This window comes from Oerskovia flava, assembly GCF_026163685.1.
Classification (GTDB): Bacteria; Actinomycetota; Actinomycetes; order Actinomycetales; family Cellulomonadaceae; genus Oerskovia_A; species Oerskovia_A flava.
The window spans coordinates 115344-171196 of the sequence record NZ_JAOXSR010000005.1 but is presented as its reverse complement, the minus strand read 5'-3'; the positions used below and the strand labels follow the sequence as shown (position 1 = coordinate 171196).

57 protein-coding genes and 1 tRNA gene (2 of these 58 cut by a window edge) are annotated in these 55853 nt (G+C 72.4%); 38 read left to right on the top strand and 20 right to left on the bottom strand.

Annotated features, from left to right (window positions below):
- The 3 genes in view from cydD to OHL10_RS10415 are tightly spaced (at most 39 nt apart) and all read right to left on the bottom strand, a layout consistent with a single transcriptional unit that may run on beyond the window.
- A protein-coding gene (gene cydD, locus OHL10_RS10425) for a thiol reductant ABC exporter subunit CydD (RefSeq protein ID WP_265522140.1) crosses the window boundary here: on the bottom strand, positions 1 to 858 show its 5' portion. The gene continues 894 nt to the left of window position 1, outside the view; 858 of the gene's 1752 nt are visible here — the first part of the coding sequence; it begins with the start codon at positions 856 to 858; the stop codon falls past the left edge of the window.
- Positions 855 to 2012 carry a cytochrome d ubiquinol oxidase subunit II gene (cydB, locus tag OHL10_RS10420; protein ID WP_265522139.1) on the bottom strand — a complete coding sequence of 386 codons (1158 nt, stop codon included), beginning with the start codon at positions 2010 to 2012 and terminating at the stop codon, positions 855 to 857. The genes cydD and cydB overlap by 4 nt, the downstream gene beginning before the upstream one ends.
- 39 nt (positions 2013 to 2051) lie before the next feature.
- Complete coding sequence (locus OHL10_RS10415) at positions 2052 to 3551, bottom strand: cytochrome ubiquinol oxidase subunit I (protein WP_265522138.1); 1500 nt, start codon at positions 3549 to 3551, stop codon at positions 2052 to 2054.
- A gap of 561 nt (positions 3552 to 4112) precedes the next feature.
- Between OHL10_RS10415 and OHL10_RS10410 the strand changes: the two genes are divergently transcribed.
- The 3 genes from OHL10_RS10410 to OHL10_RS10400 all read left to right on the top strand — a co-directional run bounded on the left by OHL10_RS10410 (position 4113) and on the right by OHL10_RS10400 (position 9027).
- The gene (locus OHL10_RS10410) at positions 4113 to 7802 is read left to right on the top strand and encodes an Rne/Rng family ribonuclease (RefSeq protein WP_265522137.1); all 3690 of its coding nucleotides are present in this window, start codon (positions 4113 to 4115) and stop codon (positions 7800 to 7802) included.
- Positions 7799 to 8404, top strand: a complete 606-nt coding sequence (locus tag OHL10_RS10405; protein WP_265522136.1) for a GNAT family N-acetyltransferase — start codon at positions 7799 to 7801, stop codon at positions 8402 to 8404. Before OHL10_RS10410 ends, OHL10_RS10405 begins: the two co-directional genes overlap by 4 nt.
- 65 nt (positions 8405 to 8469) lie before the next feature.
- On the top strand, positions 8470 to 9027 hold the full coding sequence (locus tag OHL10_RS10400) for a thymidine kinase (RefSeq protein ID WP_265522254.1): 558 nt from the start codon (positions 8470 to 8472) through the stop codon (positions 9025 to 9027).
- On the opposite strand, the gene OHL10_RS10395 is transcribed toward OHL10_RS10400, so the two are convergent.
- On the bottom strand, positions 8976 to 9623 hold the full coding sequence (locus OHL10_RS10395) for an NAD(P)H-dependent oxidoreductase (protein ID WP_265522135.1): 648 nt from the start codon (positions 9621 to 9623) through the stop codon (positions 8976 to 8978). The genes OHL10_RS10400 and OHL10_RS10395 overlap by 52 nt on opposite strands.
- A 123-nt stretch (positions 9624 to 9746) precedes the next feature.
- Between OHL10_RS10395 and OHL10_RS10390 the strand changes: the two genes are divergently transcribed.
- Complete coding sequence (locus tag OHL10_RS10390; RefSeq protein WP_265522134.1) at positions 9747 to 10358, top strand: TetR/AcrR family transcriptional regulator C-terminal domain-containing protein; 612 nt, start codon at positions 9747 to 9749, stop codon at positions 10356 to 10358.
- Here the strand turns inward: OHL10_RS10390 and OHL10_RS10385 are convergent.
- Positions 10288 to 10938 carry a protein-L-isoaspartate O-methyltransferase family protein gene (locus tag OHL10_RS10385; RefSeq protein ID WP_265522133.1) on the bottom strand — a complete coding sequence of 217 codons (651 nt, stop codon included), beginning with the start codon at positions 10936 to 10938 and terminating at the stop codon, positions 10288 to 10290. The two genes, OHL10_RS10390 and OHL10_RS10385, sit on opposite strands and share 71 nt — an antisense overlap.
- Positions 10939 to 11091: 153 nt before the next feature.
- Here OHL10_RS10385 and OHL10_RS10380 point away from each other — a divergent pair, with 153 nt between their 5' ends.
- The 16 genes from OHL10_RS10380 to OHL10_RS10305 all read left to right on the top strand — a co-directional run bounded on the left by OHL10_RS10380 (position 11092) and on the right by OHL10_RS10305 (position 23592).
- Entirely contained in the window at positions 11092 to 11298 is a 207-nt protein-coding gene (locus tag OHL10_RS10380) for a dodecin family protein (protein ID WP_265522132.1), read from the top strand.
- A gap of 194 nt (positions 11299 to 11492) precedes the next feature.
- On the top strand, positions 11493 to 11801 hold the full coding sequence (rplU, locus tag OHL10_RS10375; protein ID WP_265522253.1) for a 50S ribosomal protein L21: 309 nt from the start codon (positions 11493 to 11495) through the stop codon (positions 11799 to 11801).
- An 83-nt stretch (positions 11802 to 11884) separates the two neighbouring features.
- The gene (gene rpmA, locus OHL10_RS10370; protein WP_265522131.1) at positions 11885 to 12142 is read left to right on the top strand and encodes a 50S ribosomal protein L27; all 258 of its coding nucleotides are present in this window, start codon (positions 11885 to 11887) and stop codon (positions 12140 to 12142) included.
- Between the two features lie 121 nt (positions 12143 to 12263).
- Entirely contained in the window at positions 12264 to 13787 is a 1524-nt protein-coding gene (gene obgE, locus OHL10_RS10365; RefSeq protein ID WP_265522130.1) for a GTPase ObgE, read from the top strand.
- Positions 13788 to 13880: 93 nt separating this feature from the next.
- Positions 13881 to 15017 (top strand): glutamate 5-kinase, encoded by a 1137-nt coding sequence (gene proB, locus OHL10_RS10360; protein WP_265522129.1) that lies wholly within the window; start codon positions 13881 to 13883, stop codon positions 15015 to 15017.
- Between the two features lie 53 nt (positions 15018 to 15070).
- Positions 15071 to 16414 (top strand): glutamate-5-semialdehyde dehydrogenase, encoded by a 1344-nt coding sequence (locus OHL10_RS10355; RefSeq protein WP_265522128.1) that lies wholly within the window; start codon positions 15071 to 15073, stop codon positions 16412 to 16414.
- 197 nt (positions 16415 to 16611) lie between these two features.
- A complete protein-coding gene (locus OHL10_RS10350) occupies positions 16612 to 16767 on the top strand; it encodes a hypothetical protein (RefSeq protein ID WP_265522127.1) in 156 nt (51 codons plus the stop codon).
- Positions 16768 to 16790: 23 nt separating this feature from the next.
- The gene (gene nadD, locus OHL10_RS10345) at positions 16791 to 17396 is read left to right on the top strand and encodes a nicotinate-nucleotide adenylyltransferase (protein ID WP_265522126.1); all 606 of its coding nucleotides are present in this window, start codon (positions 16791 to 16793) and stop codon (positions 17394 to 17396) included.
- Positions 17389 to 18561 carry a hypothetical protein gene (locus OHL10_RS10340; protein WP_265522125.1) on the top strand — a complete coding sequence of 391 codons (1173 nt, stop codon included), beginning with the start codon at positions 17389 to 17391 and terminating at the stop codon, positions 18559 to 18561. The genes nadD and OHL10_RS10340 overlap by 8 nt, the downstream gene beginning before the upstream one ends.
- 25 nt (positions 18562 to 18586) lie before the next feature.
- Positions 18587 to 19039 carry a ribosome silencing factor gene (rsfS, locus tag OHL10_RS10335; RefSeq protein WP_265522124.1) on the top strand — a complete coding sequence of 151 codons (453 nt, stop codon included), beginning with the start codon at positions 18587 to 18589 and terminating at the stop codon, positions 19037 to 19039.
- Positions 19036 to 19716 (top strand): histidine phosphatase family protein, encoded by a 681-nt coding sequence (locus OHL10_RS10330; protein ID WP_265522123.1) that lies wholly within the window; start codon positions 19036 to 19038, stop codon positions 19714 to 19716. The genes rsfS and OHL10_RS10330 overlap by 4 nt, the downstream gene beginning before the upstream one ends.
- Before the next feature lie 60 nt (positions 19717 to 19776).
- Positions 19777 to 19849: transfer RNA gene (locus OHL10_RS10325), tRNA-Ala, on the top strand.
- Between the two features lie 311 nt (positions 19850 to 20160).
- Complete coding sequence (locus OHL10_RS10320; RefSeq protein ID WP_265522122.1) at positions 20161 to 21045, top strand: alpha/beta fold hydrolase; 885 nt, start codon at positions 20161 to 20163, stop codon at positions 21043 to 21045.
- A 189-nt stretch (positions 21046 to 21234) separates the two neighbouring features.
- Complete coding sequence (locus OHL10_RS10315) at positions 21235 to 21789, top strand: VOC family protein (protein WP_265522121.1); 555 nt, start codon at positions 21235 to 21237, stop codon at positions 21787 to 21789.
- A gap of 92 nt (positions 21790 to 21881) precedes the next feature.
- Positions 21882 to 22916, top strand: coding sequence for an AraC family transcriptional regulator (locus OHL10_RS10310; protein ID WP_265522120.1), 1035 nt, complete (start codon positions 21882 to 21884; stop codon positions 22914 to 22916).
- A gap of 184 nt (positions 22917 to 23100) precedes the next feature.
- Positions 23101 to 23592, top strand: a complete 492-nt coding sequence (locus tag OHL10_RS10305) for a cupin domain-containing protein (RefSeq protein WP_265522119.1) — start codon at positions 23101 to 23103, stop codon at positions 23590 to 23592.
- Positions 23593 to 23645: 53 nt separating this feature from the next.
- On the opposite strand, the gene recQ is transcribed toward OHL10_RS10305, so the two are convergent.
- Complete coding sequence (gene recQ, locus OHL10_RS10300; protein ID WP_265522118.1) at positions 23646 to 25493, bottom strand: DNA helicase RecQ; 1848 nt, start codon at positions 25491 to 25493, stop codon at positions 23646 to 23648.
- Positions 25494 to 25533: 40 nt separating this feature from the next.
- Positions 25534 to 26700, bottom strand: a complete 1167-nt coding sequence (locus OHL10_RS10295) for an aminotransferase class I/II-fold pyridoxal phosphate-dependent enzyme (protein ID WP_265522117.1) — start codon at positions 26698 to 26700, stop codon at positions 25534 to 25536.
- Positions 26701 to 26877: 177 nt separating this feature from the next.
- On the opposite strand from OHL10_RS10295, the gene OHL10_RS10290 reads away from it, so the two are divergent.
- From OHL10_RS10290 to OHL10_RS10270, 5 genes are all read left to right on the top strand, one after another.
- Positions 26878 to 27513, top strand: a complete 636-nt coding sequence (locus tag OHL10_RS10290; protein ID WP_265522116.1) for a GyrI-like domain-containing protein — start codon at positions 26878 to 26880, stop codon at positions 27511 to 27513.
- Positions 27514 to 27586: 73 nt separating this feature from the next.
- A complete protein-coding gene (locus OHL10_RS10285) occupies positions 27587 to 28870 on the top strand; it encodes an MFS transporter (protein WP_265522115.1) in 1284 nt (427 codons plus the stop codon).
- A 43-nt stretch (positions 28871 to 28913) separates the two neighbouring features.
- Positions 28914 to 29147 carry a hypothetical protein gene (locus OHL10_RS10280; protein ID WP_265522114.1) on the top strand — a complete coding sequence of 78 codons (234 nt, stop codon included), beginning with the start codon at positions 28914 to 28916 and terminating at the stop codon, positions 29145 to 29147.
- A gap of 142 nt (positions 29148 to 29289) precedes the next feature.
- The gene (locus tag OHL10_RS10275) at positions 29290 to 29904 is read left to right on the top strand and encodes a carboxymuconolactone decarboxylase family protein (protein WP_265522113.1); all 615 of its coding nucleotides are present in this window, start codon (positions 29290 to 29292) and stop codon (positions 29902 to 29904) included.
- Positions 29901 to 30800: an RNA polymerase sigma-70 factor gene (locus OHL10_RS10270; protein WP_265522112.1), complete on the top strand. Its 900-nt coding sequence runs from the start codon at positions 29901 to 29903 to the stop codon at positions 30798 to 30800. Before OHL10_RS10275 ends, OHL10_RS10270 begins: the two co-directional genes overlap by 4 nt.
- Here the strand turns inward: OHL10_RS10270 and OHL10_RS10265 are convergent.
- Positions 30787 to 31005, bottom strand: a complete 219-nt coding sequence (locus OHL10_RS10265) for an SCO4848 family membrane protein (protein ID WP_265522111.1) — start codon at positions 31003 to 31005, stop codon at positions 30787 to 30789. The two genes, OHL10_RS10270 and OHL10_RS10265, sit on opposite strands and share 14 nt — an antisense overlap.
- Before the next feature lie 150 nt (positions 31006 to 31155).
- Here OHL10_RS10265 and OHL10_RS10260 point away from each other — a divergent pair, with 150 nt between their 5' ends.
- Positions 31156 to 31977, top strand: a complete 822-nt coding sequence (locus tag OHL10_RS10260; RefSeq protein WP_265522110.1) for a siderophore-interacting protein — start codon at positions 31156 to 31158, stop codon at positions 31975 to 31977.
- 4 nt (positions 31978 to 31981) lie between these two features.
- Here the strand turns inward: OHL10_RS10260 and OHL10_RS10255 are convergent, their stop codons facing one another.
- From OHL10_RS10255 to OHL10_RS10245, 3 genes are all read right to left on the bottom strand, one after another.
- Entirely contained in the window at positions 31982 to 33079 is a 1098-nt protein-coding gene (locus OHL10_RS10255) for a fatty acid desaturase family protein (RefSeq protein WP_265522109.1), read from the bottom strand.
- A 153-nt stretch (positions 33080 to 33232) separates the two neighbouring features.
- Positions 33233 to 34762: a malate dehydrogenase (quinone) gene (gene mqo / locus OHL10_RS10250; protein WP_425498995.1), complete on the bottom strand. Its 1530-nt coding sequence runs from the start codon at positions 34760 to 34762 to the stop codon at positions 33233 to 33235.
- 74 nt (positions 34763 to 34836) lie between these two features.
- Positions 34837 to 35529 (bottom strand): pyridoxine/pyridoxamine 5'-phosphate oxidase, encoded by a 693-nt coding sequence (locus OHL10_RS10245; protein WP_265522107.1) that lies wholly within the window; start codon positions 35527 to 35529, stop codon positions 34837 to 34839.
- A gap of 101 nt (positions 35530 to 35630) precedes the next feature.
- On the opposite strand from OHL10_RS10245, the gene OHL10_RS10240 reads away from it, so the two are divergent.
- On the top strand, positions 35631 to 36992 hold the full coding sequence (locus OHL10_RS10240) for an MFS transporter (protein WP_265522106.1): 1362 nt from the start codon (positions 35631 to 35633) through the stop codon (positions 36990 to 36992).
- A gap of 30 nt (positions 36993 to 37022) precedes the next feature.
- On the opposite strand, the gene OHL10_RS10235 is transcribed toward OHL10_RS10240, so the two are convergent.
- From OHL10_RS10235 to OHL10_RS10210, 6 genes are all read right to left on the bottom strand, one after another.
- On the bottom strand, positions 37023 to 37589 hold the full coding sequence (locus tag OHL10_RS10235; protein ID WP_265522105.1) for an AAA family ATPase: 567 nt from the start codon (positions 37587 to 37589) through the stop codon (positions 37023 to 37025).
- Between the two features lie 59 nt (positions 37590 to 37648).
- The gene (locus tag OHL10_RS10230; RefSeq protein WP_265522104.1) at positions 37649 to 38584 is read right to left on the bottom strand and encodes an NADP-dependent oxidoreductase; all 936 of its coding nucleotides are present in this window, start codon (positions 38582 to 38584) and stop codon (positions 37649 to 37651) included.
- A 43-nt stretch (positions 38585 to 38627) separates the two neighbouring features.
- The gene (locus OHL10_RS10225) at positions 38628 to 39032 is read right to left on the bottom strand and encodes a VOC family protein (RefSeq protein ID WP_265522103.1); all 405 of its coding nucleotides are present in this window, start codon (positions 39030 to 39032) and stop codon (positions 38628 to 38630) included.
- Between the two features lie 63 nt (positions 39033 to 39095).
- A complete protein-coding gene (locus tag OHL10_RS10220; RefSeq protein WP_265522102.1) occupies positions 39096 to 41627 on the bottom strand; it encodes an ATP-dependent DNA ligase in 2532 nt (843 codons plus the stop codon).
- 41 nt (positions 41628 to 41668) lie between these two features.
- Positions 41669 to 42460, bottom strand: coding sequence for an ABC transporter permease (locus tag OHL10_RS10215; RefSeq protein ID WP_265522101.1), 792 nt, complete (start codon positions 42458 to 42460; stop codon positions 41669 to 41671).
- Entirely contained in the window at positions 42457 to 43392 is a 936-nt protein-coding gene (locus OHL10_RS10210) for an ABC transporter ATP-binding protein (RefSeq protein WP_265522100.1), read from the bottom strand. Before OHL10_RS10210 ends, OHL10_RS10215 begins: the two co-directional genes overlap by 4 nt.
- A 161-nt stretch (positions 43393 to 43553) precedes the next feature.
- On the opposite strand from OHL10_RS10210, the gene OHL10_RS10205 reads away from it, so the two are divergent.
- The 3 genes from OHL10_RS10205 (at position 43554) to OHL10_RS10195 (ending at position 46323) form a co-directional block, all read left to right on the top strand.
- The gene (locus OHL10_RS10205) at positions 43554 to 44696 is read left to right on the top strand and encodes a sensor histidine kinase (protein WP_265522099.1); all 1143 of its coding nucleotides are present in this window, start codon (positions 43554 to 43556) and stop codon (positions 44694 to 44696) included.
- Positions 44693 to 45352, top strand: a complete 660-nt coding sequence (locus OHL10_RS10200; RefSeq protein ID WP_265522098.1) for a response regulator — start codon at positions 44693 to 44695, stop codon at positions 45350 to 45352. Before OHL10_RS10205 ends, OHL10_RS10200 begins: the two co-directional genes overlap by 4 nt.
- A 143-nt stretch (positions 45353 to 45495) precedes the next feature.
- Positions 45496 to 46323: a GTP pyrophosphokinase gene (locus OHL10_RS10195; protein WP_425498994.1), complete on the top strand. Its 828-nt coding sequence runs from the start codon at positions 45496 to 45498 to the stop codon at positions 46321 to 46323.
- Positions 46324 to 46349: 26 nt separating this feature from the next.
- Here OHL10_RS10195 and OHL10_RS10190 read toward each other — a convergent pair whose 3' ends face one another.
- Complete coding sequence (locus OHL10_RS10190) at positions 46350 to 46652, bottom strand: DUF1905 domain-containing protein (protein WP_265522097.1); 303 nt, start codon at positions 46650 to 46652, stop codon at positions 46350 to 46352.
- A 78-nt stretch (positions 46653 to 46730) separates the two neighbouring features.
- Between OHL10_RS10190 and ku the strand changes: the two genes are divergently transcribed.
- The gene (ku, locus tag OHL10_RS10185) at positions 46731 to 47624 is read left to right on the top strand and encodes a non-homologous end joining protein Ku (protein WP_265522096.1); all 894 of its coding nucleotides are present in this window, start codon (positions 46731 to 46733) and stop codon (positions 47622 to 47624) included.
- 86 nt (positions 47625 to 47710) lie between these two features.
- Positions 47711 to 48208, top strand: coding sequence for a VOC family protein (locus OHL10_RS10180; RefSeq protein ID WP_265522095.1), 498 nt, complete (start codon positions 47711 to 47713; stop codon positions 48206 to 48208).
- 16 nt (positions 48209 to 48224) lie between these two features.
- Here OHL10_RS10180 and OHL10_RS10175 read toward each other — a convergent pair whose 3' ends face one another.
- Positions 48225 to 48557, bottom strand: coding sequence for a winged helix-turn-helix transcriptional regulator (locus OHL10_RS10175; RefSeq protein WP_265522094.1), 333 nt, complete (start codon positions 48555 to 48557; stop codon positions 48225 to 48227).
- 83 nt (positions 48558 to 48640) lie between these two features.
- On the opposite strand from OHL10_RS10175, the gene OHL10_RS10170 reads away from it, so the two are divergent.
- Entirely contained in the window at positions 48641 to 49597 is a 957-nt protein-coding gene (locus OHL10_RS10170) for an imine reductase family protein (protein WP_265522093.1), read from the top strand.
- 227 nt (positions 49598 to 49824) lie between these two features.
- On the opposite strand, the gene OHL10_RS10165 is transcribed toward OHL10_RS10170, so the two are convergent.
- On the bottom strand, positions 49825 to 50397 hold the full coding sequence (locus tag OHL10_RS10165; RefSeq protein WP_322645548.1) for a TetR/AcrR family transcriptional regulator: 573 nt from the start codon (positions 50395 to 50397) through the stop codon (positions 49825 to 49827).
- Positions 50398 to 50502: 105 nt separating this feature from the next.
- On the opposite strand from OHL10_RS10165, the gene OHL10_RS10160 reads away from it, so the two are divergent.
- The 5 genes from OHL10_RS10160 to OHL10_RS10140 form a co-directional block, all read left to right on the top strand.
- Positions 50503 to 52068: an MFS transporter gene (locus OHL10_RS10160; protein WP_425498993.1), complete on the top strand. Its 1566-nt coding sequence runs from the start codon at positions 50503 to 50505 to the stop codon at positions 52066 to 52068.
- An 85-nt stretch (positions 52069 to 52153) separates the two neighbouring features.
- On the top strand, positions 52154 to 54058 hold the full coding sequence (locus tag OHL10_RS10155; RefSeq protein ID WP_265522092.1) for a metallophosphoesterase family protein: 1905 nt from the start codon (positions 52154 to 52156) through the stop codon (positions 54056 to 54058).
- A gap of 47 nt (positions 54059 to 54105) precedes the next feature.
- The gene (locus OHL10_RS10150; RefSeq protein WP_265522091.1) at positions 54106 to 54852 is read left to right on the top strand and encodes a YceI family protein; all 747 of its coding nucleotides are present in this window, start codon (positions 54106 to 54108) and stop codon (positions 54850 to 54852) included.
- Positions 54853 to 54877: 25 nt separating this feature from the next.
- A complete protein-coding gene (locus OHL10_RS10145; RefSeq protein ID WP_322645547.1) occupies positions 54878 to 55621 on the top strand; it encodes a metal-dependent transcriptional regulator in 744 nt (247 codons plus the stop codon).
- A gap of 80 nt (positions 55622 to 55701) precedes the next feature.
- Positions 55702 to 55853 carry the 5' end (the start) of an MFS transporter gene (locus OHL10_RS10140; RefSeq protein WP_265522089.1) on the top strand. Its footprint extends 1147 nt past the window's final position, so only the first 152 of its 1299 coding nucleotides appear in the window; it begins with the start codon at positions 55702 to 55704; its stop codon lies off the right edge, out of view.

The following is a 55853-nucleotide window of genomic DNA, read 5'->3' as shown; positions in this document are numbered from 1 at the left end:
CTCGGGGGCGAGGACGAGCACGGCGATGGCGGGCTCGAGCCCGACGTCGCCGTAGACGAGGCGCAGGCCCACGCCGACCGCGACGACCGCGACGGACAGGGTCGTGAGCAGCTCGAGGACCATGCCCGAGAGGAACGCGACGCGCAGCGTCCCCATGGTGGCCTTGCGGTTCGCCTCGCCGAGCTCGCGCACCCGCTTCTCGGGGCCGCGTTCGCGGCCGAAGGCCCGCAGGGTGGGCAGTCCGGCGAGGAGGTCGAGCACCTGTGCGCCGAGCCGTTGCATGACGACGAGGCGTCGCTCCGAGGTCCCGGCCGTGAGCTGCCCGACGAGGATCATGAAGATCGGCACGAGGGGGATCGTCACGGCGATGACGACCGCGGAGATCCAGTCGAGGCCGAGCACGACGGCGAGAGCGGCCGGGGTGACGGTCGCGGCGAGGAGCAGCTGCGGCAGGTAGCGCACGAGGTAGGGCTCGAGGGCGTCGAGGCCGCGGGTCGCGAGCGTCGCGACCGCGGGGCCGCGGCCGGTGGCGAGCCACCGGGGCCCGAGGGCGACGGCGTGGGTGACGACCTGCTCGCGGAGCTCGGCGACGGTCCGTGCGGAGGCGCGCAGGGCGAAGCGCTCCTGCGCCCAGGCCGTGACGGCGCGGGCGGCGACGAGGGCGGCGAGCACGGCGAGCAGGGGCGCGGCGCGGGACGTGTCGAGGGTGCCCTGGATGGCCGGGGCGAGCACCGCCGCGATCGTCAGCGCCTGAGCGACGACGAGCGCGGCGGTGACGAAGCCGAGTGCCGCCGTGAGGACGACGTACCCGCGCGCGGCGCGCGCCTGCCGCAGCAGGCGGGGGTCGAGCGGCTTCACCCGCCACCGCCGCGCCGGGTGGCCGGGTCGTCCAGCGCGTCGTCGCGGCGGGTCTCGTCGACCGTGAGGTCGATCGACGTGGCGCTGCCGGACGAGGGACCGCCGAACGCCGCGTCGCGGAGCTTGCGCAGCGACAGGCCGATGGGAGCGGGGATGTCCTTCGTCGAGAGCCGACGCCGGAAGACCCAGTAGGTCCACGACTGGTAGGCGAGGACGACGGGGACGAGGATCACGGCGACCCACGTCATCACCGTCAGGGTGTAGGTGGTGGAGGACGCGTTGTCGATCGTCAGCGAGTTCGCCGGGTCGGTCGCGGGCATGACGTCGGGGTACATGGAGCCGAAGATCAGCACGACGGCGGCGAGGATCGCGGTGGCGGAGAGCGTGAACGCCCACCCCTCACGGCCTCGCGCGTTGGTGAGGATCACACCCACGAGGCTCGCCGCCGCGACGACGACGGCGGCCCAGGTCCAGGTGACCGAGTAGGCGACCTGGGCCCACACGGCCCAGCTGCCCGCCACCACGAGCGCGGCGACCGCGAAGTACCCGGCGAGGCGGCGGGCCTCGGCCCGGGTCTCGCCGTCGGTCTTGAGCGCGAGGAACACGGCGCCGTGCAGGAGGAAGAGCAGGAGCGTCACCGCGCCACCGAGGAGGGCGAACGGGCTCAGCAGGGAGAAGAAGCCGCCGACGAACTGGTGGTCGGCGTCGAGCTCGACGCCGCGCACGAGGTTCGCGAACGCGACCCCCCACAGGACCGCCGGGATCCAGGATCCGAGGATGATGCCCTGGTCGCAGCGGCGTGCCCACACCGGGTCGTTGATCTTGCCCCGGTACTCGAAGGCGACACCCCGCACGATGAGCGCGAGCAGGATGAGCAGGAGCGGCAGGTAGAACCCGGAGAAGAGGGTGGCGTACCACTCGGGGAACGCGGCGAACGTCGCACCTCCCGCCGTGATGAGCCACACCTCGTTGCCGTCCCAGACCGGGCCGATGGTGTTGATGGTGAGGCGGCGCTTGGTGTCCTTCGCGCGGGGGTCCCGGTCCCGGGACAGCACCGGCAGCAGCATCCCGACGCCGAAGTCGAAACCTTCGAGGACGAGGTACCCGGCCCACAGCACGGCGATGAGCAGGAACCAGACGGTCGTGAGCTCCATGTGTCTGAGATCTCCAGTCGTGTCGAGCAGGTCGGGGTGTCAGTAGGCGAAGGACAGCGGCCGGTCCGCGTCGTCCTCGTCGTCGGCGCGGGCCTCCGGCGAGTCGTCGTGGACGACCTCGGGGACGCCCTCGACGGCGTAGCGGTGGATGAGCTTGAACCAGACGGCCGCGAGCACCCCGTACAGGAGCGTGAAGGCGATCATCGACACGAGCACGGTCGTGGGGCCCACCACGGTGGAGACGCCTCGCTCGGTGAGCAGCCGCACGGCGTCGACCCCCGTGGGGTTGGGGACGACGACCCAGGGCTGGCGGCCCGTCTCGGTGAAGATCCAGCCGAACGCCGAGGCGAGGAACGGCGTCGGGATCGCGACGAGCGCGACGCGGGAGAACCACACGTTGTCCGTGACCCGGCCCTTGCGCGTGAGCCACAGCGCCATGACCGCCAGCGCCGCGCTGCCGATTCCGAGGCCGATCATCAGGCGGAAGCTCCAGTAGGTCAGCGCGAGGTTCGGCGAGTAGTCGACCGGTTCGCCGGCCGCGGTCAGGTCGCCGTAGCGTTCGGTGTACTCCTCCTGGATGTCGTTGACACCGGGCAGGGGCGCGTTGAAGTCGCTCTTGGCGAGGTAGGACGTGAGCCCGGGGATCTCGAGGATGTGGTGGACGCCCTCGCAGCTGTTCGACAGGTCGCCGATGGTGAGCAGCGAGAACGGTGCGCCGCCCTCCGTCCCGTCGCAGAGCGCCTCGGCCGCGGCCATCTTCATGGGCTGCTGCTCGAACATCAGCTTGGCCTGCCAGTCGCCGCTCGCGGCGATACCCACGCCGGAGACGAGCATCGTGACCATGCCGAGGACGACGGCGGGCCGGTAGACCTCGCGGGCGAGGGTCACGTTCTCGGGGCGCCGGGTCCGTACGAGCCGCACCATCCACCAGGCGCCGATGCCGGCGACGAACGTCCCGGCGGTGAGGAACGCGGCAGCCACGGTGTGCGGGAACGCCGCCAGGACGGTGATGTTGGTGATCACGGCCCAGACGTCGACCATCTCCGCACGGCCCGTCTCGGGGTTGTAGATCGTGCCGACCGGGTGCTGCATCCACGAGTTCGCCGCGAGGATGAAGTACGCCGAGAGGTTCACCGCGATCGCGACGGCCCAGATGCACGCGAGGTGCACCTTCTTGTTGAGCCGGTCCCACCCGAAGATCCACAGGCCCAGGAACGTCGACTCGACGAAGAAGGCCGCGAGGGCCTCCATCGCCAGCGGTGCGCCGAAGACGTCGCCGACGAAGCGCGAGTACTCGCTCCAGTTCATGCCGAACTGGAACTCCTGGACGATCCCGGTCACGACGCCCAGGGCGAAGTTGATGAGGAAGAGCTTGCCGAAGAACTTCGTGAGCTTGAGCCAGCGCTCGTTGCCGGTGCGCACCCACGCCGTCTGCATGATCGCGACGAGGGGCGCGAGCCCGATCGTCAGCGGCACGAAGATGAAGTGGTAGACGGTGGTGATGGCGAACTGCCACCGTGCGAGATCGAGGACGTCCACGAACGCTCCTGAGGGTGAGCCGATGAGGGGGCGTGGCGAAGCCGGGGGCGTGCTGACCCGGCGTCAGGTCCAATGTGCCGCATCCAGGGCCGCTGGGGAACCCAAGACGCCTGTCAGAGCGCGCCTTGTGAGGATCTTCACAAGCGGGACCTAGGTCCCGGCTCCGCGGGCCCGAGGTCCTCGTGGTCACCGGTCGGGACCCTCCCGACCGGGCGTCGAGGGCGGTGCCTGCGGCCCGTCGCGGTGTGCGTGTCGGGTGCCCTCTGGGGGGTCCTTGGTCCGTCTCGTGCGATACTTGCCGCAGCAGGGAGGGAGCCACATCGCCCACCCCACGATTACGTGCTCGCAGCAACCGCGGTCAGCGGCTCGCGGAGCGCCGCCGCCCGGGACGAATGGCCCGGACGGCCTGGCGCCCCCGCCGCCCGCCCTTGCCGCCAGCCGCCACCGACGACTTCCGTCGCGGGGGCGACGCGCTCAGGTGCGCTCGTCCCGAGCGGCGACCGACCGCCCGGCGGTCCGCCCGATGTGGGAGCGGACCTCGGGGTACCAGGAGCACGACGCGTGACGTCCGAGACCACTCCCGCCTCATCCACCGACTCGAGCGGCGCACCCGCCGAGCCGACGACGGCGAAGAAGACCCCCCGCCGGCGGGCCACCCGCAGCGCCGCCGCACCGCGAGCGGCAGCCCCCGAGACCGGGAGCACCGTAGCCGCCACGACCGAGGCCGCCTCGACACCGACCGAGCAGAGCACGCCGACGAGCGCGCCCGCCGAGCCCGCCGAGGCACCCGCCGCGCCGAAGAAGCGCGCCTCACGTCGTGTCACCCGGACCACCGCTACCCCGGCGGCCGACGCCGCACCGGCCGACGGCGCGGACGCTGCCGCGCCCGCCGTGACCACTGACGTCGCGCCGGCCACCCCGCCGACGAAGAAGGCGGCCGCAGCGCCCCTCGACGTGCCCGCCGACGTGCCCGCCGACGTGGCGGAGACCCCGGAGACCGGGACCGGGCGCGCCCGCCGGTCCCGCAGGAGCACGACCCGGTCGGTGCCGGCCGAGTCGTTGGACGTCCTGTCGGAGTTCGGCCTGCGCGCCGGTGCCGACGAGCCGGCCTCCGCGCCCCGTACGGTGACCGTGCCCGACGCCGACACCCTGCTGGGAACGGCCGAGCCCGAGGCCCGCGCACCCCGCCGTCGCAGCGGTCGCCGCGCGAGCGCGGCACCGAACGCGCAGGACGCGGTCGAGCAGGCTGTCCCCGCCGAGCAGGCACCGGCCACCGAGCAGTCGACGGACCCCACGAGCACTCCCGACGAGCCCGCGTCCGACGCACCCGCCGAGACGACGACCCGCCGCCGCAAGGCGTCGGTGACCAAGGCTCCGGCGAAGAAGACCTCCCGGACGAAGAAGGCGCCGGCCGCCGAGGCGCAGGGCACCGAGGTGCCGAGCGCTGACGAGTCGGGTACGGCCGCGTCCGCACCGGCCGCACCGGCCGCAGTGGCGACCGAGGCGGAGGCCCCCGCGGCCGAGGCGCCTGCCGAGAAGGCGCCTGCCCGTCGACGCCGCCGCGCGACGTCGGCCACCACGTCGGCCCCTGCGGTCGAGCAGGACACGGCCGCGAGCGAGAAGTCCGCGAACGAGCCGGCCGAGCCTGCGTCGCAGCAGGAGTCGACCGTCCAGGTGCCGGCGCAGGCGGCCCCCGCCGACGCTGCGCCCGCATCCCGTCCTGCGACGACGGCGCTGCTCTTCCAGGCACCCGACGCCACCGCGGCGCCGCGGCGCTCGCGCCGCGCGCAGTCGCCGGCCGGTCCGCCGAAGACCGTCGAGCCCGAGGCGTCGACGCGAGCCACGGCGCCCGCGCAGAAGAGCACCGCACGATCGGACGACTCCTCCGGCGACACGGCGGCAGACGCCCCCAACCGGGCGCGGGACGCGGTCGCCGCGATCTTCTCCGAGGACGAGCTGGCGGCCATCGAGGCGGTGGAGCGCCTCGAGACGGAGCTCGTCGCGGACGGCGTCGACCTCGCCGACGAGGCCTTCGCCCCGGAGGACTTCGACGAGGACGCCGACGGCGCCGAGGGTCTCGACGACGAGGACGACGGTGAGCCGGGCGGCGCGCCGCGTCGTCGTCGCCGCCGCGGAGGCCGCGGGCGCCGCAACCGCCAGGGTGGCGAGGGCGGCTCCGACGACGACAACAACGGCGGGGACCGTCCGACCGAGCGGTCCGGCGAGGTCGTGGACGGCGACGACGCGACCGCGCCGGAGCCCGGTGCCACCGAGCAGGACGAGTCCGACGACAGCGACGAGGGCGGCGACGGCAGCTCGAGCCGCCGTCGGCGGCGTCGCCGCCGCGGTGGTCGCAGCGAGGGCGGCGAGAGCACGTCGCCGGCGCGTGGACGGTCGTCCCGCGAGCGCACCTCGTCCGACGAGGTCACCGCGCTCAAGGGCTCGACCCGTCTCGAGGCGAAGCGCCAGCGTCGCCGTGAGGGGCGTGACGCCGGTCGCCGCCGTCAGATCATCACCGAGGCCGAGTTCCTCGCCCGCCGGGAGTCCGTCGAACGGTCGATGGTCGTGCGTGAGCGCGGTGGCCGCACGCAGATCGCCGTGCTCGAGGACGGTGTCCTCGTCGAGCACTACGTCTCCCAGCAGTCGCAGGTCTCGATGGCGGGCAACGTCTACCTCGGTCGCGTCCAGAACGTCCTGCCCTCGATGGAAGCCGCGTTCATCGACGTCGGCAAGGGCCGCAACGCGGTCCTCTACGCCGGCGAGGTCAACTGGGACGCCGCAGGGCTCGAGGGCCAGCCGCGCCGCATCGAGCAGGCCCTGAAGTCGGGCGACTCCGTGCTCGTGCAGGTCACCAAGGACCCGATCGGGCACAAGGGCGCGCGCCTCACGTCGCAGGTCACGCTCGCCGGTCGGTACCTGGTCTTCGTGCCCGGTGGCGGGATGACGGGCATCTCCCGCAAGCTGCCGGACACCGAGCGGGCGCGGCTCAAGAAGATCCTCAAGGAGGTCGTGCCCGACGGCGCGGGCGTCATCGTGCGCACCGCGGCCGAGGGTGCGAGCGAGGACGAGCTGCGGGCCGACGTCGAGCGCCTGCGCCACCAGTGGGAGTCGATCACCGAGAAGGCTGCCAAGAGCTCGACGCACGCCCCGGCGCTGCTCCAGGGCGAGCCGGACCTCGCGATCCGGGTCGTGCGCGACATCTTCAACGACGACTTCTCGTCGTTGGTCGTCCAGGGCGACGGCGCGTGGGGCGAGATCTCCTCGTACGTCGAGGAGCTTGCGCCGGACCTGCGCGAACGGGTGAGCCGCTGGACCTCCGAGAAGGACGTCTTCGCCGAGCACCGGGTCGACGAGCAGCTCGCCAAGGGGATGGACCGCAAGGTCTGGCTGCCCTCGGGTGGTTCGCTCGTCATCGACCGGACCGAGGCCATGACGGTCGTCGACGTCAACACCGGCAAGTTCACGGGCACGGGCGGCACGCTCGAGGAGACGGTGACGCGCAACAACCTGGAGGCGGCCGAGGAGATCGTCCGCCAGCTTCGGCTGCGGGACATCGGCGGCATCATCGTCATCGACTTCATCGACATGGTCCTCGAGTCCAACCGTGACCTCGTGCTGCGCCGGCTCGTCGAGTGCCTCGGCCGTGACCGGACGAAGCACCAGGTCGCCGAGGTGACGTCCCTCGGGCTCGTGCAGATGACCCGCAAGCGGGTCGGGCAGGGCCTCGTCGAGGCGTTCAGCGAGACGTGCGACCACTGCAACGGTCGAGGCTTCGTCGTGCACGACGCCCCGATCGAGAAGTCGGGCAGCAGCGCCGGCAACGGTGGTGGCGGTGGCCACCAGGCTGGCGGCCAGCCCGAGGCGGGCGACGGCGACGGGTCGCGGGGACGCGCCCGGCGCAAGCGCGGCGGGGCGAAGGACGCGTCCGCGCCGGCCGCGGCCGTCGTCCCGGTCCTGCCGGAGGTCTCCTCCGAGGCGCGTGAGGCGGTCAAGGCGACGCTCGCGACGATCGCGGCGGCGGCGGCCCACGCGCACGAGCACCCCGAGCACGACGAGCACGGCGAGGCCGAGCAGGCGCACGTCGACCCGGAGCACACCGAGGACCAGGACGCACAGGTCGCCGCCGTACCTGAGCCTGAGCCCGAGCCCGAGGAGGCCGCCGAGCCGGCCAAAGGAGACGCCGAAGGCGCGGACGAGATGGTGGTCGTGGCTGACGCGGTAGAGGGCCAGGACGTCCGCGAGGGCGTGTGACGGTCCAGCACACCGAGGCGACGTCCCCGGGCGTGCCGGTCTACGGAGTCGGGCGACGAGCCCGGCTCCGTGGCTGGCGCCCGCGGGACGTCTCCGCGTACCGGGAGTGGTTGCGCCCCGAGCACGAGTGGCACCGGTGGGACGGTCCGTACTACCCGGTGCCGACGGACGCCGAGGCCGACGCCCACGTCGCCGGGCTCCCCGACTCCACTCGTGGCGACCGCTCGACCGGGCTGCCGCCGGGCCGAGCGGTCGTGGCCGACGTCGACGACCGCCTCGTGGGCACCGTGTCCTGGTACTGGGAGTCCCGCGAGACGTCCTGGGCGCGGATGGGCATCGGCGTCTACGACCCCGCCGTCCGGGGGCACGGGGTCGGGCGTGAGGCGCTCGCGCTGTGGACCACCTACCTGTTCTCCGTGACGGACTGGGTGCGGCTGGACTTCGCGACGTGGTCGGGCAACGGTCCGATGCTCGCGGTCGGTCGTGCGCTGGGCTTCGTCGAGGAGGCCCGGTTCCGCGACGCGCGGGTCGTCGACGGCGTGCGCCACGACGCGGTCGTCATGGGCGTGCTCCGTCGCGAGTGGGAGGCGAGCACGCCGTGAGCCGCCGTGCCGAGACACGGCCCGGCGAGCCGCCCCGCGGGCACGTCGAGGTCATCGCCGGCCCGATGTTCGCCGGGAAGTCCGAGGAGCTGATGCGCCGGGTGCGGCGCGCGCGCATCGCCGGTCGCACGGTCGAGGTCGTGAGCCACACCCTCGACACCCGCCGGGGCGCCGGGCGCGTCTCCTCGCACTCCGGCCTGGACATCCCGTCGCGTGCCGTGACCGACGCGGCCCGGATCGAGGACGTCGTCGGGGCCGACGTCGAGCTCGTCGCGATCGACGAGGCGCAGTTCTTCGGTCCGGGGCTGCTCGACGTCGTGGGCCGGCTCGCCGACCGGGGCTGCGTCGTCGTGGTCGCCGGTCTCGACGTGACCTTCGACGCGCGGCCGTTCGCACCGGTCTCGGAGCTCGGGGCGCTCGCCGAACGGGTGGATCGCCTGACGGCGGTGTGCGGGGTGTGCGGCGCGGACGCCGCGTTCCACGTGCGGCTCGAGGCGCCCGCCGCCGACGCCCTGCGGACGGCGGCGGAGCACGTCGGCGGGGCGGAGTCCTACCAGGCGCGGTGCCGGGTTCACCTCGCGGACGCGCCCTGGCGTCGTGGAACCGGCACCCCCACGGGCTGACGGCTCGACCGGGGGAGCCGGTGCATCCGGCTCTCGAGCGACGCCAGCCACGCGGCGCGCCGTTCGGGGGACACCTGGGCGACCCGGGCGTGGTTCACCCAGCGGACCCGGCGGACCCTGAGCTTGCGGAACACCCCGCGCACGACGGCCTTGTGGACGGTGCTGCCGAACCACCACCGGTAGACCGGTCCCGGTGTGGTCATGGTCGTGACGACCGTGACGCCCCGCAGGTGGTGGAACCGGCCGACGAGCGCCCCGATCGAGTTCTCGGTGTACGTCGTCCCGGGCACGAGGACCTTGTCGAAGAACCCCTTGGTGAGCGCCGGCATGACCTCCCACCACACGGGGAAGACCATCACGACGTGGTCGGCCGCGAAGAGCCGTTCCTGGTACTCGGCGACGAGCGGGTCGAGCGAGCGCTGGTCGCGCCAGGCTCCCAGGTCGTCGCGGCGCATGACCGGGTCGAACCCGTCCACGTCGAGGTCGATGACGTCGACCTCGTGGCCGGCGGCGACCGCGCCGCGTGCGGCGGCGGTGGCCAGAGCGCGGCTGAAGCTGCCCTCGTACGGGTGGTTGACGATGAGCAGGACGCGCACGGCGATCTCCTTAACGGTGTTCAGGTCGGACCACGACAGAGTTGCCGAACATTGTTAAGGTGTCAAGGCCGGGGCGGCGCCGGAGGGTGCTCGCCGAGATCCTCCGACGGACGGGAGCAGGGTGTGGGAGCAGGCACGGCACCACGAGCGGCAGCGCGGCTCGACCGCGAGCGCGTCGTGCGGGGTGCGCTCGCGCTCCTCGACGAGGTCGGCCTCGACGGGCTCACGCTGCGCCGGCTGGCCGACGACCTCGGTGTGAAGGCCCCCGCGCTCTACTGGCACTTCGCGAGCAAGGCCGACCTGCTCGCCGAGATGGCGACGACCATGCTCCGCGACCTCATCGAGGGCGCGGCCTGGGACGAGGCGACCGCGGCGGGCGAGCCCTGGCAGGAGTGCGTGCGCGAGTCCGCGGCGAACGTGCGGGCCATGCTGCTCGGGCGTCGTGACGGGGCGCGGGTGTTCAGCGGGGCGACCGTCTCGGGCGACCGTCTCCGGGAGGCGATCGCGGAACCGCTCGAGATCCTCACCGCGGCGGGGTTCTCGACCGAGGACGCGACCCGGGCGTGGGGGACGCTGCTCAGCTACGTGCTCGGCTTCGCGATCGAGGAGCAGTCGGCCGGTAGTGCACGGGCCGCCGCGGCCGGAGAGGACTCCACGGACCGCTTCACGTTCGGGGTCGACGTGGTCGTCGCCGGTCTGGAGGAGCGCCTGCGTCTCGCGTCGGAGACGTGGTGACGAGCGGCACGAACGAGTACGATCCGTGCTCGCTCGTGCGCACGCCGGCCCGGTCCCGTTCGACGAGGAGCATGGTGTGCCGGACCGGGATCACCATCCGGCCGCCGACGGCGAGCTGCTCCAGGAGCGCCTCGGGCAGCTCCGTCGCGGCGGCGGACACGAGGACCCGGTCGTAGCCGCCGACGACCGGACGCCCCAACGTCCCCTCGTCGGCGAGCTCGATCGCTGCCCACGGCATCCCGGTCGTCGAGAGGTTGGCCGCGCCCCAGCGGGCCAGGTCGCGGTGCCGCTCGAGGCCCAGCACGCTCCCGGTGGGGCCGACGAGGCGGGCGAGCAGCGCCGTCGTCCACCCGGAGCCCGCGCCCACGTCGAGGACGCGGGCGCCCGGAGGTACCGCGAGGAGCCGCAGCATCGCGGCGACCGTCGACGGCTGGGAGCTCGTCTGCTCGTGGCCGATGGCCAGCGGGCGGTCCTCGTGCGCGTGGGGCCGTTGGTCGGGCGGCAGGAACCTGCGCCGGTCGAGCGCGGTCATCGCGCGGGCCACGGCGTCGTCCACGGGTGCGTCCCGGCCCTGCGCCATGGTCGCCTCCGTCCGGTCGTGCTGATGCTGTCTCGATCCTGTCCCGGGCCTACCGCGAGCCTATGTCGAGCGGTGGCGAGGTGCGCCGGGGGCGGGCATGCTCGTCTGTGTGCGTCCGCAACGGGGCGGTCGCACGTCAACGTGGAGGTCGACATGAGCGGGACGGTCGCACGGATCACGAACATCAGCGCGCGCTCCGAGACGAGCTTCGAGGACGCCGTGCGCATCGGGGTCGAGCGGGCGAGCTCGACGCTGCGCAACGTGAGCGGCGCCTGGGTCAAGGACCAGAAGGTCGAGGTGCGTGACGGGCACATCGTCGCGTGGCAGGTCGCGCTCGAGGTCACGTTCGTCCTCGACTGAGCCGCTGCGCGAGCCACGAGCCCTGTTTGACCTGCGGCCCCGCAGTCCGTAACCTTGAGCGTCGGTGCGCTTGGATGCGCGCTGATCCCGTGTGCCCATGGACTGGTCGCACTCGCACGCTGCGGCGTACCGAGTACCCCCAAGACGGTCAGCCATGACGAGCACGCCGCAGACTAAGAGAGATGAGCAACAACGTGGTGTACGCGATCGTCAAGGCCGGTGGCCGCCAGGAGAAGGTGTCCGTCGGCGATATCGTCGTCGTCGACCGTCTGTCGGCTGACGCCGGCCAGTCCGTCGAGCTGCCCGCTCTCCTGCTGGTGGACGGGGAGAAGGTGACCACCGACGCGGCGAAGCTCGCGAAGGTCAAGGTCACCGCCGAGGTCGTCCGGGACGAGAAGGGTCCGAAGATCACGATCCTCAAGTTCAAGAACAAGACCGGCTACCGCAAGCGCCAGGGTCACCGTCAGAAGCTGACCCGCCTGAAGGTCACCGGCATCAAGTGACTCCCTCGACGGTCTCCCGGTTCCGGTGAGCGCCGTCGCAGCTGGACCCCCCCGTACTTCCTCAGCACGAAAGCAGGTTCGACATGGCACACAAGAAGGGCGCGAGCTCCTCGCGCAACGGTCGTGACTCCAACGCCCAGCGCCTCGGTGTGAAGCGCTTCGGCGGCCAGGTCGTGGGCGCCGGCGAGATCATCGTCCGCCAGCGCGGCACGCACTTCCACCCGGGCAACAACGTCGGTCGCGGTGGCGACGACACCCTGTTCGCCCTGACGGCCGGTGCCGTCCAGTTCGGCACGCGCCGAGGCCGCAAGGTCATCGACATCGTCGCCGCCGAGGCCTGAGCCTCACACGCACAGCTTGACCGGGAGGGGCGCACCGACGCGGTGCGCCCCTCCCGCTGTCTACGGCTCGGGGTCCCGTCCGCGGCGAACCCCGAGAGCAGCACCTTCGAGAGGATCAACCATGGCCACGTTCGTCGATCGAGTCGTCCTGCACGCCTCCGGCGGGGACGGTGGCAACGGTTGTGCCTCCATCCGCCGGGAGAAGTTCAAGCCCCTCGCGGGCCCCGACGGCGGCAACGGGGGTGACGGGGGCACCGTCAAGCTCGTCGTCGACCCCCAGACGACCACGCTGCTCGAGTACCACCACTCGCCCCACCGCCACGCGGCGTCGGGCAGCCAGGGCATGGGTGACGACCGGGACGGCGCCGCCGGCGGCGACCTGGTCCTCACGGTGCCCGACGGCACCGTCGTCAAGGACCCCGACGGCACCATCCTGGCCGACCTCGTCGGCGCCGGGGCCGAGTACGTCATCGCGGCCGGTGGCCGCGGCGGGCTCGGCAACGCCGCGCTGTCCTCCAAGCGTCGCAAGGCCCCCGGGTTCGCGCTGCTCGGCGAGCCGGGCGAGGAGGCCGAGGTCGTCCTCGAGCTGAAGACGATCGCGGACGTCGCGCTCGTCGGCTACCCGAGCGCGGGCAAGTCCTCGCTCGTCGCCTCGATCTCCGCGGCGCGGCCGAAGATCGCCGACTACCCGTTCACGACGCTCGTGCCGAACCTCGGTGTCGTGCAGGCCGGGTCGGCCCGGTTCACGGTGGCCGACGTCCCGGGGCTCATCCCCGGCGCGAGCGAGGGCAAGGGTCTCGGCCTCGAGTTCCTGCGCCACATCGAGCGCACGGCCGTGATCGTGCACGTGCTGGACTGCGCGACGCTCGAGCCCGGGCGCGACCCGATCAGCGACCTCGACATCATCGAGGCCGAGCTCGCCGCCTACTCCGGTGACCTGACGATCGAGGGCGGTCGCCTGCCGCTGACCGAGCGGCCCCGGCTCGTGGTGCTCAACAAGGTCGACGTCCCCGAGGCGCGGGAGCTCGCCGAGATGGTGCGTCCGGAGCTCGAGGCACGCGGCCTGCAGGTCTTCGAGATCTCCGCGGCGAGCCACGAGGGTCTGCGTCCGTTGACGTTCGCGCTGGCCGAGATGGTGGAGAGGTCGCGCCGCGAGGCGCCCGCTCCCGAGCCGACGCGGGTCGTGCTGCGGCCGCGCGCCGTCGACGACGCGGGGTTCACCGTCGAGCGCAAGAAGTCGGGCGAGGGCGGGTACTACTTCCAGGTCCGCGGTTCCAAGCCCGAGCGCTGGGTCCGCCAGACGGACTTCTCGAACGACGAGGCCGTGGGCTACCTCGCGGACCGGCTCGCACGCCTCGGTGTCGAGGAGCGCCTGTTCAAGACGGGTGCGGTGGCCGGTGACGAGGTGCGCATCGGGACCGACAAGAACGCGGTCGTCTTCGACTGGGAGCCCACGCTCCTGACCGGCTCGGAGCTGCTGGGCGGCCCCCGCGGCACGGACCTGCGGCTCGACGAGAGCCAGCGTCCGACGCGCTCGGACAAGCGCCGGGAGTACACCGAGCGCATGGACGCCAAGGCCGAGGCGCGCGCCGAGCTCTGGACCGAGCGCAAGGCCGGCACGTGGACGGACCCGAACGAGGACTGATCACCGGACGGACCGGGGCCGCCATGCAGGTGGTCCCGGTCTGACAGGTGAAATCGGGAGCGCACGCGCGGCGTCGACCGCCATGATGGTGCGGTGAACCCGCTCGCCGACCGCTCCCAGCTCCCGACCGCCCATCGTGTGGTCGTCAAGATCGGCTCCTCGTCCCTCACCGGCCCCGACGGCCACCTCGCGCTGGACGCCCTGCGCGCGCTGGCCGACGTCATCGCGGCACGGCACGCCGCGGGTGGCCAGGTGGTGCTGGTGACGTCCGGGGCCATCGCGGCGGGCATCGGCCCGCTGGGCCTCAGCGCACGGCCCCGCGACCTCGCGACCGCGCAGGCGACGGCGTCGATCGGGCAGGGGATGCTCGTCGCGCGCTACACCGAGGCGTTCGCGCGGTACGGCATCCGCGTCGGCCAGGTGCTCCTCACCGCCGAGGACACGGTGCGGCGCGGGCACTACCGCAACGCCCAGCGCTCGCTCGAGCGCCTGCTCGACCTCGGGGTGGTGCCCCTGGTCAACGAGAACGACGCGGTCGCGACCGACGAGCTGCGCTTCGGCGACAACGACCGGCTCGCCGCCCTGGTCTCCCACCTCGTGCGGGCCGACGCGATGGTCCTGCTCACCGACGTCGACGGTCTCTACGACGGGCCCCCGTCCCGTCCCGGCACGCGGCAGATCCGCGAGGTCCGGTCCCCGGCCGACATCGAGGGCATCGAGGTGACCGGGCGGGGGAGCGCCGTCGGCACGGGCGGCATGCTCACCAAGCTCGAGTCGGTGTCGATCGCGACGGCCTCGGGCATCCCGGTCGTGCTGACGAAGGCGGGCCACGCCGCGGGGGCGCTCGCCGGCGAGCCCGTCGGCACCTGGTTCGCCGCGACCGGCAAGCGCACCTCGCGTCGTCGGCTGTGGCTGGCGCACGCCGCCCGGACCCGGGGCCGGCTGGTGCTCGACGACGGCGCGGTCGCCGCGGTCCTGGGCGGCCGGGCCTCGCTCCTCCCGGCCGGGATCACCGCCGTCGAGGGGGACTTCGAGGCGGGGGACCCGGTCGAGCTCGTGGGGACCGACGGTCGGGTCGTGGCCCGCGGCCTCGTGGCGTTCGACGCGTCGGAGGTGCCCGGTCTCCTCGGGCGCTCGACGCACGACCTGCGCGACGAGCTCGGGGAGGGGTACGACCGCGAGGTCGTGCACCGCGACGACCTCGTGCTCGTACGGCGTCGGACCCGGTAGACGCCTGGCGGACGCCCGTTCACGATCCGCGGCGGCGCGGTTAGGCTGGCGAGATGACTCTCACACCTGACCGGACGACTGCTGCGGGGACGAGCGCGACGGGGACGTCGCCGGCGCCCGCGCCCACGTCCGCGGACGTCTCCGAGCAGGTCCGGGAGACCGCGCGCCGAGCGAAGGTGGCCTCCCGCGTGCTGGCCACCGCGACGCGCGCGACGAAGGACGCGGCCCTGCACGCCCTCGCGGACGCGCTCGTCGCGGCGAGCGCGGAGATCGTCGCGGCCAACGCCGTCGACGTCGAGCGTGGCCGGGCGGCCGGCACCTCCGCCGGGCTCCTCGACCGCCTCACCCTGACGCCTGAGCGGATCGGCGTCATCGCCGACGCCCTGCGCGAGCTGGCCGCGCTGCCCGACCCGGTCGGTGAGGTCGTGCGCGGCTCGACCCTCCCGAACGGGCTGCGGATGCGGCAGCTGCGCGTGCCCATGGGCGTCGTCGGAATGATCTACGAGGCCCGGCCCAACGTGACGGTGGACGCCGCAGGCCTCGCGCTCAAGAGCGGCAACGCCGTGATCCTGCGCGGCGGGTCGGCCGCGGCGAGCTCCAACGAGGTCATCGTGGCCGTGCTCGCCCGCGCGCTCGAGGCCCAGGGGCTGCCTGCGGACCTGGTCCAGTCGATCGACCGTCACGGCCGGCCGGGGGCGGTCGCGCTGATGCACGCCCGGGGCCTGGTCGACGTGCTCGTCCCGCGGGGTGGTGCCGACCTCATCCGGACCGTCCTGCAGGAGTCGACGGTGCCCGTGATCGAGACGGGTGTGGGCAACTGCCACGTCTACGTCGACGCCTCCGCCGACCCGACGATGGCGCTCGAGATCCTGCTCAACGCCAAGACGCAGCGCGTGGGGGTGTGCAACGCCGCGGAGACGCTGCTCGTGCACGCCGACGCCGCGGACGGCTTCCTCCCGGACGCGCTCGCGGCCCTCGCGCGCGCGGGCGTCGTCGTGCACGGCGACGCCCGGACCGCGGACCTCGCACCGGCCGACCTCGAGGTGCTGCCCGCCACGGACGAGGACTGGGCCACCGAGTACCTGGCCGCGGAGATCGCGGTGCGCGTGGTACCCGACCTCGACGAGGCGCTCGAGCACATCCGCACCTGGACCTCGGGGCACACGGAGGCGATCGTCACGCGCGACCTGGTCTCCTCGGAGCGGTTCGTCGCGGAGCTCGACTCGGCGGCGATCATGGTCAACGCGTCGACCCGTTTCACCGACGGCGGCCAGCTCGGCCTCGGCGCCGAGATCGGCATCTCGACGCAGAAGCTCCACGCCCGTGGGCCGATGGGCCTCGGTGAGCTGACGACGACCAAGTGGGTCGTGCACGGGGACGGTCACGTCCGTCCGTGACACGGGTCGTCGGCCGACGGGAACCGTCACCCGGAACCGTCGCCCGGAACATCACCGTGCGGCGCGGATCGACTGATCGCCTATACCAGAAATACCTGAGACTTGCCGGACCAGGCTTCCAACGGTTCGTGAGAGACTAGTCGGCGACCGGCCCCCGCCGGTCGTCAGGAGAAGAGCCGATCGTCTAGGAGGACGTCGTGGTTGCAGCCGTCGTGCAGGCCGCTCAAGAAGGTGCCGAGGCCGCTGCGCACCTGCCGATCTCACCCGTCGCGTTCGGGCTGCTCGGGTTCGGTGGGCTCGTGGCCATGCTGCTCGTGACGTACGCCTTCCGCAGCGTCGGCACCCGGCACTGACGACCGCCGGGACCACGCAACCGATGTCGTCGAGCACGCCTCGCCTCGGGGTGATGGGCGGGACGTTCGACCCCATCCACCACGGGCACCTGGTGGCGGCGAGCGAGGCCGCTGCGCGGTTCGACCTCGACGAGGTCGTGTTCGTCCCGACGGGCAAACCGAGCTTCAAGCAGCACACGCACGTCACGCCGCCAGAGCACCGGTACCTCATGACGGTGATCGCGACGGCGTCCAACCCCCGCTTCACGGTGAGCCGCGTCGACATCGACCGGCCCGGCCTGACCTACACGGTCGACACGTTGCGCGACCTGCGCCGGTTGCGACCCGAGGCCGAGCTCTTCTTCATCACCGGCGCGGACGCGATCGAGCAGATCCTGACCTGGAAGGATGCTGACGAGCTGTGGAAGATGGCACACTTCGTGGCAGTCTCCCGTCCGGAGCACCAGCTGAACGTCGACGTCCTACCGCCAGGTGCCGTGAGCACGCTCGAGGTCCCGGCGCTCGCGATCTCCTCGACCGACTGCCGCCGCCGTGCGGAAGCCGGTCAGCCGGTCTGGTACCTGGTGCCGGACGGCGTCGTCCAGTACATCGCCAAGCACGGTCTGTATCGAGGTCAGCAGGATGAGTGATCAGCAGGGGAGCAACATGCATCCCGTCCGTCCGTTGACGCGGCGCGAGATCCGCGAGCGCGAGGCGGCGGCCGCTGCCCAGCGGGCGGCCCAGGAGGGCGGCGTCCCGACCGGCCCGGCCGGTCCCGGCCCGTCCACGGGTGGTGGCGCCTACGGCGCGGCGCAGCCCAGCCCCGCGCCGAGCGGCCCGCCGCCCTCGCGGCGCACGCTGCGCGAGTCCGCGCCGTCCGCGTCTCCCGGGTACCCGAGCGGTTCCACCGGTTCCGTCGTCCGCCCGCCCGCCGCGTCGGGCGGGATGCGCCGGCTCGACGAGACCGGTCGCCTGACCCCGATCCAGGAGACGGCCGAGCGCGTCGCCATCCGCCCGCCCGCACCGGGCGGGTCAGCCGCTCCGGTGCGCCAGAGCGCACGTCCGGCCCCCTCGCCCGCGTCCTCGCAGTACGGTCAGCGACCCGCTGCGGCCCCACCCGAGCAGCCGCGCGTCCGCCAGGCACCGCCGCAGGCTCCGCCCCCCGGCGCGGCAGGTGGTGTGCCGCTTTCTCGCACGGCCTCCGCACCCACGGGCTTCCCTCCGACGAGCCCGCCGGACGCGCCCTCGGGCCAGGCGCCGCAGGGCGCGCAGCGCTCGTCGGCCTTCGCCGCGACGTCCGCGCAGCGGACGTCCACCCAGCAGACGTCCACCCAGCAGACGACGGCCTGGCAGGCCGCACCCCAGGCATCGACGGCGCCTTCGCCGGCCGAGGTCACCTCACCGTGGTCCACCGGCCCCTCCCGCTCGCCGAGCCAGGCGCCTGAGCCCGCGCCCGCCCCGGCCGACCTGCCATGGGCGTCCATCACGACCGGCGCCGGCGCGGCGCCCGCGCCGGCGCGCGAGCAGCGTCCCACCGGCCCGGCGCCCGCGGGCCCCCCGGCGGACAGCCTCTTCCCGAGCGTTCGCGGTGCCCAGGACGACGGCTACGACGACGAGGACGACTACGACGACGAACCGCCGAACCACGCCTACACGTGGTTGCACTACCTGATCCTCGTCGCGGTCGCGTTCGTGCTCGGACTTCTCATCTGGGAGCTCGTCCTGCGGGAGGACCCCACCTACGCGCTCGGACCGGTCCAGGCCGTCCTCGCATCTTCCGGCCTCGCGGCCGGACCACCCGATCTCGGCCGTTGAGGCAGGGACGAACGAACGGAGTGTCGTGACCGCTACGCAACAGGCTGTCGATCTGGCCGTGATCGCGGCTCGCGCCGCCTCGGACCGCAAGGCCGAGGAGATCATCGCGCTCGACGTCAGCGAGCAGCTCGTCCTCACCGACGTGTTCCTCATCGCTTCGGGGACCAACGAACGCCAGGTCTCCGCGATCGTGGACGCCGTCGAGGAGGAGCTCCACAAGGTCGGTGCCAAGCCGATTCGCCGAGAGGGCAAGGCGGAGGCGCGGTGGGTCCTGCTCGACTTCGGCGACATCGTCGTCCATGTCCAGCACGCCGAGGACCGCGTCTACTACGCCCTCGAGCGGCTCTGGAAGGACTGCCCGCTCATCGAGCTGCCCGAGGACGCGCGCGGTGGCTCCGGTGCGGTGGACGACTCCGACGGCCAGCCCGCCACGGGCGACGACGGTGCCATCCACCTCTCGCAGGACCCCACCGCGTGAGCGCTGGCACCATCGTCCTGCTGCGGCACGGGCGCACGGCGTACAACGCCGCGATGCGGCTGCAGGGCCAGGTCGACATCCCGCTGGACGGTGTGGGGGAGTGGCAGGCCGAGCAAGGGGCGAACGCCCTGCGCAGCGCGCACCGCCCGGCGCGCATCGTCGCCTCGGACCTCTCCCGTGCGCACGCGACGGCGGCGTACTACGCCCGTGCCACGGGCGTCGACGTCGTCCCGGACGCCCGGCTGCGCGAGCGCGGCTTCGGCGAGTGGGAGGGCCTGACAGGCGCCGAGCTTGCCGAGCGCTGGCCCGAGGAGTACGCCGCGTGGCGTCGCGGCGAGGAGCCGACCCGGGCCGGGGCGGAGCTCAAGGTCGACGTCGCGGCCCGTATGGTCGAGGCCGTCACCGAGCACGCGCAGGAGCTGGGCACGGACGACACGCTCGTCGTCGTCTCGCACGGTGCCGCGATCACGCTCGCCATCACGGCGCTCCTGGGTCTCGACCCGGCGCGCTGGCGCGGGATCTCCGGTCTGCACAATGTCCACTGGTCGCACCTGCACCGCTCGGGACCCTCCGCGGAGCCGGCGTGGCGGGTGGTCGCGCACAACGTGGGCGCCGGGTTCCCGCTCGACGAGTGGAACGCCGGACCGGATTGGAACTTGGAGCCGGTTTCTGCGTAGACTAGCGACGCTCCGCAGGGCGGGAAACCGCCCGGGGAGCGTGGACCAGCAATGGTTCGCGGGGCTGTGGCGCAGCTGGTAGCGCACCTGCATGGCATGCAGGGGGTCAGGGGTTCGAGTCCCCTCAGCTCCACCCATGTGATGACGCAGGACATCGTTGAGAGATGTCTCACGTCATCGTTTCTCTCTGAGAGCCCGGCCATCGGCCGGGCTCTCGTTCGTTGTTGCGTCAGTAGGTGCGGGTGGGGTCGACGGTGTTGTCGCCAGGATGTGACCGGTGGCGTGGTCGAGCCTCGCGATCGAGACCCGGCTGCCCGGGTCACGGTGCGGCCTGTGGTGCCTGGGGGAGATCGCCGGCCGGCAGCACTCGGTCCGTGCCGTCCTTGCTGAGCGTCGCGAGCTCTCGACCGGAACACGCCGAACACGACCGTCGTTACGACGAGCATGGTGACTCGTCGAGACAGCTCGTTCCGCCATCGAGAGATCCGTGTCGGGGCACAGCGCTGGCATCTGGTAGAGGCCGGACCGCAGGATGGCAGACCGACGATCGTGCTCGCGGCAGGCTTTCCGCAGAGCTGGTATGCGTGGCGGCGGGTGATGCCCCTTCTTGCCGAGCGGCACAGGGTGATCGCCATCGATCTGCCGGGGCAGGGCGACTCCGGCCCCTCCTCGGCCGGCTATGACAGCTGGGCGACGGCGGGGATCGTCGGTGACCTGCTCGATGATCTCAGGGTCGAGCGGACGGTCTTTGCCGGCCACGATGTCGGAGCCTGGGTCGGCTTCTCTGCTGCCTACCGTCTTGGCGACCGCCTCGCCGGGGTCGCGTTGCTCGACGGCAACATCGCAGGCGTGAACTTGAGCCTGGACGATACCGGCGGCTATGGAGGCTGGCACTTCATCTTCCAGCGCGTCCCTGAGCTGCCCGAGCTGCTCTTCACCGGGCACGAACGCGAGATCGTGCTGTGGTTCCTCCAGCGCAGCGCGCTGAACTGGCGAGCCACCTTCTCCGATGCGGACATCGATGAGTACGTCCGAAGCTACTCCCGCCCCACGTCGCTACGCGGCATGCTGGAGTACTACCGGGCGGTGCCGGAGAACGCTGCCCGCAACCGCGAGCTCTCCACAGCCCGGATCCCGATTCCCGTCCTTGCCGTTGTCGGCGCGGCCTCGGGATCACATGAGCTTCCGCACGGGCTGGAACCGATCGCCTCCGACCTCACGACGGTAAGCCTCGACGGTGCCGGCCACTATGTTGCCGAGGAGGAGCCCGAGTTGGTCGCCGACGCATTGGACGGCTTCGCCGTGCGGGCAGTCAGCGGACAGATCTGAGCCCGCTCTCACAGGCGTGGGCCAGACGCGTGACGGTGTTCCAACGACAGGTTCGTGAATGGAGCCATGCTCGCAGAGGCGATCGGCCCCGGATCTGAGCCGATCTGCGCCCTCTCGAGCCGGATGGAGCACACGGCGAAACCTAGTGTCGACGAGTCAGATCCGATCGATGAACCGGAGCAGCGAGCAATGTCCATTCCTTCTGTCAGGCCGTCCGGCACGGTCTTGTTGCGCGAGGTGCACCACGTCGGCTACGTCGTCGACGACCTCGAGGCTGCGGTGACGGCCGCGGTGCGGACCACGGGGGCCGGTCCGTTCTTCTACAGCGAGCACGTGCAGCTCGGCGAGGTGACGAGCGGTGGCGCACCCGCGACCTTTGACCACTCGAGCGCCATCGGACAGCTCGGTGACACACGCGTCGAGTTCATGGTGGTGCACGACTCGGCACCGCGACCGGTCAGCGAGAACCTGGCGACGCTCCGGACCCCGGCGCTCCATCACATCGCCTGGGCCGTCGAGGACTGGGACCTGGTCGTCGACTCTCTCGAACAACAGGGCGCGCCGTCCTACATGCAGGCACGCTTCGGGACCATGCACACGTCCTACCACGATGCCTCGCACCTCTTCGGCCACCATGTGGAGGTGCATCACAGGACATCCGACTTCGAGGCGTTCTTCGGCATGATCCGAGACGCCAGTCGGGACTGGGACGGTAGCGACCCGTTCCGTGCGCTGGCCCTCTAGGGTGTCTTGCGGCTGTCCCGGCCGCGGTGCGGCCGGGACAGCTCGGTGAGACGGCGTACAACGATGCCTGACGCAGCCAGGAGGTGGGTGTCATGGTCCAGGTGCTCGAGCCGAGGGAGCCGGACAGAGTGAGCGAGCTCGTCGACACCATCCGGTTGTCGGGTGCCCGGGACTCGACGGGCGTCCGCGTCGAGGTCGGCGGTGCGTGGGGCGTCCAGGCGGGCATCTCGCCACACGCAACACTCCACGTCGTGATCTCCGGTCAGGCCTGGGTCGCCGTACCGGAGGAGGCGCCCCGAGCGCTGCGGACGGGCGACGTCCTGTGGCTTCCGCCGGACGTCGAGCACAGCCTCGCCGCCTGCCCGGGACTGACCCTCGCCCCCTGCAACCACGCGACCGCCACACACGCTCGCCGTAGCGGACGGCCGATGCACGTCGGCCATCCGCCCACGCAGAGCCGACTGCTGACCTTGCACTACACGCATGACGCCGAGGTCAGCACCCCGGCACTTCTCGCGCTCTCCGCGCCTCTCCATCTCAGCGCACAGGAGAACCCCGGGCTCGTCGCCATCAGCCAGTTGATCGACGCCGAGCTCGCTCAGCCGCAGGTCGGCACGACAGCCGCCGTCAACAGCTTGGTCGACCTCCTTCTCGTGCAACTCATCAGAGCCGTGCTCGCGCGACGGCCCGACGACGCAGACCCTGCCGTGCTCGATGCGCGACTAGACCCGATCGCTCGCGACGCGGTGAGCCTGATGCACCGCGAGCCGCACCGCGACTGGACGACGGGCTCGCTGGCTGCGGAGATCGGAGTTTCCCGAGCCAGCCTGACCCGACACTTCACCGGCGCGATGGGGACCACGCCGGGCTCCTACCTGACCGGTTGGCGGATGGATCTCGCCGCGTCCCGGCTACGAGACACGGACGAGCCTGTCGGCATGATCGCGCGGGCCGTGGGCTATGCCTCTCCGCGAGCCTTCGCCCGCGCCTTCTACCGAAGTCGCCGCCAGACGCCGAGCCAGTACCGGCACCACTCCCGTGAGCGCAAGCGTGCGGCCAGCAAGGGCGTCGACGCGTCGACGACGCCGGACATGCCTGCGGACGCGGCTGTCGAACCGACCGCTTGACGGAACCGGCCGTCGAAGGCTTCTCAGGGACCGCAGCGCTGGGGCCGTCGTGCTGCGTCCCGTGAACCAGTCGGGCACTCGAACCGGCCATCAGGGTGGGGCGGGGAGTGCAGACGTCCTCGGCACGTCCGCGCATCTCGCCGAGGGTACCGCCGTGGATGCCACGGGCGTACCATCGGGCGGTATGGCGGCTCCAGTCGGCCCGCAGGTCGTCCGCGCGGGCGAAGGCGATGTCACGGGCGAGCCCGGGCTTCTCGACAGGTTCCTCATCGAGAGCGCGGGATCGGGCGGCCGTCTTGCGCTCGTCGAGCATGTGCTGGGGCCGAAGGTGCTGGCCGCCCCCGTGCACCGGCACAGCCGCGAGGACGAGTACACCTTCGTGCTGAGCGGCACGCTCGGAGTGGTCGAGGAGGGTGTCGAGATCACGGCTTCGTCGGGCGATCTCGTCGTCAAGCCGCGGGGGCGCTGGCACACCTTCTGGAACGCGGGTGACGACGAGCTCCGTGTGCTGGAGATCATCGTTCCTGGTGGCATCGAGGCGATGTTCCGCCGACTCGCTGAGCCCGGTGGGGAGTACTCGCCCGAGACGCTTCCCGCCCTCGCGGCCGAGTATGGCGGCGAGGTGGACTTCGAGGCGACGATGCCGCTGGTGGAGCGGCACGGGCTCGTCTTCTAGGGCGGCAGCGGGAAGGGTGCGCCGCGAGGGGTTGTGTGGCATGCAGAGACGGCTCAGGGCGAGGGGCGCAGGGCCGCCAGGATCCCGTCGCCGTAGCGGTCCAGCTTGGCCTGGCCGACGCCGCTGATCTGGCTCAGCTCATCCAGGTCCGTCGGTCGTCCGGTGGCCACGGCGCGCAGCGTCGCGTCGTGGAAGACCACGTAGGCCGGCACGCCCTGCTCCTTGGCGGTCGACGCCCGCCAGGCGCGGAGCAGCTCGAAGACCTCCTGGTCGGCGTCCGACAGCGTGACCGCCTCCGAGGCGGCCCCGCTGGCGCGTGCGGGCTTCCGGCCGCCACCCTGGGGCCGCGGGTCGCGGCGCAGCCGTACCTCGCGGCGACGGCCCAGGACCTCCGCGCTGGCTGCCGTGAGCAGCAGCGTGCCGTGGTTCGAGTCCACCTCCAGCAGTCCCTGGGCGAGGAGCTGGCGAGCGACGGACCGCCACTCGCCGTCGGACAGGTCGTCGCCGACGCCGAACACGGTGAGGCTGTCGTGCCCCCACTGGGTGACCTTGGGTGTGGACTTCCCCTGCAGGATGTCGACCACGTGCCCGACGCCGAAGCGCTGGTCGTGCTCGCGGTCGAGCCGGTACACGGCCGACAGGAGCTTCTGGGCGGCGATGGTGCCGTCCCAGGCCTCGGGTGGGTTCGCGCAGGTGTCGCAGGCGCCGCAGCCGCCGGGGTGGTCCTGGCCGAAGTAGCGCAGGAGCTGGGCTCGGCGGCACTCGACCGTCTCGCACAGCGCGAGCATCGCGTCGAGGTGGGACGAGAGCCGACGGCGGTGGGCGGGGTCACCGTCGGAATCGGCGATCATCTTGCGCTGCTGGACGACGTCGGCCAGCCCGTAGGCGAGCCACGCCGTGGACGGCAGGCCGTCCCGGCCCGCGCGGCCGGTCTCCTGGTAGTAGCCCTCGACCGACTTGGGCAGGTCGAGGTGCGCGACGAACCGGACGTCGGGCTTGTCGATGCCCATGCCGAACGCGATGGTCGCCACCATGATCACGCCGTCCTCGCGCAGGAACCTCGACTGGTTGGCCGAGCGTACGTGCGCGGGCAGGCCCGCGTGGTACGGCAGGGCGCGGATGCCCTGGTCGGTCAGCTGCTGGGCGGTCTTCTCCACCGACGCACGGGACAGGCAGTACACGATCCCGGCGTCGCCCGGGTGCTCGGTGCGCAGCAGGTTCAGCAGCTGTCTGCCCGGGTTGTCCTTGGGGGCGATCCGGTAGGTGATGTTGGGCCGGTCGAAGCTGGCGACGAAGTGCCGGGCCTCTGCCAGGCCCAGGCGGGTCGCGATCTCCTCGCGGGTGTGCTGGGTCGCGGTGGCGGTCAGCGCGATGCGCGGGACGCCGGGCCAGCGCTCGGCCAGCTCGCCGAGCCGCAGGTAGTCGGGGCGGAAGTCGTGGCCCCACTGGGACACGCAGTGCGCCTCGTCGATCGCGAACAGCGCGATCGTGCCCTGGTCGAGCAGCCGGGCGGTGGACTCGACGCCGAGCCGCTCCGGCGCGAGGTACAGCAGGTCGAGCTCGCCCGACCGGTAGGCGTGCTCCACGGCGCGCCGCTCGTCCGGGTTCTGCGTGGAGTTCAGGAAGCCGGCCCGGACGCCGAGCGCGTCCAGGGCGTCCACCTGGTCCTGCATGAGGGCGATGAGGGGCGAGATCACGACGCCGGTGCCGCGCCGGACGAGTGCCGGGACCTGGTAGCAGAGCGACTTGCCGCCGCCGGTCGGCATGAGCACGAGAGCGTCGCCGCCGCCTGTCACCGTCTCGATGATCTCCTGCTGGTCGCCGCGGAACGAGTCGTAGCCGAAGACGTCGCGCAGCACGTCGAGAGCGGTCACGGTCGGGGCGGCGTCCGGGAGCGTCATGGCCGCCAGTGTGCCAGGGGCCGCTGTCACCGGCGGAATCTCAGAGTGCACCGAGGTCACGCAGGGCGGGCAGCGCTCGCTCGAGCATGGCGGTGGTGGCGGTCAGGCTGATCCGGAAGTGGGCGGGACGGTCGAACACGGTCCCGGGCAGCACGAACACACCGCGATCGGCCAGCTCCGCCACGAAGGTGACCGCGTCGCCGCCCGGTGCGGCGGCCCACAGGTAGAACGTGCCCTCGGGCACGGTGACCGAGTATCCCGCCGCGCCGAGCGCCTGCACCATGAGGTCCCGTCGCCGCTCGAGCTCGACGAGGTCGATCGAGACGGCCTCCAGGGCGGGCACCGCGTACTGCATGAGGGCGTCGGGGAAGCCCCATCCCAGTCCCAGCTGCAGCGGGAGCAGGGCGTCGCGCAGCTCGGCGCGCTCTGCCCGGGGGATCAGGGGCGAGAGCGCGAGGTAGCCGAGGCGCTGGCCGGGAGCGAGGAGGACCTTCCCGTAGCTGTAGTCGATCAGGGTCCACGGGTAGCAGGCGGCCGGGCTCGTGAAGCCGACGCCGTCGAACCGGATGCGCCGGTACGGCTCGTCGGACAGCAACCAGACCCGCCGACCGTTGCGCGCCGACGCCTCCTCGAGTGCCCTCGCGAGCTCGGCCAGCCTGCCCTCGGCGTAGACGCGGCCGGTGGGGTTCGCGGGCGAGTTCACGACGACGATGCGCGTCCGGGGCGTGATCGCCCGGACGACCGCCTCGACGTCCAGGTCGAAGGTGTCCGCGGCGAGCGGCGCGTTGACCGGGACGAGGTCGGCCGCACGGAGCATCGGGGCGTAGAACCAGCCCGGCTCGGGGATCACGACCTCGTCGCCGGCGTCGGCGACCAGCCGGAATGCGAGCGCGATGGCGCCGAACGCACCCTGGGTCATGGCGATGTCGTCCGGCTCGAAGGGGAGGCCGAGCTCGCCCTGCAGGCCGGTGGCGATCGTCTCCCGGGCCGGGGCGAGGCTGGTCTTGTAGGCGAACCAGTCCTCGGCGCGTGGCTCGAGGTTCGCCCGCAGCGCGTCGACGAGCGCGGGCAGCGGCATCTCGTGCGGGTCGCCGAACGTCAGGTCGACGACGTCGTGGCGCCCGTCCATCGCGCGCAACGAGACGAAGAAGGACGTGACGGGCTCGATCGCGTCGCGCGCGGCGTGCGCCCGCCCTGACAGCTCCATGCCTTGCGCTCCTTCGCGAGATGCCGTCCGCTCCGACGCTCCTCATGATGCTCCCGAAACGGTGGGCGCAACACCCCGGGGACGTGCGCGGCAGCCGAACCCTTCCGGTGCCCTGCGTCACGCGCTGCCCTACGCTGATGAACGGCCGTCCCGTCGGTGAGCGACTCCAGGGGAACGATGACGAACGCGATCGACTTCAAGAAGACCTTCGACCCGTACCGCGCGCGGCGTGGTCAGTTCCGGGTCGTCGACGTGCCGGACCTGCGCTACCTGATGGTCGACGGCCACGGTGACCCGAACACCTCGGTGGCCTTCGCCGACGCGCTGGCCGCGCTCTACCCGGTGGCATACACGCTGAAGTTCGCCAGCCGGCGTGAGCTCGACCGGGACTATGTCGTCCCGCCGCTGGAGGGTCTGTGGTGGGCGGCGGACATGGACGCGTTCACGACCGCACGGGACAAGTCGCAGTGGGACTGGACGGTGATGCTCATGGTCCCGGACTGGATCGACGCGGACCGGGTCACGTCCGCCGTCGAGCAGGTGCGCACGAAGCGTGCGCCGGCGCGCCTGGACGACGTCCGCCTCGAGGCGCTGTCCGAGGGCCGGTGCGTGCAGACGCTGCACGTCGGGACCTTCGAGGACGAGGGCCCCGTGCTCGAGCGGCTGCACCGGGAGATCATCCCCGGGCAGGGGCTGGCGCCGACGGGCACGCACCACGAGATCTACCTCAGCGACCTCCGCAAGGTCGCACCCGAGAAGCAGCGCACCATCCTCCGGCAGCCGGTCACCGCAGCGCCCGCACCGGACGCATAGCGCCCGCACGCCGGTCGACCCGAGGCACGGGTGCGTCCTCGCGCGGCCACGGACCGGGCAGAATGGTTGCCCGATGAACACTTCCTCGCCCCGGAGCGACGCCGCGCCGCTCTTCCCGCTGCGCCCCGTCGTGCTCGGAGCGTTCGTCCCGACCCTCGTCTTCGAGATCGGTATCGGCGCCATGCTGCCGGTCGTCGCCGTGACGGCGACGGGCCGCGGTGCGTCGCTGACCGTCGCCGGCCTCATCATGGCGCTGCTGCCGATCGGCAAGATCCTCACCGACCTGCCCGCGGGAGCGCTCGCCGCGCGGCTCGGGGACCGGCGGGCGATGCTCCTCGCGGGCGGGATCGCGGTCGCCGCCTTCGTGACCATCGCGACCACGGCGAGCCTGTGGGGCCTCGGGCTCGGCGTGCTCGCCCTGGGCAGCTCGTCGGCGGTGTTCAACCTCGCCCGGCACGCGTACCTCACCGAGATCACCCCACCGCTGCGGCGGGCGCGGGTCCTGTCGACGCTGGCCGGGGTCCACCGGATCGGGCTCTTCCTCGGCCCGTTCGCGGGCGCGGCCGTCATCGCCGCGACCTCGTTGCGCGGCGCCTACTGGCTCGGCGCGGTGGCGTCGCTCGCGGTCGTGGCGATCCTTGCCGTCGTGCAGGACGAACCCCGCTCGCCGACGCCACGGTGGACCCGGGACCGCGGCGGCCGGGACGCTCCTCGCACGAGCGTCGCGCGCGTGGCGCGCGAGCACCGTCGCCTGTTCTGCACCCTCGGCGTCGCGGTGCTGCTCGTGAGCGCGGTGCGGGGCGCACGGCAGACCGTGCTGCCGCTGTGGGGCGAGTACCAGGGGTTCGACCCCGAGGTCACGTCGCTGCTCTTCGGGCTCTCGGGCGCGCTGGACATGCTGCTGTTCTACCCGGCGGGCAAGGTCATGGACCGGTTCGGTCGGCTGTGGATCGCGGTCCCGTCGATGCTCACCATGGCGGCCGCGCTCGCGGCCCTGCCGTTCGCGCACTCGGTCGCGTCGGTGGCGGTGGTCGCCGCGCTCCTCGGGCTCGGCAACGGCATGGGCTCGGGGATCATCATGACCCTCGGGTCCGACGTCGCCCCACCGGACGTGCGCCCGACGTTCCTCGGGATCTGGCGCCTGTTCCAGGACACCGGTGACGCTCTCGGCCCGCTGGTCCTCTCGGGCGGGATCGCCCTCGGGTCGATCGCCGCGGGCATCTGGGTCACCGCCGGCCTCGGGGTCGGGTCGGCAGGCGCCCTGCTGCGGTGGGTGCCGCGCTACTCCGAGCACGCGAACCTCACCACCCGCCGAGCGGCGGCCGCCGCGCACGACCGGGATTCCCCTGGCGGCTGACGTCGCGGTCGCCCTAGCCTGCTCGGATGGGACGGACGAGCAGATGACCGGGACCGACGACGCGGCAGACTTCCCGGACCCGTTCGACCACCACGTGACGAAGGACGGGCGCGTCCGGATCGCGCGTGGTGGACGGGTGGTCGTGACGGTGGCAGGTGGTGCGGCCGGCCGGCTCGTCGCCCTGCTCGAGCGTGCAGCCGGGGACGAGATGGCGACGCAACAGCTCCTCGCGCGGGCGACGGGCAACTACCGGCGGGGCAACGAACGGCCGAGGTGAGCACGCGGGGCCGGGGCTGTGCCCGGGATCACACCACGAGGCCTCGCCCGGGTGTCACACGGCGTCGTCGACGCGTGTCTCCATGTCACCGGCATGCCCACGGCCGTGACCGTGACCCAAGACCATGACCCGAGGAGGCACCATGGCCCGCATCTCGCTCGACCCGCCCCGCACGATCCTCAACCGTGTGCTCGCGACGTACTCCCGCCGACGGTACGGCGACGTGCTCGAGCCGCTGCGCGCCGTCGGGCACCACGCAGCGGTCACCAGGACCTACGCGCTCACCGAGCTGGGCGTGGGCCGCTGGAAGGCGCTCGACCCGGGGCTGACGTCGCTCGCGGTCATGGCGAGCGCCGTGGCGATCGGCTGCTCGTGGTGCGTCGACTTCGGGTACTGGGAGTCGGAGCACCAGGACACCGACCCGGCGAAGCTGCACGACGTGCCGCGCTGGCGCGAGGCGGGCGCGTACTCGCCCCGTGAGCGCCTCGTCCTGGAGTACGCGGAGGCGATGACGGCGACCCCGCCCACCGTGACCGACGAGCTCGCGGACGCGTTGCGCGACGACCTCGGCGACGCGGCGTTCGTCGAGCTCACCGCGATCGTCGCGCAGGAGAACTACCGCAGCCGGGTCAACGCCGCGCTCGGCCTCACGAGCCAGGGCTTCAGCGACCGCTGCGAGATCCCGCCCGCGGGGAGCCTCGCCGGGCGCGGTACCGGGTCGACAGGCGGCGACGGGCAGGAGAACCTGCAGGGGTGAGCGACCACCGGGGCGACGCCGCCGACCACTCTGCCGGACCTGTCGGACCGTTCGTCGAGCACCGCCGGCTGCTGTTCACGGTCGCCTACGAGATGCTCGGCTCGGCGCAGGACGCGGAGGACGTCGTCCAGGAGGTGTGGCTGCGGTGGTCGGCCGCCGACCGCGACGACGTGCGAGACGCGCGCGCCTACCTGGTGCGGGTCACGACGCGGCTCGCGCTCAACCGCCTGCGGACGCTGAGGTCGCGTCGTGAGACGTACGTCGGGCCCTGGTTGCCCGACCCGATGCTCACCGCCCCGGACGCCGCGGCGCCGCTCGAGCAGGCCGAGGACGTCTCGATCGCGCTCCTCGTGGTGCTGGAGACCCTGTCGCCGACCGAGCGGGCCGTGTTCGTGCTGCACGAGGTCTTCGGGGTGGGGTACGCGGAGATCGCCGACACGCTCGACCGGCGCGTCGACGGCGTGCGCCAGATCGCGCATCGGGCGCGCGAGCACGTCAGGGCGCGACGGCCCCGCTTCGCCCCCGCGGACGTCGAACCGGAGGAGGTCACCCGCCGCTTCCTCGAGGCCTGCGTGACGGGGGACGTCGGCACGCTCGTCGAGGTCCTGGCCCCGGACGTCGTCTTCGTCTCGGACGGCGGTGGCAAGGCGAAGGCCGCCCTGCGGCCGATCAGCGGTGCCGACAAGGTCTCGCGCGCGCTGGTGGGGTTCGCGGCGAAGCCCGAGACGACGGCGCTGCGCTTCGAGCCCACGGGGATCAATGGTGAGCTCGGCGGTGTGTGGTGGGACGGCGACCGGGTCGTCATGGGTGCGGCCATGGTGCTCGACGGCGACCGGATCGCGCGCGTCTACGTCTTCCGGAACCCGGACCGGCTCGCCGGGCTCAGGCGAGCGTGATCGCCCCGAGGGCACCGACGGCGAGGGCGAGGAGGAGCGAGACGCCGATGATGACGACGTGCACGGTGAGGAACCGCGTGGGCCTGCCGTCGGCGTCGCGTGCGCGCGGGTCCTTGGCGATCCGGCCGAGGAACCTCGGCCACACCAGCAGGTTCCAGGCGGCGGTGACGAGCAGGACGATCGACCAGGCGACGGGGAGCTCCACCCCACGAGTATCGCCGCCGCTCGCCGCCGCGCCGCCGTGGGGAGGGGTGCCCGCGGTGTGGCGTTGCGCACGTCGACACCGTCCAGGCATGAGGTTAGCCTTACCTGCCTGAGGCTGGCGCCGTGCCGGTCGGCGAGGAGACCACACGTCATGCCCAACCACCAGCTCGTCCGCCCGGCCGAGGCCCACGTGGTCACCGCCGAGGTCGTCGCGTCGCAGCGCGTGAGCCCCCACGTCGTCCGGGTGACCGTGGGCGGAGAGGGTGTCGGACGCATCGCCCCGATGGGCTTCGACCAGTGGTTCCGGCTCTTCCTGCCGCGCGAGGGGCAGGATGCCCTGCGGCTGCCGACCAGCTCGTCCGGACTCTGGTACGTGCAGTACCTCGCGACACCGAAGGCGCGCCGTCCGCACGTGCGCAACTACACCGTCCGCGCGCTGCGGCCCGAGGCGGGCGAGCTCGACATCGACTTCGTCGCCCACGGGGAGACCGGACCGGCGTCGAGGTTCGCGCTCCGGTCGCGGCCCGGGGACCGCGTCGGGATCCTCGACCAGGGCATCGGCTACAACCCTCGCGCGCCGCACGACTGGACCCTCCTCGTCGCCGACGAGACGGGGCTCCCGGCGGTCGCTGGGATCTGCGAGTCGCTGCCCGACGACGCCCGCGGCCTCGCGCTCGTCGAGGTCCCCGACCTCGCGGACGCCCAGGAGTTCCGCACACCGCCCGGGGTCGAGGTGCGCTGGCTCGCGAGGTCTCACCACGGGGCGGGCGCCGACGACGCCACACCGGGTGCGCTGGCGCTCGCGACGCTCGTCACGGCCGAGCTGCCGTCGGGTCCTGTCTACGCGTACGCGGTCGGGGAGTCGGCGCTCGCGACCGGTGCGCGGCGGCACCTGGTGAACGACCGTGGCGTGCCGAAGCAGAGCATCGACTTCGTCGGCTACTGGCGCGAGGGGCGTGCCGCCGCGGGCTGAGCGCTCAGGTCTTGCGGAGCTGGTGGAACATCGGGCAGTCGAACGGGTCGCGGGCGGAGAGCCCGACCCGGTTGAGGTAGCGCACCACGATCCCGTAGGACGCGATGATGTTGGTCTCGGTGTACGGCAGCCCGATCGTGGCGCAGTGCTCCCGGACGATCTCGCGCGCACGGGCGAGGTGCGGGCGCGGCATGCTCGGGAACAGGTGGTGCTCGATCTGGTAGTTGAGCCCGCCCATGAGCACGTTCATCACACGTCCGCCAGTGATGTTGCGCGAGGTGAGGACCTGCTTGGACAGGAAGTCGAGCTTGCTGTCGGCGGGGATGATCGCCATGCCCTTGTGGTTCGGGGCGAAGGACGCGCCCATGTAGACACCGAACACGGCGAGCTGCACACCGAGGAAGGCGAAGGCCATGCCGAGGGGCAGCGCCCAGAAGACGAGGGCGGCGTAGATCGACAGCCGCAGCGCGATGGTCACGATCTCCCCGGTCCGCGCGGCGCTGCGCGGGGAGGACAGCAGCGACCTGATCGAGATGTAGTGCAGGTTCAGTCCCTCGAGGGTCAGCAGCGGGAAGAAGAGCCATCCCTGGTAGCGCGTGACGAGGGCGAGGAAGCCCTTCTGCTGGGCCGCGTCCTGCTCGAGGAACGAGATCGTGTCGATCTCGATGTCCGGGTCCTTGCCGATCCGGTTCGGGTTGGCGTGGTGCCGGTTGTGCTTGGTCATCCACCACGAGTAGCTGATGCCGACGACGCCGTTGGCGAGCACACGACCCATGCGGTCGTTCGCGGGGCCGGACTCGAGGACCTGCCGGTGGGACGCCTCGTGGGCGACGAACGCGAACTGCGTGAAGAGCAGCCCCAGGGCTCCGGCGATCAGGAGCTGGAACCACGAGTCGCCCAGCAGGACGAAGCCCGCGACGGCGCCACCGAGCGCCAGGGTCAGGATCCCGAGCGTCCACGCGTAGTACCCGTGCGTGCGGTGCAGCAGGCCGGCGTCGCGCACGGTGCGCGACAGCGCGGTGTAGGTGCTCGTGACGGTCGATCCGTCGCCGCGCCGCGGCGTGGTGGCCCGGAATCCGGGCTGGACGGCAGCAGTGCTCATACGTTCCTCGCAGGGGGTCGGTGACGACTTCCCAGCCGCGGGTGTGAGCGTGCGCTCGTCGAGAAGATGGTGTCGAGTCTACGGGGTGAGCCCTGCGGCACGTGAAGGACCGACGAAGGATCAGTGCCGACCTCGGCCCGCCTGGGCGGGCCGTCAGGCGTGCGAGGCGACCGTGCCGTCCGCGAGCTGGTCGAGACCGTCGAGCTCGGACGCGGCCCACTGCGCCTGGCCGAGGCTCGGGATCATCGTGGCGATCTCGCGCTGCCAGCCGGTGAACCGGTCCGGGAAGCAGCGCTCGAGCACGTCGATCATCGCGGTCACGGCGGTCGAGGCACCCGGGGAGGCACCGAGCAGACCGGCGATCGTGCCGTCGGCCGACGTGATGAGCTCGGTGCCGAACTCGAGCACACCGCGACCCTGCGCGTCCTTCTTGATCACCTGCACCCGCTGGCCGGCGGTGATCTTCTCCCAGTGCTTCGGGTGCGCGGTGGGCACAAAGCCCTGCAGCGCCGCGAACTTGGTCTCGGGACGGGCCGCGAGCTGACCGACGAGGTACTGCGTGAGGTCCAGGTTCTTCAGCCCGGCGCCGAGCATGGAGCCGATGTTGTTCACCCGGAGCGACGCGACGAGGTCGAGCAGCGAGCCCTTCTTGAGGAACTTCGGGCTGAACCCGGCGTACGGGCCGAACATCAGGTAGGTCTTGCCGTCCACGACACGGGTGTCGAGGTGGGGCACCGACATGGGGGGCGACCCGACGTCGGCCTTGCCGTAGACCTTCGCGTGGTGCGCGGCGACCAGCTCGGGGTCGTCGGTGCGCAGGAACTCGCCGCTGATGGGGAACCCGCCGTAGCCCTTGGCCTCCGGGATGCCCGCCTTCTGCAGCAGGGGCAGCGCCCCGCCGCCCGCACCGACGAACACGAAGCGCGCGTCGACGGTGTGACGGGCGTCCTGCGCGTTCCAGGAACGGTCCTTGACGGAGATCCGCCAGGACCCGTCCTTGCGCTGCTTCAACGAGCGGACCTCGTGCTCGAGGTAGAGCTGGGTGCCGTTCGCGACGAGGTGGTCGACGAGCTGGGTCGTCAGGGCGCCGAAGTCGACGTCCGTCCCGCTCGTCGCCCGCGTCGCGGCCACGGGCTCGTCCGGGTCGCGCTCGGCGACCAGCAGCGGCGCCCACTCGGCGATGACGGCCGGGTCGTCGGTGTACTCGAGCTCGCTGAACAGCGGGTGCGCGCTGAGCGTGTCGAACCGGCGCCGCAGGTACTCGACGTTGGCCGCGCCGCGCACGAACGTCATGTGCGGGGTGTGGCTGATGAAGCTCGCGGGCTCGGGGAGAGCGCCGGTCGTCAGGAGGTGGTGCCAGAACTCGCGCGACGCCTCGAACTGCTCGTTGATCGCCACCGCCTTGGTGATGTCGATCGAGCCGTCGGGCTTCTGCGGCGTGTAGTTCAGCTCGCAGAGGGCCGCGTGCCCTGTGCCGGCGTTGTTCCAGGGGTTGGAGGACTCCTGCGCCACGGCACCCAGCCGCTCGTAGATCCGCACCGTCCAGGTGGGCTCCAGGAGCTGGAGGAGTGCACCGAGGGTGGCACTCATGATGCCTCCGCCGATGAGCGCTACGTCGATCCGGTCGCCCGAGTTCTCGTTGTTCGCCACCCGTCGATCGTACGCTTGTGAAGTTGTGCACATGATGTGCTTTCCGTCACGGGCGTGCGTCACATCCGGGCGGGACCTTGGTCCTCAGGGGCGCTCCGCCCGGCATCTCACGGGTACAGGAGGCTCTTGCGCCAGGTCCGGGCGTGCGGGTCGGTCCCGGACGAGTAGCGCAGCCGGACCTGACCGTGCGGGCCGGTCGCCGCCCAGAACTCCACGGACGTCGGCACGAGCGCGTACGACGTCCACGTCTCGGCGACGGTGCCCGGCTCGGCCCGGACCCGGCCGAGCGCCGCGTCGTAGGCGTCCCGGTACTCCTCGAGCGACGCGAGCGGCTCGCTCTGGTGCGCCACGAGCGTCTCGGCGCGCGAGCCCTCGGGGCGCGCGAGGAAGTCCGCGGCCCCTGCCTCCGGGTCCTGTACCGCGACGGGACCCGTCAGCCGGACCTGGCGGCCCAGCTCCCGCCAGAAGAACGTCATCGCGGCCCGCGGGTTCTCCGCCAGGTCGCGGCCCTTGGGGCTGTCGCGGTGCGTCGCGAAGAACCACACGTCCGGTGCGACGTCCTTGAGCAGGAGGGTCCGTGCGTCCACCTGCCCACGGGAGTCCGCGGTGGACAGCGTCGCGGCGTGCGGGAGCACGACACCCGCGTCGATCGCGTCGTCCAGCCAGGTGAGGAAGAGCCGGGTGGGGGTCCGGGGCGCGGTGCGCGGGTCGAACGCGGGGAGGTCGGCACCGAGGCGTGCAGCACCGCGCAGGCGCTCGCGCAGGGACGGGGTAGGGGCCGCAGGGCTCCTGGGGATCATCGCGCTCCTCGGGATCGTCGCGACCGCGGTCCGGTCGGCGGGTGCACACCGTGACCCTACCCATCCGCACCCATCCGCGTGGTGAGGTCTAGCGTGGGGTCGTGGACGTCAGGCGCCGGGTGCTCGTGGTCGCGATCCTCGCGTCCTTCGTGTCGTTCCTGGACGGCTCGGTGGTGAACGTCGCGCTGCCCGCGATCTCGGCCGAGCTCGCGACGGACCCCGACCAGGTCCTGGGCCTGCAGCAGTGGGTCGTCGACGCCTACCTCATCACCCTCGGTGCGCTGATCCTCGTGGCAGGGTCCGTCTCCGACGTCTACGGACGCCGGCGCGTGCTGTGGTGGGGCCTCGTCGGGTTCGGCGTCACGTCGGTGCTCTGCGCGCTGGCCCCCACCGGGGCCGCGCTGATCGTGGCCCGGGCACTGCAGGGGGTCGCGGGCGCGCTGCTCGTCCCGAGCTCGCTCGCGATGATCGTCTCGGCGTTCACGGGTGCCGCGCAGGGCCGGGCGATCGGGATCTGGACGGCCTGGACCGGGACGGCATCGATCATCGGGCCGCTGCTGGGCGGGGTCTTCGTCGACACGCTGTCGTGGCGGTGGGTCTTCGGCATCAACGTGCTGCCCGTCGCCGCGACCCTGTGGCTGCTGCGCGGGGTCGCCGAGGGGGAGCGGCTCGGCGGCCGCACCATCGACGTGCGGGGCGCGATGCTCGCGGCGGTCGGGCTCGCCGGGACGGTGTTCGCCCTCATCGAGCAGGGTCGCTTCGGGTGGGCGAGCCCGGTGGTCTGGGGTCCCCTCGTGGTCGGACTGGCGGCGCTCGTCGCGTTCGGTGTCTGGGAGCGCCGCGCACCTGACCCGATGCTGCCGCTCGCGCTCTTCGAGCGCCGCAACTTCGTCTGGGGAAACGTCGCGACCGCGGCGATCTACGGCGCCCTCTACTTCGGCATGTTCGTCGTGACGCTGTTCGTCCAGCAGGTCGCGGGCTACAGCGCGACCGCGGCCGGGCTCGCCCTGCTGCCGGTGACGCTCCTGCTCCTGGCGCTCTCGACGACGTTCGGCACCCTCGCCGGCCGGTACGGTCCGCGACTGTTCATGACGCTCGGTCCGGTCCTCGGCGGGTGCGGGTTCCTGCTCATGCTCACGGCGACCGCGCAGGCGTCGTACCTGACCCAGATCCTGCCCGGCGTGCTGCTCTTCGGGCTGGGCCTGGCGGTCACGGTCGCCCCCTCGACGGCCACGATCCTCGGTGCCGTGCGGCCGCAGGACGCCGGTATCGGGTCCGCGGTCAACAACGCCGTCTCCCGCGTAGCCGGGCTGGTGGTCATCGCCTTCGCGGGACTGATCATCGGCCCGCGGCTCGACGTCGAGGGGTTCCACCGCGCGCTCGTGGTCACCGCGGCGCTGCTCGTGGTCGGCGGCCTCGTCAGCTGGGCGGGGATCCGCAACCCGCAGCGGACGCCCACCTAGGGCGACCCGGGGACGAGCGGCGTCGCTCTCTCAGCCCAGGGCCTCGACGTGGTCGACCAGGGCGGCGTACGCGCGCTCGACCTCGCCCTCGACGACGTCGATCGTCCGGGTCGCGGGTCGCGACGCGACGACGTCGAGCAGCCCGGCCTGCATGCTCCCCAGCGCCTCCAGGCCGCCGCTGCGCTCGAGCAGCGCTGCCGCATCCAGGTGCGTGGGATGGGGCTGGACGACGCCCGGCGCGGTGCGGCTCGCGAACCGTGCACGCACGTCGTGGGCGTCGGCGAGCAGCGCGACCTCCACGAAGGGCGCACCGACCTCGTCGGCGACCTCCGCGAGGCGCAGGACGAAGTCCGGGCGCCCGAGGAACTGGGGCACGATCACGTCGTGCCCCGCCCGCAGGTGCCCGCGCACGACGCCGATCGCGGCGTCCCGCGCGAGCGTCCCCGCCTCGACGGGCCGGTCCAACCAGCCACCGATCATGCCCCGCAGGACGTCGAGGTCCAGGGCGAGGCACAGCGGGTGCCGCTGCGCGTACAGGTGGGCGAGCGTGGACTTGCCCGTGCCGGGCGCGCCGTTGAGGAGGATCAGTCGGGGCATGGCCCCAGCATCTCAGCCGCTGACGGCGACCCGGCACCCACGTCCTGCCCGGGCCCGGATCAGACGCGGACCACGATCTTGCCCCGCACGTGGCCGGACTGGCTGAGCTCGTGCGCGCGGGCGGCGTCGGCCAGGTCGAGGACCTCGGCCACCTCGGAGCGCAGCACGCCCGCGTCGGCCAGCCGGGCGATCTCGGTGAGGTCCGCGGTGTCGGGGCGGACCCAGACGTAGTGCCCGCCCAGCTCGTCGCGGGCCGCCGGGTCCGCGATCGACGCGACGGTCCCGCCGTCGCGCAGCACCTCGCCCGTGATGGCGAGCGCGTCGCCCCCCACGTAGTCGAGCACGACGTCCACCCCGTCCGGAGCCAGGGCCCGGACGCGGCCTGCCAGGCCGTCACCGTAGGTGACCGGCTGCGCACCGAGCGACCGCAGGTACTCGTGGTTGGGCTCCGACGCCGTGCCGATGACGTGGGCGCCGAGCGTGCGCGCGATCTGCACGGCGAACGACCCGACGCCGCCCGCGGCCGCGTGGACGAGTACCGTGTCCCCGGACCGCACGCCCGCGCGCCGGATCGACTGGTAGGCGGTGAGCGCGGTGAGCGGTGCCGCCGCGGCCTCCTCGAACGACCACGACGCCGGCTTCTTCGCGAGGGTGCGCACCGGGGCGGCGACGAGCTCGGCGAACGTCCCGCCGGAGACGGCGCCGCCGATGACGTCCTTGCGCACGTACCCGAAGACCTCGTCACCGACCTCGAGCTCCGGGGTGTCGAGGCCGACCTGCTCGACCACGCCCGCGACGTCCCATCCGGGGATCACGGGGAAGACCGAGTCGGTCACGGCGTCGAGGTACCCCTGGCGGACCTTCCAGTCCACGGGGTTCACGCTCGCCGCCCGGACACGCACGAGGACGGAGTCCGGCCCGACCTTGGGGGTGGGGAGCTCGGAGAGCTCCAGGACGTCGGGGCCGCCGAAGCGGGAGTAGGTGATGGCTCGCATACAGGCGCCAACCGCCGTGCCGCCCGCCGCATTCCGAGCGGGCTCAGCCCTCGGCGGCGCTCGCGTCCATGTAGAGGGACTCCCACTGGTGACCGTCGGGGTCCGCGAACGCGCGGGAGTACATCCAGCCCTCGTCCTGCGCGGTACGTGTCTCGGAGCCGCCTGCCGCCACGGCCAGGTCGACGAGCGCGTCGACGGCCTCGCGGCTGTCGACGCTCAGCGCGTTGATGACCGCGACCGTGGTCGCCGTGTCAGCGAGGTCCTTGCCCGTGAACTGCGAGAAGAAGTCGCGGGTCAGCAGCATGACGTGGATGGCGTCGCTGATGACGATCGCGGACGCGTTCTCGTCGGTGAACTGCTCGTTGACGGTGTACCCGAGCCGGGTGTAGAAGTCCTTGGCCTTCTCCAGGTCGGCCACGGGCAGGTTGACGAAGATCTGGGTGGTCATGTCGGTCTCCTCGGTCGGTCCAGGGGGCGTTCTCGTCGGGTAGACCGGCGGCCGCGCCGAAACTCATCGCAGACCCACCACGACGTCCTGCGGCGCCTTGTCCGGCCGCCACCCCCGCCACACGGCGTGCCGGAGCTTGCCCTCGCCACCGCCCGGGCCCGGGCCCGTCCAGTCCGCGTGCACGACCTCCGCGACACGGTCCGCCGTCACCCACCGCGCGTCGGACGCGTCGGCTGCCGGGACACCGGTCGCGGGGGAGGTGGCTCGCGCGGAGCGCGCCAGGGTCGTCGCGAGGTCCCTCCGTTCGGCATCCGTGAAGCCCGAGCCCACCCGCCCCACGTACCGCAGCCCGCCGTCGTCGGGCACCGCGAGCAGCAGCGACCCGACCAGGTGGGCGCGGTCGCCGTGACCAGGCCGCCAGCCCACGACGACGACCTCCTGGGCGAACGAGTGCTTGAGCTTGATCCAGGTGCGCGACCTCTTCCCGGCCACGTACGTGCCGTCGCGGCGCTTGGCCACGACCCCCTCCAGGCCGAGCCGCCTGCTCGTGCTCATGGCCGCCTCCAGGTCGCCCTCGAACACCGGCGGGACGTGCACGGGCGCCACCGGCTGCACGATCTGCTCGAGCAGGGCGCGTCGCTCGTCGTAGGGGCGCCGGGCGAGCGACCGGCCGGCGGTCTCCAGCACGTCGAAGAGCATGAGGTCGACCGCGACCTTGGACCGGGCGGCCGCCACGTCGCCGGCCTTCGTGAGGTTCGCCCGCTGCTGCAGGCGGCGGAAGCTCGGGCGGCCGCGCGCGTCGAGCGCGACGATCTCCCCGTCGAGCACCACGGGCTCCGACCCGTCCGCGACCGTGCCCGCGAGCGCCTGCAGCTCGGGGTAGGTGGCCGTCATGTCGTTGCCGCTGCGGCTGAGGAGCCGGACGCGGCCGCCCGCGACCTCGGCGATCGCCCGGAACCCGTCCCACTTCATCTCGAAGGCCCACTCGTCCTGCTCGTGCTCGCCGGGGTCGCCGGCCGCGCCGACGTCGAGGGCGGTGCCGGCGCTCGCGAGCATCGGCCGCCAGACCTCCCGTACCCGGGTCGGCGTCCCGCTCGGCTCGTCGGCCGGCTCGTGGTGACCGGCGGGCTCGTCTGCCTGCTCGTGGTGGCCGCCGGCGGGTTCCCCGGCCGGGGCCATGAGGTGGATGAGCCAGGAGTTCTCGTCGCCCCCGCCGCGCCCGCCGGTGTGGATGAGCGCGAGGCGCCGGGTCCCGTGCCGCTCGCCGTGCAGCGTGACGATGACCTCCTCGCCGTCGCGCCACTTCTCCAGCTCGTAGGTCCCTGCGTCCCAGATGGTCACCTCGCCCGCGCCGTACTCCCCGGCCGGGATGGTGCCCTCGAACGAGCCGTACGCGAGCGGGTGGTCCTCCGTCTGGACGGCGAGGTGGTTCGTGCGCGGGTCGGTGGGTTCGCCCTTGGGCAGCGCCCAGCTGACGAGCACGCCGTCGTGCTCGAGGCGGAAGTCCCAGTGCAGCCGGCGTGCGTGGTGCTCCTGGATGACGAAGCTGTTGCCCGTCGAGCTGGGCGGCGCCGCCGCCGGCACGGGCTCGGGGGTCTTGGCGGCGTCCCGCATCGAGCGGTAGGTCGCGAGCCGGTCGGTGCCCGACGCCGCGGCGCCCTTGGCCTCGAACGTCGCCATCCGGCCGGGGGTGGGTTCGAGCGCGGCCAGCCGGCCGGTGGCCACCGCGGCCAGCGGGTCGCCGAGCGTGCGCACCCGCTCGACCACCTCGTCGGCCTCCAGCTGGCCGAGGTCGGGGTCGTCGAGCTCGTCCCAGGTGCGCGGCGCGGCGACGGTGGGCCGGTCGCGCCCGCGCAGCGAGTAGGGGGCGATGGTCGTCTTGGCACCGTTGTTCTGGCTCCAGTCCACGAGCACCTTGCCCCCGCGCAGCGACTTCTTCATGTCGCTCACGACGAGGTCGGGGTGCTCGGACTCCAGGTGCCGGGCGAGCTCCTTCGCGACCGCCGAGACCGCGTCGGAGTCCTGCGCGCCGTCGAGCGGGGCGTAGAGGTGGATGCCCTTGGACCCGCTCGTCACGGGCATCGGCTCGAGACCCATCCCGGTGAGGACGTCGCGCGCGAGCCGGGCGACCTGGGCGCACTGCGCGAGCCCGGCGCCGGGTCCCGGGTCGAGGTCGAGGACGAGCCGGTCCGGGTTCTTGCGTACCCCCGTGCGGCCGAACTGCCACTGCGGCACGTGGATCTCCAGGGCGGCGACCTGCCCGAGCCACGTGAGCGTCGCGAGGTCGTTGACGAGCGGGTAGTCGCTCGTGCGCGTGGAGTGCTCGATGCTGCGGCGGCGCACCCAGGACGGGGTGCCGGCGTCGAGGTTCTTCTGGAAGAACATCTGCCCGGTGACGCCGTCCGGCCACCGCTTGCGGGTGGCCGGACGGTTCGCCGCGTGCGGGACGAGCACCTCGGCGACGGCGGCGAGGTAGGCGAGCACGTCAGCCTTCGTCGTGCCCGTCGCGGGGTAGAGGACCTTGTCGAGGTTCGTCAGCGTCAGACGGTGCCCGTCGACGCTCACGGTCTGGCTCGCGGACCGGTCGGTGGCCATGCCTCATCGTCGCGGTCGCGCGCCGTGCCCGCACCCGCGGATCAGTCCCAGCGGAAGTTGCGCGCGGAGATCAGCCCGCCCACCACGACCGCGGCGACGAGCGCGACGACGTGGCTCACCTCGACGGGTCGGCCCACCCACGCCGCGCCGACCGCCTGGACGGCGGCACCGAACGGGAGCGCCTCGCCCACGGTCTGGACGGCGGCGGGAAGGTTCTGGGTGCCGCCGAACATCCCTCCGGTCGCACCGAACGCGAAGAACAGCACGAGCCCGATCGCGAGCGACGAGTTCGGCGTGGGGGCGACGGCCGCGACGACCATGCCGACGGCATACATCGCGGCCGCCGCCAGGACGAGCACACCGAGCGCCTGCCACGGGCGGGCGGGCAGGTGCGCACCGAACGCGGTCGTCGCGACCACCAGGGCGAGCGTGATCCCCACGACCGTCTGCAGCGCGCTGACCACGACCTGCGCGACGAGCACCATCGCCGGGGACGCCGGCGTGACGGACAGGCGGCGCAGGACGCCCGAGCGCCGGTAGGAGGACAGGAAGCTCGGCATGTTGACCACGCCGATCGTAGCGATGACGATCGTCAGCACGAGCGGCAGGACGTACAGGTCGAACACCGTCCGCCCACCGGTCCCGGCGATCGTCTCGTCCTCGGCCTGGCCGATCCCGTACATGACGAGGATGAGCAGCGGCAGACCGAGGGGGACGACCAGGCCGGCGGTGTCGCGCACGACCATCCTGGACTCGGCGGCGACGAGGGCCGCCCACGCGTGGGGACCGGGTCGGTGGGTCCGCGCCACGTCGGCGGGAGCGGTGGTGGTCATGAGGTGGCCTCCTGGTGCTCGAGCGGGGTACCGGTCAGGGCGAGGAACGCGTCGTCGAGGGTCGCGCGCTCGAGGCGGGTCTCGGTCGCCACGACGCCCGCGTGCACGAGCGCCGTGCTCACCTCCTGCAGCAGCTCGCCCGAGCCGGAGACCGTGACCTGCTCCCCGGCGACGTCGACGGCCTCGAGACCGGGGACCCGGTCGAGGACCCCTGCGGGGATCGGTTCGTGGACGCGGAAGCGGACGCGCTGCGCGAGCCCGGTGGACGCGACGAGCCCGGCGGGCGTGTCGTGCGCGACCACCCGCCCGGCGTCGAGCACGGTGACCCGGTCGCACAGCCGCTCGACCTCCTCCATGAGGTGGGAGACGAGGATCACCGTGACGCCGTCGGCCCGCATGCCCTCGACGAGCGACCAGATCTGCCGGCGGCTCTGCGGGTCGAGCCCGGTCGTCAGCTCGTCGAGGATCACCACGCGCGGCGCCCCGAGGAGGGCCAGCACGATCGCCAGGCGCTGCTGCTGGCCACCCGAGAGCTTCTCGTACCGCACGTCACGCTGGTCGTCGAGCCCGACCGTCGTGACCAGCTCGTCGGGGTCGGCGCCCGTGGCGTAGAAGGTGCGGAACAGGCGTGCGATCTCCTGCACCGTCAGGGCTCCGTGCAGGGACCCGGACTGCAGCTGCACCCCCAGGACCTGACGCACCGCCGCGCGGTCGCGCTGCGGGTCGAGGCCGAGGACGCGCACCCTCCCGGCGTCGGGGGAGCGGATCCCCGCGATCATCTCCACCGTGGTCGTCTTGCCCGCACCGTTGCGCCCGAGGATCCCGAGGATCTCCCCCTCGTGAGCGGTCAGGCTCACGGCGTCGACCGCGACCATCTCACCCGACCGGGTCCGGTAGCGCTTGTGCAGGTCGTGCGCCTCGACGGCGTGCATACGTCCTCCTCCTCGTGCGGGCTGCTCGCGCGGGTCCTCCGCGAGCGACGCGACCGACGCTACGAGCGCGGGTGCTGCGCGCGCGTGTGCCGACGGTCATCCGTCGTGCCCATGACTTCCGGCACCCGTGCACGCACCGACCACCTCCGTAAGGTGGTGGTGTGCGACGTGATCCGGAGGTCTGGGGCGGGCTTGCCATGCTCGTGGTCGTCCTCGCGGTCGGCACGATCGTGCCGGTCGCTGCCCCGCCGGGCGCGCTGCTCGTGCCGACGGCCCTGTGGGTCGCCCTGTTCGTCGCCTTCCTCGTCGCGACGGCGGTGCTGCTCATGAGCGAGGCGCTGCGCACCGCGGTGCTGTACACCGTCTACGGGGCGCAGGTCCTGCTCGTCGGGACGCTCGTCGTCCTGGCGCCGGGCGCCGGGTGGCTGCCGATCCTGCTCGTCGTCGTCGCGGCCATGAGCACCTACGTGGTGCCGGTGCGCGTCAGCTACGCGACGATCGCGGTGAACACCGTGGTGATCCTGGTCGCCTACGGCGGCGACGGCGGACTCCCCGAGGTCGCGCTCATGGCCGGGCTCTACCTCTTCCTCCAGGTCGCGAGCGTCTCGTCGACCCTCGCGCTGACCCGCGAGCGGACGATGCGCCAGGAGCTCGCCGAGGCGCACGTCGAGCTGCGGGCGGCCGCGGTGCTCCGCGACGAGGCGTCCCGGACCGACGAGCGCTTGCGCATCGCCCGCGAGCTCCACGACGTCCTCGGGCACCAGCTCACCGTCCTGACCCTCGAGCTCGAGACCGCGACGCACCGTGACGGCGAACGCTCGCGCGAGCACGTCGAGCGCGCGAAGTCGGTCGCCCGGGACCTCCTCGGCGACGTCCGCGAGACCGTCGGCGAGCTGCGTCGCCGGGCACCCGAGCTGACCGAGTCGCTCGGGGCGATCGTGCGCGACGTGCCTGCGCCGCGCATCGAGCTGACCATCGCCGACGACGTCGCGGCCGACGAGGAGCAGACGGTCACCCTCGTGCGGGTCGTCCAGGAGGTCGTGACGAACACGATCCGGCACGCCGGGGCGGACGTGCTGCGGGTCGAGGTCGACGCCGACCCTGGGGGCGGCCTCCGCCTCACCGCGCGCGACGACGGGCGCGGCGCGGAGCCCGTGCACCACGGCAACGGGCTGCGCGGCATCGCCGAACGGATCGGGGCGCTCGGGGGCACCGTGGACTTCGACGGGTCGGACGGCTTCCGTGTGGAGGTCGCGCTCGCACCGGCGACCACGCCCGCGCTCGCGCGCGGAGGTGCCCGGTGACCCGCCGGGTCCGGGTGCTGCTGGTCGACGACCAGACCCTCGTGCGCCAGGGGATCCGCAGCCTCCTGGAGATCGCGGACGACATCGAGGTCGTGGGCGAGGCGGACGACGGCATGGCCGCGCTCGCGGCGACCCGCGAGCACACCCCTGACGTCGTGCTGCTCGACCTGCGCATGCCCCGCCACGACGGCCTCTGGACGCTACGGGCGCTGCGGGAAGCCGGGATCGAGATCCCCGTCCTCGTGCTCACGACGTTCGACGACGACGAGCTCGTCCTCCAGGCGCTGCGGGCGGGGGCTCGCGGCTACCTGCTCAAGGACGTGACGCTCGAGCGGCTCACGGGTGCGGTGCGGACCCTGGCCGGTGGGGGGACGCTCGTCCAGCCGTCCGTCACCGATCGTCTGCTGCGGGCGATCCGCTCGGGCGCAGCGGCCCTCCCCGACAGCGAGGACGTCGTCGTGCAGGAGCTCACCGAGCGTGAGCTCGAGGTCCTGCGGCTCGTCGCGGAAGGGTGCACCAACCGTGAGATCGCCGAGGCCCTCTACCTCGCCGAGGGGACCGTGAAGAACCACGTGTCGACCGTGCTGCTCAAGCTCGGCGCACGCGACCGCACCAAGGCGGTGCTGCGTGCGCTGCACCAGGGCGTCCTCGGCTGAGGTGTGCCGCGGTTCATCCGCCGGGCGGGAACTTCTGCGGACTCCCGTGCGTGGGACAGTGCAGGGCCGCGGAACGCGGCCGCCCGCGACCGTGCGGGCGAGGCGAGGCGAGACGGTGAGCACGATCCGATGAGCGCGACAGCATGAGCGGCACGACCACGCCGGAGGCGGGCGACCTGGCAGGTGTTCGCGCCGCCGTCCTCGAGGGCCTGGGGAAGGACCCTCGTCTGGCGGGCGAGGTGGCGCCGCTCGTCCGGGACTTCCGTCGGCTGATGATGACCTACAAGTTCGGCATCGACGAGGTGATGACGAAGATCACCGTGCTGCGCGACGAGTTCCGTCACATCCACGAGTACAACCCGATCGAGCACGCCGGCTCACGCCTGAAGTCCCTCGAGTCGATCCTCGCCAAAGCGCGCCGCAAGGGGGTGCCCCTGACGCCCGAGGGCGTGCGCGCGCAGATGTTCGACATCGCGGGCGTCCGGGTGACGTGCAGCTTCGTGTCCGACATCTACCGGGTGCGGGACATGCTCGTGGGCCAGCGAGACCTCACGGTCCTCGAGGAGCGGGACTACATCGCGCACCCCAAGGGCAACGGGTACAAGAGCCTGCACCTCATCGTGCAGGTGCCGGTGTTCCTCTCCGACCGGGTCGAGGACGTCGTCGTCGAGATCCAGCTCCGCACGATCGCGATGGACTTCTGGGCCAGTCTCGAGCACAAGATCTACTACAAGTACGAGCGGGAGGTGCCACGGCACCTGACCGACGCCCTCAAGCTCGCGGCCGACGTCGCCGCCACCCTCGACACCACCATGGAACGCATCCACGACGAGGTGCGCGACCTCGACGGCGGTGCCGAGACCGGCCCCTCGGGTGCAGACACCCTCGCGACGCGCGAGGCGATCGAGACGTTCATCCGCACCGCGCAGGTCACGGACGAGGTGTTCCACGACCGCCGACGCGACGGCTGACCGGCTGGCCCCGGGAGCCGGACTGCTCATCCGATCGTCTCGACGCCGACCCGCACCACGTCGCCCACCTCGACACCTTCTGTGCGGCGAACCGACGCCTTGACGGGCAGCACGTAGGTCTTGCGGCCCGCGTCGGGGAACACCGACGTCGTCCAGCGGGAGCTGCCGAGGGTCACCTCGACCTTGACCGACCCGAAGCCCGCGGGCGGCAGCGGGAGCTCGGCGATCTCGTCGCTCACGTCCTGCGGGAGCGCGAGGAACACCCACGCCGCGGTGCGCGCCTGCCACCGCCACAGCTCCGCGGTGAACTCGTACCGTGTGCCGACCATCCCCCCATGGTGACGCTTCCCGGGCGTCCGCGCCGCCGACCGCTCGCGGGCGGACGGCGCACGCGCCACCATGGACGCATGAGGGCGATCTGGAAGGGTGCCATCACGTTCGGTCTCGTCAACGTGCCCGTCAAGGTGTACAGCGCGACCGAGGACCACGACGTGTCGCTGCACCAGGTGCACGACGCCGACGGTGGGCGGATCCGCTACCAACGCCGGTGCGAGGTGTGCGGCAAGGTCGTGCCGTACGAGCACATCGACAAGGCCTTCGACGACGGCGAACGCACGGTCGTCCTCACGAAGGACGACTTCGACGCCCTGCCGGCCGAGCGCAGCCGCGAGATCGAGGTCGTCGAGTTCGTGCCGAACGACCAGATCGACCAGCTCCTGCTCGACCGGAGCTACTACCTGGAGCCCGACTCGTCGTCCAACAAGGCGTACGTCCTCATGCGGCGTACGCTCGAGGAGACGGACCGCACGGCGATCGTGAAGTTCGCGCTGCGCCAGCGCACACGCCTCGCCGCGCTGCGGGTGCGCGACGACGTCCTCGTGATCCAGACCCTCCTGTGGGCGGACGAGGTGCGCGAGGCCGCCTTCCCCTCCCTCGACGAGCCGGCGAGGATCACCGCGAAGGAGCTGGCGATGTCGTCCCAGCTGGTCGCGAGCTTCGAGTCCGACTTCACGCCCGAGGACTACGCCGACGACTATCAGGTGCAGCTCCGCCAGCTCATCGAGGCGAAGATCGAGCAGGGTGAGGCGCTCGACACGGCCGAGACCTTCGGGGAGGAGCCCGGGGAGTCGAAGGACGCCGAGGTCATCGACCTGATGGAGGCGCTGCGCCGCAGCGTCGAGTCGTCGAAGAGCGCGAAGGCCGGCCCGAAGAAGGCAGCACCGGAGAAGGCAGGCCCGAAGAAGGGCACGACGGCGAAGAAGGCCTCTACCGGGAGCGCTCGCAAGAAGAGCTCCGCCTGAATCGATGAGCTGCCGATGAGTTCCGCGCGCGACGGGCGTCCACCTCACAGAGGGCGCACCCGGTGCCCACGACGTGAGGAGCGACGATGCGTGCGATCACCCCCAGTCTCTGGTTCGACGGCAACCTCGAGGAGGCTCTCGAGTACTACCCCTCGATCTTCCCGGACTCCACCGTGGGTCCGGTGCTCCGGATGCCGGACGGCACGCTCGTCGCCGCCGACTTCACGCTCGCCGGGAACAGGCTCAACGCGATCAACGGCTCGCCGAGCGCGACGTTCCCCTTCACCGAGGCGGTCTCGTTCATCGTCGAGTGCGACGACCAGGCCGAGGTCGACCGGTACTGGGCGGCGCTCACGGCCGACGGGGGGAGCGAGGTCCAGTGCGGCTGGCTCAAGGACCGGTTCGGCCTGTCCTGGCAGATCGTGCCGGTCGAGTTCCTCGAGCTCTCACAGAGCGAGGACGCCGAGGCCGTCGGCCGGATGATGGCGGTGATGATGGGACAGATCAAGCTGGACATGCCGGCGCTGCGGGCCGCGTTCGACGGTGACTCCGTGCCGGCCGGTACCGACGGTTCCGCACGCTGACACCCGTCGTCGAGGCCTACGCCTCGCGGGCCTGCACGGTCCGGCCGATCCGGTGGCCCCACGCCGCGAGGGGGTCGAGCAGCTCGTTGAGCTCGGCCCCCTGTGCGCTGAGCCGGTAGTCCACCCTGAGGGGAAACCCCTCGCCGGCCGTCCGGACGACGAGCCCGTCGCGCTCCAGCTCGCGCAGCTGGTCGGCGAGGACCTTCTCCGAGATGCCGCCGACGGCGCGTCGCAGCTCGGCGAAGCGGTGGACGCCCGTGTCCAGGCACCACAGGATCGTGGGCTTCCACTTCGATCCGACGAGCTCGAACACGACGTTGACGCCGCACTGCTGGTCCTGGTCGACCATCGACCCTCTCCTTACCCCGAGGTGCGTCCGCACTTCATTGTGCGTACTGGACCTGCCCCGTGCAGGGATCCAGCATGATGATCATGACCGAGAACCTCACCCCGTCCACCACCTCGCGACCGACCACCACCACCAGACCGGCCACCCCACGACCTGCTGGCCGGACGATCGCCGTCCTCGGGCTCGGGGCGATGGGCACGGCGATCGCCAGGGCCCTCGCGGCCGCGGGCCACCAGGTCGTGGTCTGGAACCGCACCGCGAGGCCCCTCGACGAGCTGGGCGTCGAGCGCGACAGCGCCGTCTCGGTGGCGGACTCGCCCCTCGCGGCGCTGGACGACGCCGACCTCGTGGTCGTCTGCGTCCGTGACCACACCGCGAGCCGCGGCGTGGTCGAGCAGCTCGCGCCCGCCCTCGCGGACCGGGTGATCGTCAACGTCTCCACGGGGACGCCGGCAGAGGCCGTCGCGTCGGCGGCCCGTGCGGCCGAGCTCGGTGCCCGCTACGTCACCGGGGCGGTGATGGTGCCGACACCCATGGTCGGCACGGAGCAGTGCTTCGTGATCTATGCGGGGTCCGCGAGCGACGTCGGCGAGGTCGGGGCGCTCGTCGACGCGCTGGGGGGCACGAGCGACGTCGTGGGTGACGACCACGCCGTGCCGCCCGCAGTCGACCTGGCGATGCTCGACATCTACTTCGCCGGCATGTACGCGTTCCTGCACGCCACCGCGCTCGCCGGCGCGCACGGGGTCGAGCCCGGCCGCTTCCTCCCGTACGCGCAGGGCATCGTCAGCACGCTCGGTGGCACCCTGCCGGACCTGACGGCGTCGGTCGAGACGCGGAGCTACGACACCGGCCAGGCACGCTTGGACATGTGCCTGGCGTTCCTCGAGAAGATCGTCGCGTCGAGCCGCGAGGTGGAGATCGACCCGGGGCTCGCCGAGCTGGTGCGTGCGGCGTCGGCCCGTGCGGCGACCCGACGTCCGGGGAGCACCGACTGGGACGTGGTCGCCGAGGACTTCCTCCCTCCCGCCGTCGGATGACGCGGAGCAGCCAGGACGTCGGGCGCGTCGGCCTGGCGAACTCGGCGAACACCGGCAAGACTGTCCCGGTGGGCGCCACGGCCCCGACGCGTGTCGGGAGAGCGGGGCCTCGCGACGAGCTCCTGCGCCAGCCCGTACTGGGTCGGGAGGCGCAGGTTTCCGCATGAGGTGTGCGGGAAGGAGAGGTGTCGGTCGCCGACTGGGGGCGGCCGGCACCTTTCGTCGTCTCAGCCCTCGGTCGCCCGAGGGGCCCGCAGCGCGATCATCTCGTCGATGAGCGCGAGCAGGTCGTCGACCCCCATCCGCCGGCTCGTCAGGTCGTCCCCGGGTCGCTCGCCGCTGAGGGCCGCGTGGGCGTACAGGCCGTCGCTCATGAGGACGATCGCGCGGGCGAGCACCGGGTCTGCGACGACCTCGAGCACGGTCGCCGTCCACGCGTCGTGCGCGCCGTCCAGCGCCGCGCGGGCGTGGGGGTACGCCCCTTGCGCGAGGCGCGAGACCGCGAGGTAGACGAGCTCGAACTCCGTGTCGACCTGCGTGGAGGTCCGGATCAGGTAGTCGACGGGCCCCGCGGGGGCGGCGCGCATCGCGTCGACGTCGGCCGCCGTCAGGGCTCGCAGGTGCTCGGCCAGGCCGTCGACGAGCGCGTCCTTGGACCCGAAGTGGTAGAGCAGCCCGCCCTTGGAGACCCCCGCGCGGTCCGCGACGGCATCGAGCGTCGCGGCGCGCTCTCCGTGCTCGACGAGCAGGGCGGCGAAGGCCTGCAGCACCTTGGTGCGCGCAGCGGGAGGTGGGGGCACGTTGAAAGTGTACCGTCCGGACGGTTACTATACCGTCTGGACGGTAGGAAGTTCGATGCCACCGCGTTCGCCCCCGCCGTCCGAGATCGTGAAAGGAACGCCGTCGTGACTGTCGACCAGTCCCCTCGGACGAAGGCCGTGCCGGGCGCAGAGCCCGCCCGCACCACCGCAGCAGCTCCCGGTCAGCCCGCCTCGCGCCGCTGGATCGCGCTCGCCGTGCTCATGCTGCCCGTGCTGCTCGTCTCCATCGACAACACCGTCCTCAGCTTCGCCCTGCCCCAGATCTCGGAGTCGCTCGACCCGACCGGCACCCAGCTGCTGTGGATCATCGACATCTACCCGCTCGTGCTCGCCGGGCTGCTCGTGGCCATGGGGTCCTTCGCGGACCGGGTCGGCCGACGTCGGCTCCTGCTCCTCGGAGCCGTGGGCTTCGCCGCGGTGTCGGTCGTCGCGGCCTACGCGCCGAGCGCCGAGGCGCTCATCCTCTCGCGGGCCGGTCTCGGGTTCTTCGGGGCGATGCTCATGCCCTCCACCCTGTCGCTGCTGCGCAACGTCTTCACCGACCGCGAGGAGCGGCGTCTGGCGATCGCCGTGTGGGCCTCGGCGTTCGCGGGCGGTGCCGCTCTCGGACCGATCGTCGGCGGCTTCCTGCTCGAGCACTACTGGTGGGGATCGGTGTTCCTCATCGCCGTGCCCGTGCTCGTGCTCCTGCTCGTCCTCGCGCCGGTCTTCGTGCCGGAGTCGCGCGACGCGAACCCCGGCCGGGTCGACGTCGTCTCGGTCCTGCTGTCGATGGCCACCATGGCGCCGATCGTCTTCGGGATCAAGACGCTCGCGAAGTCCGGTCTCGGAGCGGTGGGCGTGGCTGCCGTCCTCCTCGGGCTGCTCGCCGGCTACGCGTTCGTGCGCCGGCAGCTCTCCCGCCCCGACCCCATGCTCGACGTGCACCTCTTCACGCGGTGGACGTTCAGCGGCGCCGTGCTCGTCAACCTGCTCTCCGTCTTCTCCCTGGTGGGCTTCCTGTTCTTCGTCTCCCAGGACGTCCAGCTCGTCCTCGGCCTCAGCCCGATGCGGGCCGGGCTCGCCCTGCTCCCCGGGCTCCTGGCGATGATCGTCGCCGGCCTCACCGTCGTGCGGGTGGTCCGCCGGGTCGCCCCGTCCCACGTCGTCGCCGTCGCGCTGCTGTGCTCCGCGGCAGGCTACGCCGTCGTCGCCCTGACGGCCGGGGCGAGCACGCTGCCGGTCCTCATGGGTGCGTTCGTCGTGCTCGCGCTGGGCGTGGGCGCGGCCGAGACGGTGTCCAACGACCTCATCCTCGCGTCCGTCCCTGCCGACAAGTCCGGTGCGGCGTCAGCCATCTCCGAGACGGCCTACGAGGTCGGCGCGGTGCTCGGCACCGCGGTCCTGGGCAGCATCCTCACCGCGTCGTACCACCGTAACGTGGTCGTCCCGGAGGGGGTCGGCGCGCCCGAGGCCGCGGCGGCGGCCGAGACGCTCGGCGCCGCGACCCGGGTCGCGGACACGCTGCCGGCCGCTCAGGCCGAGGCACTCCTGGAGTCCGCGCACACCGCTTTCGGCAGCGGGGTAGGAGCGACCTCCTGGATCGGCGTGGCGCTCATGCTCGTCGCGGCAGGGCTCGCGCTCGTGACGCTGCGCCGCGCCCAGGCCTGAACCTGGACGCGGCGGGCGTCGGAGCGGCGAACGCAGGGTGAACGCAGGTGGCGTCGTACGCTCGGATCGGGAAGGGTGTAGCCCGATGAACCGAGCACGACTGACGCCGCCTCGCTGGATCCGCTACGCCCTCGCCTCCCTCGCCGCACTCGTGGTCTGTCTCGTCTGGGGTGTCTCCACCGCCACCGCGGACCTCAGCCTCGGACCGCACGAGGCCCGCTACGAGGTGTCGACGGACGCGATGGTGGTCGTCGACCTCGGCCCGCTCGGGAGTCTCGAGATCGACTCGCCGCTCCCGGCGAACCTCGGTGCGCACGTGACGGTGAGCGAGATCCCCGCGGACCTCACGGCGGTCGGCCAGGCCGACACCCTGGAGGCGCTCTCGCGGGACCTGGACGGCTACCTGCAGTTCTTCAGCGGGCCGCAGGAGACCGTCGAGCACGTCGGCCGGGCGCTCGTGACCGACGCCCTGCAGCGCACCGGTCTTGCTCTCGGCGTCGTGCTGCTCACCGGTGCGGGCGTCTACGTGCTGCTCGGGCGGCCTCGTCGGGGCGAGCTCGCCCGGGTGCTCGCCCCGCGGACGTGGGAGATCACGGCCGCGGTGGTGCTCGTGGCGCTCGTCGTGGGCTCGCTGTCGTCGAGCTCGGCCGGGGTGCCGCAGCAGGTCTCCCGGCCCACGTCACCCGTCTTCGCCGGGACCCCCCTCGACGGAGCCCGGATCACCGGGCGCCTCGCCGGCGTGGTCGACACCTACGGCGGCCAGCTGGTCGGCCTCTACCAGGAGAACACCGACTTCTACGACCAGGCCGACGCGAACCTCGCGGCCGCCTGGGACCGGCGCGCCTCCATCCAACGGCTCACGGCACCCTCAGAGCCGCCCGAGGCGTCGACGGACGAGCCGACCGACGAGGCAGAGAGCCAGACCGGTGAGTCGACGGGTGACGTCGCCCAGGCGCCGGCGGCGGAGGTCGGCGAGACGGACGAGTCAGCGGAGGAGGACGCCGCGCAGGAGGAGCCCGCACCGGAGGAGACGCCGCAGCCCCGCACCCCGGAGGACGAGCTCGTCACGCTCCTGCTCATCTCCGACCTGCACTGCAACACCGGCATGACCCCGCTCATCCGGACGGTCGCGGAGCGCTCGGGCGCGTCGATTCTGCTCAACGGTGGCGACACCACCGTCAACGGCACGGCGGTGGAGTCCTTCTGCGTGAACTCCTTCGCGTCAGCCGTCCCGAGCGGCGCGACGATGGTGGTCGCGGACGGCAACCACGACAGCCAGGTGACGTCCGACCAGGAGCGCAGCGCGGGCGTGCGGGTGCTCGACGGCACGATCCTCGAGCTGGAGGGCGTGCGGATCCTCGGTGATCGGGACGCGCTCGAGACTCGGGTGGGTTCCGGGTCCCGGGTCGCGCGCGAGGAGACTCCGACCGAGCAGGCGGAGCGCCTCGCCGAGACCGCGTGCGACGCCTCGGACCCCGCCGACATCCTCCTGGTGCACACCCCCCGCGCGGGCGACGAGACGTTGGCATCCGGCTGCGTGCCGGTGCAGATCTCCGGGCACACACACCGCCGCGCGGGCCCCGAGCGGGTGGGCTCGGGGGTCCTCTACATCAGCGCCTCGACCGCCGGAGCGGCGGCGAACCAGCCGACGGTGGGTCCGCTGCGGGGGACAGCCGAGATGACGGTGCTGCGGTTCGATCCTCTCGAGCGGCGCATCGTCGACTGGCAGCTCGTCGAGATCGACCCGGACGGGTCCGCGCGGGTGGGGCCGCGGCTCGGTTTTCCCCCGCCCCTCGAACCGGGCGCGAGCACCGCCGAGACGCCGGCGGACGGAGCCGAGGAGCCTGCCGGAGATGCCGAGCTTCCCGCGGACGAGGAGGCCCCCGCGTCGGACGACGGGTCGCCCGAGCCCGCGGGCGACGAAGGCAACGAGGGCAACGAGGGCAACGAGGGCAGCGAGGGCGTCGAGAGCGACGAGGGCGACGGATGACCGACGCCGAGTCGTGGTCGCCCGCCCGACGGCGCGGGAAGCTCCGCATGAGTCGGGGTCGGACGTGGATCGTCGTGGCGGTCGTCCTCGCGCTGGCCATCGTGTTCGGCGGCCCGTACGTCTACGCCCGGCTCTCGCAGGGCAGCGCGCCGGCGCCCCTCGGACTGCAGACCCCGGGCGAGAGCGTGGCACCCACGGCGGCGCCCGAGCCCGGGCCGCTCGACGTCGAGGGCTTCTGGACCGTGGCGGAGGGTTCCGCGGCGGGGTACCGCGTCGACGAGGTCCTCTCGGGCCAGGAGGCGACGGTCGTCGGGCGGACGCAGGACGTGACCGGCTCGATGATCGTCGAGGACACGCAGATGCGGTTCGCCGAGGTGGTCGTCGACGTGGCGTCGCTCGAGACCGACTCGGGCGCGAGGGACGAGTACTTCCAGGGACTGCTCGAGACGGACATCTATCCGACAGCGGTCTTCACCCTCACCGATCCGGTCGACCTCAGCGAGCTGCCCGACCAGCGCGAGCCCGTCGCGCTCGAGGCCGCGGGCGCGCTGACGATCAGGGACACGACGCAACCGGTCACGGTCGCCCTCGAGGCGCAGCGGTCGGGGGCGGGCGTCCAGGTGAGCGGGGCGATCCCGGTCCGCTTCGCCGACTTCGGCGTCTCGGTCCCGGACCTGGAGTTCGTGCGGGTGAGCGAGGAGGGGACCGTCGAGATGCTGCTCAACCTGGAGCCGACGGAGGCCTTGGAACGGGGCCCTGCGCCGACGGACGACGAGACCCCTTCCGGCCCGTGACGCGAGGTGATCTACAGTGAACGCCGTGGATCGCCCCGCTGACCTGACGCCCGTGGCCCAGGACTACCTCAAGGTCGTCTGGGCCGCTCAGGAGTGGTCGGACGAGCCCGTCACGACGAAGCTCATCGCGGAACGCGTCGGTGTCGGCGCCTCGACGGTCTCCGAGACCGTCCGGCGGCTGAGCGCGCAGGGTCTGCTCGAGCACGCGCGCTACGGCGCGGTCGAGCTCACCGACCTGGGTCGTTCCCACGCCCTCGCGATGGTGCGCCGTCACCGGCTGCTCGAGACCTATCTCGTCTCCGAGCTCGGGTACGGCTGGGACGAGGTGCACGACGAGGCGGAGGTGCTCGAGCACGCCGTCTCCGACCTGCTGGTCGACCGGATCGACGCGCGGCTGGGGCACCCGGTGCGGGACCCGCACGGCGACCCGATCCCGAGCGCCACGGGCGAGGTCGTCCGACCGGCGGCGGTCCCGCTCGCGGACCTCGAGGCCGGTGCGCGGGCGGTCGTGGCGCGTATCTCGGACGCCGACCCGGACGTCCTGCGGTACGTGGCGGAGCTCGGCCTCGGGCTCGACGCGACCGTGACCGTCCACGAGCGTCGGGAGTACGCCGGCACCATGACGATCGAGTGGGCGGGGCCCGAGCCCGAGCCACGGTCCGGGACCGGGTCCGACGCAGCTGGCGGTTCCGGCGCCGGGGCGGGGCCCGTCCAGCTCGGTCTCGCCGCTGCCGACCACGTGTGGGTCCTTCCGCTCGACCGCCCCTAGACTGTCCGTCTGCACACCACTTCGTCGTCGTTGTCGCCGACGCTCCTGTCGAATCGATTCGAGACCTCCGGGGGACCGTCATGACCGTCGACTCCGCACCACCGTCCGACCTGCCCTCGGGCCCTGCGGCAGCTCCCGCGACCCGGCGTACGCCAGCCCTCCCGCTCCTCGCGCTCGCGCTCGGCGGCTTCACGATCGGGACCACCGAGTTCGCCACCATGGGCCTGCTCCC

Excerpts from the sequence above, each read along its gene's own strand:
- cydB (WP_265522139.1), bottom strand. The coding sequence starts at position 2,012 with ATGGAGCTCACGACCGTCTGGTTCCTGCTCATCGCCGTGCTGTGGGCC.
- OHL10_RS10400 (WP_265522254.1), top strand. The coding sequence starts at position 8,470 with ATGTTCGCCGGGAAGTCCGAGGAGCTGATGCGCCGGGTGCGGCGCGCG.
- OHL10_RS10385 (WP_265522133.1), bottom strand. The coding sequence starts at position 10,938 with ATGGCGCAGGGCCGGGACGCACCCGTGGACGACGCCGTGGCCCGCGCG.
- OHL10_RS10380 (WP_265522132.1), top strand. The coding sequence starts at position 11,092 with ATGAGCGGGACGGTCGCACGGATCACGAACATCAGCGCGCGCTCCGAG.
- rpmA (WP_265522131.1), top strand. The coding sequence starts at position 11,885 with ATGGCACACAAGAAGGGCGCGAGCTCCTCGCGCAACGGTCGTGACTCC.
- obgE (WP_265522130.1), top strand. The coding sequence starts at position 12,264 with ATGGCCACGTTCGTCGATCGAGTCGTCCTGCACGCCTCCGGCGGGGAC.
- OHL10_RS10355 (WP_265522128.1), top strand. The coding sequence starts at position 15,071 with ATGACTCTCACACCTGACCGGACGACTGCTGCGGGGACGAGCGCGACG.
- nadD (WP_265522126.1), top strand. The coding sequence starts at position 16,791 with ATGTCGTCGAGCACGCCTCGCCTCGGGGTGATGGGCGGGACGTTCGAC.
- OHL10_RS10340 (WP_265522125.1), top strand. The coding sequence starts at position 17,389 with ATGAGTGATCAGCAGGGGAGCAACATGCATCCCGTCCGTCCGTTGACG.
- OHL10_RS10320 (WP_265522122.1), top strand. The coding sequence starts at position 20,161 with ATGGTGACTCGTCGAGACAGCTCGTTCCGCCATCGAGAGATCCGTGTC.
- OHL10_RS10315 (WP_265522121.1), top strand. The coding sequence starts at position 21,235 with ATGTCCATTCCTTCTGTCAGGCCGTCCGGCACGGTCTTGTTGCGCGAG.
- OHL10_RS10310 (WP_265522120.1), top strand. The coding sequence starts at position 21,882 with ATGGTCCAGGTGCTCGAGCCGAGGGAGCCGGACAGAGTGAGCGAGCTC.
- OHL10_RS10305 (WP_265522119.1), top strand. The coding sequence starts at position 23,101 with ATGGCGGCTCCAGTCGGCCCGCAGGTCGTCCGCGCGGGCGAAGGCGAT.
- recQ (WP_265522118.1), bottom strand. The coding sequence starts at position 25,493 with ATGACGCTCCCGGACGCCGCCCCGACCGTGACCGCTCTCGACGTGCTG.
- OHL10_RS10295 (WP_265522117.1), bottom strand. The coding sequence starts at position 26,700 with ATGGAGCTGTCAGGGCGGGCGCACGCCGCGCGCGACGCGATCGAGCCC.
- OHL10_RS10290 (WP_265522116.1), top strand. The coding sequence starts at position 26,878 with ATGACGAACGCGATCGACTTCAAGAAGACCTTCGACCCGTACCGCGCG.
- OHL10_RS10285 (WP_265522115.1), top strand. The coding sequence starts at position 27,587 with ATGAACACTTCCTCGCCCCGGAGCGACGCCGCGCCGCTCTTCCCGCTG.
- OHL10_RS10280 (WP_265522114.1), top strand. The coding sequence starts at position 28,914 with ATGACCGGGACCGACGACGCGGCAGACTTCCCGGACCCGTTCGACCAC.
- OHL10_RS10275 (WP_265522113.1), top strand. The coding sequence starts at position 29,290 with ATGGCCCGCATCTCGCTCGACCCGCCCCGCACGATCCTCAACCGTGTG.
- OHL10_RS10260 (WP_265522110.1), top strand. The coding sequence starts at position 31,156 with ATGCCCAACCACCAGCTCGTCCGCCCGGCCGAGGCCCACGTGGTCACC.
- OHL10_RS10255 (WP_265522109.1), bottom strand. The coding sequence starts at position 33,079 with ATGAGCACTGCTGCCGTCCAGCCCGGATTCCGGGCCACCACGCCGCGG.
- mqo (WP_425498995.1), bottom strand. The coding sequence starts at position 34,762 with ATGTGCACAACTTCACAAGCGTACGATCGACGGGTGGCGAACAACGAG.
- OHL10_RS10245 (WP_265522107.1), bottom strand. The coding sequence starts at position 35,529 with ATGATCCCCAGGAGCCCTGCGGCCCCTACCCCGTCCCTGCGCGAGCGC.
- OHL10_RS10235 (WP_265522105.1), bottom strand. The coding sequence starts at position 37,589 with ATGCCCCGACTGATCCTCCTCAACGGCGCGCCCGGCACGGGCAAGTCC.
- OHL10_RS10230 (WP_265522104.1), bottom strand. The coding sequence starts at position 38,584 with ATGCGAGCCATCACCTACTCCCGCTTCGGCGGCCCCGACGTCCTGGAG.
- OHL10_RS10225 (WP_265522103.1), bottom strand. The coding sequence starts at position 39,032 with ATGACCACCCAGATCTTCGTCAACCTGCCCGTGGCCGACCTGGAGAAG.
- OHL10_RS10220 (WP_265522102.1), bottom strand. The coding sequence starts at position 41,627 with ATGGCCACCGACCGGTCCGCGAGCCAGACCGTGAGCGTCGACGGGCAC.
- OHL10_RS10215 (WP_265522101.1), bottom strand. The coding sequence starts at position 42,460 with ATGACCACCACCGCTCCCGCCGACGTGGCGCGGACCCACCGACCCGGT.
- OHL10_RS10210 (WP_265522100.1), bottom strand. The coding sequence starts at position 43,392 with ATGCACGCCGTCGAGGCGCACGACCTGCACAAGCGCTACCGGACCCGG.
- OHL10_RS10195 (WP_425498994.1), top strand. The coding sequence starts at position 45,496 with ATGAGCGGCACGACCACGCCGGAGGCGGGCGACCTGGCAGGTGTTCGC.
- OHL10_RS10190 (WP_265522097.1), bottom strand. The coding sequence starts at position 46,652 with ATGGTCGGCACACGGTACGAGTTCACCGCGGAGCTGTGGCGGTGGCAG.
- ku (WP_265522096.1), top strand. The coding sequence starts at position 46,731 with ATGAGGGCGATCTGGAAGGGTGCCATCACGTTCGGTCTCGTCAACGTG.
- OHL10_RS10180 (WP_265522095.1), top strand. The coding sequence starts at position 47,711 with ATGCGTGCGATCACCCCCAGTCTCTGGTTCGACGGCAACCTCGAGGAG.
- OHL10_RS10175 (WP_265522094.1), bottom strand. The coding sequence starts at position 48,557 with ATGGTCGACCAGGACCAGCAGTGCGGCGTCAACGTCGTGTTCGAGCTC.
- OHL10_RS10170 (WP_265522093.1), top strand. The coding sequence starts at position 48,641 with ATGACCGAGAACCTCACCCCGTCCACCACCTCGCGACCGACCACCACC.
- OHL10_RS10155 (WP_265522092.1), top strand. The coding sequence starts at position 52,154 with ATGAACCGAGCACGACTGACGCCGCCTCGCTGGATCCGCTACGCCCTC.
- OHL10_RS10150 (WP_265522091.1), top strand. The coding sequence starts at position 54,106 with ATGAGTCGGGGTCGGACGTGGATCGTCGTGGCGGTCGTCCTCGCGCTG.